This is a genomic window from Nostoc sp. JL33 (assembly GCF_017114985.1).
Taxonomy (GTDB): domain Bacteria; phylum Cyanobacteriota; class Cyanobacteriia; order Cyanobacteriales; family Nostocaceae; genus Nostoc.
Map to the genome: position 1 here is coordinate 57672 of NZ_JABXKP010000052.1, position 57671 is coordinate 115342.

Annotated in this window: 52 protein-coding genes (2 of these 52 cut by a window edge); 28 read left to right on the plus strand and 24 right to left on the minus strand. The window is 42.3% G+C overall.

Features of this window, described 5'->3' with window-relative positions; translation table 11 throughout:
- The 3 genes from glsA to HWQ23_RS13980 all read left to right on the plus strand — a co-directional run.
- On the plus strand, window positions 1-27 hold the 3' end of the coding sequence (gene glsA, locus HWQ23_RS13970; RefSeq protein WP_292829194.1) for a glutaminase A. Its footprint begins 945 nt before the window's first position; the window shows 27 of its 972 coding nt (coding positions 946-972); its start codon lies off the left edge, out of view; its stop codon occupies window positions 25-27.
- A gap of 84 nt (window positions 28-111) precedes the next feature.
- A complete protein-coding gene (locus tag HWQ23_RS13975; protein WP_292829196.1) occupies window positions 112-1182 on the plus strand; it encodes an FAD-dependent monooxygenase in 1071 nt (356 codons plus the stop codon).
- A gap of 43 nt (window positions 1183-1225) precedes the next feature.
- Complete coding sequence (locus tag HWQ23_RS13980) at window positions 1226-1720, plus strand: DUF3598 family protein (RefSeq protein ID WP_292829198.1); 495 nt, start codon at window positions 1226-1228, stop codon at window positions 1718-1720.
- 83 nt (window positions 1721-1803) lie between these two features.
- Here HWQ23_RS13980 and HWQ23_RS13985 read toward each other — a convergent pair whose 3' ends face one another.
- Together HWQ23_RS13985 and HWQ23_RS13990 are read right to left on the minus strand one after the other, a co-directional pair.
- Window positions 1804-2985 (minus strand): AbrB family transcriptional regulator, encoded by a 1182-nt coding sequence (locus HWQ23_RS13985; protein ID WP_292829200.1) that lies wholly within the window; start codon window positions 2983-2985, stop codon window positions 1804-1806.
- Between the two features lie 182 nt (window positions 2986-3167).
- Window positions 3168-3506, minus strand: coding sequence for a hypothetical protein (locus tag HWQ23_RS13990; RefSeq protein WP_292829202.1), 339 nt, complete (start codon window positions 3504-3506; stop codon window positions 3168-3170).
- A 258-nt stretch (window positions 3507-3764) separates the two neighbouring features.
- Here HWQ23_RS13990 and HWQ23_RS13995 point away from each other — a divergent pair, with 258 nt between their 5' ends.
- Window positions 3765-4904, plus strand: a complete 1140-nt coding sequence (locus tag HWQ23_RS13995; protein WP_292829204.1) for a heavy metal-binding domain-containing protein — start codon at window positions 3765-3767, stop codon at window positions 4902-4904.
- A gap of 207 nt (window positions 4905-5111) precedes the next feature.
- Here HWQ23_RS13995 and HWQ23_RS14000 read toward each other — a convergent pair whose 3' ends face one another.
- The 3 genes from HWQ23_RS14000 to HWQ23_RS14010 all read right to left on the minus strand — a co-directional run bounded on the left by HWQ23_RS14000 (window position 5112) and on the right by HWQ23_RS14010 (window position 7722).
- Window positions 5112-6470 (minus strand): aromatic ring-hydroxylating dioxygenase subunit alpha, encoded by a 1359-nt coding sequence (locus HWQ23_RS14000; protein ID WP_292829206.1) that lies wholly within the window; start codon window positions 6468-6470, stop codon window positions 5112-5114.
- Window positions 6471-6871: 401 nt separating this feature from the next.
- Complete coding sequence (locus HWQ23_RS14005; RefSeq protein WP_292829356.1) at window positions 6872-7237, minus strand: Lin0512 family protein; 366 nt, start codon at window positions 7235-7237, stop codon at window positions 6872-6874.
- Window positions 7238-7353: 116 nt separating this feature from the next.
- Window positions 7354-7722, minus strand: coding sequence for a Crp/Fnr family transcriptional regulator (locus tag HWQ23_RS14010; RefSeq protein ID WP_292829208.1), 369 nt, complete (start codon window positions 7720-7722; stop codon window positions 7354-7356).
- Between the two features lie 887 nt (window positions 7723-8609).
- Between HWQ23_RS14010 and ileS the strand changes: the two genes are divergently transcribed.
- Together ileS and HWQ23_RS14020 are read left to right on the plus strand one after the other, a co-directional pair.
- On the plus strand, window positions 8610-11492 hold the full coding sequence (gene ileS, locus HWQ23_RS14015; protein WP_292829358.1) for an isoleucine--tRNA ligase: 2883 nt from the start codon (window positions 8610-8612) through the stop codon (window positions 11490-11492).
- A 311-nt stretch (window positions 11493-11803) separates the two neighbouring features.
- Window positions 11804-12958, plus strand: coding sequence for a histidine decarboxylase (locus HWQ23_RS14020; RefSeq protein WP_292829210.1), 1155 nt, complete (start codon window positions 11804-11806; stop codon window positions 12956-12958).
- 138 nt (window positions 12959-13096) lie between these two features.
- Here the strand turns inward: HWQ23_RS14020 and HWQ23_RS14025 are convergent, their stop codons facing one another.
- Together HWQ23_RS14025 and HWQ23_RS14030 are read right to left on the minus strand one after the other, a co-directional pair.
- Window positions 13097-16480 carry an EAL domain-containing protein gene (locus HWQ23_RS14025; RefSeq protein WP_292829212.1) on the minus strand — a complete coding sequence of 1128 codons (3384 nt, stop codon included), beginning with the start codon at window positions 16478-16480 and terminating at the stop codon, window positions 13097-13099.
- Between the two features lie 666 nt (window positions 16481-17146).
- The gene (locus tag HWQ23_RS14030) at window positions 17147-18031 is read right to left on the minus strand and encodes a ParA family protein (protein WP_292829214.1); all 885 of its coding nucleotides are present in this window, start codon (window positions 18029-18031) and stop codon (window positions 17147-17149) included.
- Between the two features lie 352 nt (window positions 18032-18383).
- Here HWQ23_RS14030 and HWQ23_RS14035 point away from each other — a divergent pair, with 352 nt between their 5' ends.
- Window positions 18384-19559, plus strand: a complete 1176-nt coding sequence (locus tag HWQ23_RS14035; RefSeq protein ID WP_292829216.1) for a homospermidine biosynthesis protein — start codon at window positions 18384-18386, stop codon at window positions 19557-19559.
- A gap of 282 nt (window positions 19560-19841) precedes the next feature.
- On the opposite strand, the gene HWQ23_RS14040 is transcribed toward HWQ23_RS14035, so the two are convergent.
- From HWQ23_RS14040 to HWQ23_RS14050, 3 genes are all read right to left on the minus strand, one after another.
- Window positions 19842-20294, minus strand: a complete 453-nt coding sequence (locus HWQ23_RS14040) for a hypothetical protein (RefSeq protein ID WP_292829218.1) — start codon at window positions 20292-20294, stop codon at window positions 19842-19844.
- 319 nt (window positions 20295-20613) lie between these two features.
- A complete protein-coding gene (locus tag HWQ23_RS14045) occupies window positions 20614-20892 on the minus strand; it encodes a hypothetical protein (RefSeq protein WP_292829220.1) in 279 nt (92 codons plus the stop codon).
- 5 nt (window positions 20893-20897) lie between these two features.
- Window positions 20898-21032: a hypothetical protein gene (locus tag HWQ23_RS14050; protein WP_292829222.1), complete on the minus strand. Its 135-nt coding sequence runs from the start codon at window positions 21030-21032 to the stop codon at window positions 20898-20900.
- 271 nt (window positions 21033-21303) lie between these two features.
- On the opposite strand from HWQ23_RS14050, the gene HWQ23_RS14055 reads away from it, so the two are divergent.
- Entirely contained in the window at window positions 21304-22005 is a 702-nt protein-coding gene (locus HWQ23_RS14055) for a Uma2 family endonuclease (protein ID WP_292829224.1), read from the plus strand.
- Window positions 22006-22022: 17 nt separating this feature from the next.
- Here the strand turns inward: HWQ23_RS14055 and HWQ23_RS14060 are convergent, their stop codons facing one another.
- From HWQ23_RS14060 to HWQ23_RS14070, 3 genes are all read right to left on the minus strand, one after another.
- Window positions 22023-23153: a CO2 hydration protein gene (locus HWQ23_RS14060; RefSeq protein ID WP_292829226.1), complete on the minus strand. Its 1131-nt coding sequence runs from the start codon at window positions 23151-23153 to the stop codon at window positions 22023-22025.
- 108 nt (window positions 23154-23261) lie between these two features.
- Window positions 23262-24764: an NADH-quinone oxidoreductase subunit M gene (locus tag HWQ23_RS14065; RefSeq protein WP_292829228.1), complete on the minus strand. Its 1503-nt coding sequence runs from the start codon at window positions 24762-24764 to the stop codon at window positions 23262-23264.
- Window positions 24765-24832: 68 nt separating this feature from the next.
- Entirely contained in the window at window positions 24833-26689 is a 1857-nt protein-coding gene (locus HWQ23_RS14070) for an NAD(P)H-quinone oxidoreductase subunit F (RefSeq protein ID WP_292829230.1), read from the minus strand.
- Between the two features lie 658 nt (window positions 26690-27347).
- On the opposite strand from HWQ23_RS14070, the gene HWQ23_RS14075 reads away from it, so the two are divergent.
- The 9 genes from HWQ23_RS14075 (at window position 27348) to HWQ23_RS14120 (ending at window position 36477) form a co-directional block, all read left to right on the plus strand.
- Window positions 27348-27656 carry a carbon dioxide-concentrating mechanism protein CcmK gene (locus HWQ23_RS14075; protein ID WP_190891121.1) on the plus strand — a complete coding sequence of 103 codons (309 nt, stop codon included), beginning with the start codon at window positions 27348-27350 and terminating at the stop codon, window positions 27654-27656.
- Window positions 27657-27746: 90 nt separating this feature from the next.
- Entirely contained in the window at window positions 27747-28091 is a 345-nt protein-coding gene (locus HWQ23_RS14080) for a carbon dioxide-concentrating mechanism protein CcmK (RefSeq protein ID WP_039748664.1), read from the plus strand.
- 6 nt (window positions 28092-28097) lie between these two features.
- Complete coding sequence (locus HWQ23_RS14085; protein ID WP_292829239.1) at window positions 28098-28400, plus strand: EutN/CcmL family microcompartment protein; 303 nt, start codon at window positions 28098-28100, stop codon at window positions 28398-28400.
- A 102-nt stretch (window positions 28401-28502) separates the two neighbouring features.
- Complete coding sequence (locus HWQ23_RS14090) at window positions 28503-30500, plus strand: ribulose bisphosphate carboxylase small subunit (RefSeq protein WP_365741410.1); 1998 nt, start codon at window positions 28503-28505, stop codon at window positions 30498-30500.
- 197 nt (window positions 30501-30697) lie between these two features.
- Window positions 30698-31456 (plus strand): LbetaH domain-containing protein, encoded by a 759-nt coding sequence (locus HWQ23_RS14100; RefSeq protein ID WP_292829241.1) that lies wholly within the window; start codon window positions 30698-30700, stop codon window positions 31454-31456.
- Window positions 31457-31512: 56 nt separating this feature from the next.
- Complete coding sequence (locus HWQ23_RS14105; RefSeq protein ID WP_292829243.1) at window positions 31513-32301, plus strand: BMC domain-containing protein; 789 nt, start codon at window positions 31513-31515, stop codon at window positions 32299-32301.
- Between the two features lie 247 nt (window positions 32302-32548).
- A complete protein-coding gene (locus tag HWQ23_RS14110; protein ID WP_292829245.1) occupies window positions 32549-33490 on the plus strand; it encodes a LysR family transcriptional regulator in 942 nt (313 codons plus the stop codon).
- A 106-nt stretch (window positions 33491-33596) separates the two neighbouring features.
- The gene (locus tag HWQ23_RS14115; protein WP_292829247.1) at window positions 33597-35228 is read left to right on the plus strand and encodes a mucoidy inhibitor MuiA family protein; all 1632 of its coding nucleotides are present in this window, start codon (window positions 33597-33599) and stop codon (window positions 35226-35228) included.
- Window positions 35229-35808: 580 nt separating this feature from the next.
- Window positions 35809-36477, plus strand: coding sequence for a Uma2 family endonuclease (locus HWQ23_RS14120; RefSeq protein WP_292829249.1), 669 nt, complete (start codon window positions 35809-35811; stop codon window positions 36475-36477).
- A gap of 37 nt (window positions 36478-36514) precedes the next feature.
- Here HWQ23_RS14120 and HWQ23_RS14125 read toward each other — a convergent pair whose 3' ends face one another.
- Window positions 36515-36715: a hypothetical protein gene (locus HWQ23_RS14125; protein WP_292829251.1), complete on the minus strand. Its 201-nt coding sequence runs from the start codon at window positions 36713-36715 to the stop codon at window positions 36515-36517.
- A 184-nt stretch (window positions 36716-36899) separates the two neighbouring features.
- Between HWQ23_RS14125 and mnmE the strand changes: the two genes are divergently transcribed.
- The 5 genes from mnmE (at window position 36900) to HWQ23_RS14150 (ending at window position 40604) form a co-directional block, all read left to right on the plus strand.
- The gene (gene mnmE, locus HWQ23_RS14130) at window positions 36900-38294 is read left to right on the plus strand and encodes a tRNA uridine-5-carboxymethylaminomethyl(34) synthesis GTPase MnmE (RefSeq protein ID WP_292829253.1); all 1395 of its coding nucleotides are present in this window, start codon (window positions 36900-36902) and stop codon (window positions 38292-38294) included.
- A 254-nt stretch (window positions 38295-38548) separates the two neighbouring features.
- Window positions 38549-39319 (plus strand): SDR family NAD(P)-dependent oxidoreductase, encoded by a 771-nt coding sequence (locus HWQ23_RS14135; protein ID WP_292829255.1) that lies wholly within the window; start codon window positions 38549-38551, stop codon window positions 39317-39319.
- Window positions 39320-39364: 45 nt separating this feature from the next.
- Window positions 39365-39694 carry a hypothetical protein gene (locus HWQ23_RS14140; RefSeq protein WP_292829257.1) on the plus strand — a complete coding sequence of 110 codons (330 nt, stop codon included), beginning with the start codon at window positions 39365-39367 and terminating at the stop codon, window positions 39692-39694.
- 149 nt (window positions 39695-39843) lie between these two features.
- On the plus strand, window positions 39844-40158 hold the full coding sequence (locus HWQ23_RS14145; protein ID WP_292829259.1) for a ribbon-helix-helix domain-containing protein: 315 nt from the start codon (window positions 39844-39846) through the stop codon (window positions 40156-40158).
- Between the two features lie 2 nt (window positions 40159-40160).
- Window positions 40161-40604: a type II toxin-antitoxin system VapC family toxin gene (locus tag HWQ23_RS14150; protein ID WP_292829261.1), complete on the plus strand. Its 444-nt coding sequence runs from the start codon at window positions 40161-40163 to the stop codon at window positions 40602-40604.
- Between the two features lie 196 nt (window positions 40605-40800).
- On the opposite strand, the gene HWQ23_RS14155 is transcribed toward HWQ23_RS14150, so the two are convergent.
- Together HWQ23_RS14155 and HWQ23_RS14160 are read right to left on the minus strand one after the other, a co-directional pair.
- Entirely contained in the window at window positions 40801-41685 is an 885-nt protein-coding gene (locus HWQ23_RS14155; protein WP_292829263.1) for an alpha/beta hydrolase, read from the minus strand.
- Window positions 41686-42129: 444 nt separating this feature from the next.
- Window positions 42130-43896 (minus strand): hypothetical protein, encoded by a 1767-nt coding sequence (locus HWQ23_RS14160; protein ID WP_292829265.1) that lies wholly within the window; start codon window positions 43894-43896, stop codon window positions 42130-42132.
- Window positions 43897-44001: 105 nt separating this feature from the next.
- Between HWQ23_RS14160 and HWQ23_RS14165 the strand changes: the two genes are divergently transcribed.
- Window positions 44002-47307 (plus strand): alpha-mannosidase, encoded by a 3306-nt coding sequence (locus HWQ23_RS14165; protein ID WP_292829267.1) that lies wholly within the window; start codon window positions 44002-44004, stop codon window positions 47305-47307.
- 301 nt (window positions 47308-47608) lie between these two features.
- On the opposite strand, the gene psbN is transcribed toward HWQ23_RS14165, so the two are convergent.
- Entirely contained in the window at window positions 47609-47740 is a 132-nt protein-coding gene (gene psbN, locus HWQ23_RS14170) for a photosystem II reaction center protein PsbN (protein WP_196525836.1), read from the minus strand.
- A gap of 85 nt (window positions 47741-47825) precedes the next feature.
- On the opposite strand from psbN, the gene psbH reads away from it, so the two are divergent.
- The 3 genes from psbH to pth all read left to right on the plus strand — a co-directional run bounded on the left by psbH (window position 47826) and on the right by pth (window position 49509).
- Complete coding sequence (psbH, locus tag HWQ23_RS14175; protein ID WP_292829269.1) at window positions 47826-48029, plus strand: photosystem II reaction center phosphoprotein PsbH; 204 nt, start codon at window positions 47826-47828, stop codon at window positions 48027-48029.
- 276 nt (window positions 48030-48305) lie between these two features.
- Window positions 48306-48578, plus strand: a complete 273-nt coding sequence (locus tag HWQ23_RS14180) for a TatA/E family twin arginine-targeting protein translocase (RefSeq protein ID WP_292829270.1) — start codon at window positions 48306-48308, stop codon at window positions 48576-48578.
- Window positions 48579-48867: 289 nt separating this feature from the next.
- The gene (gene pth, locus HWQ23_RS14185; protein WP_292829271.1) at window positions 48868-49509 is read left to right on the plus strand and encodes an aminoacyl-tRNA hydrolase; all 642 of its coding nucleotides are present in this window, start codon (window positions 48868-48870) and stop codon (window positions 49507-49509) included.
- Between the two features lie 246 nt (window positions 49510-49755).
- Here the strand turns inward: pth and HWQ23_RS14190 are convergent, their stop codons facing one another.
- Entirely contained in the window at window positions 49756-50100 is a 345-nt protein-coding gene (locus tag HWQ23_RS14190; RefSeq protein ID WP_292829272.1) for a hypothetical protein, read from the minus strand.
- A gap of 411 nt (window positions 50101-50511) precedes the next feature.
- Here HWQ23_RS14190 and HWQ23_RS14195 point away from each other — a divergent pair, with 411 nt between their 5' ends.
- Entirely contained in the window at window positions 50512-51357 is an 846-nt protein-coding gene (locus tag HWQ23_RS14195) for an SPFH domain-containing protein (RefSeq protein ID WP_292829273.1), read from the plus strand.
- A gap of 89 nt (window positions 51358-51446) precedes the next feature.
- Here the strand turns inward: HWQ23_RS14195 and folP are convergent, their stop codons facing one another.
- Window positions 51447-52307 (minus strand): dihydropteroate synthase, encoded by an 861-nt coding sequence (folP, locus tag HWQ23_RS14200; RefSeq protein ID WP_292829275.1) that lies wholly within the window; start codon window positions 52305-52307, stop codon window positions 51447-51449.
- A gap of 52 nt (window positions 52308-52359) precedes the next feature.
- A complete protein-coding gene (tpiA, locus tag HWQ23_RS14205) occupies window positions 52360-53091 on the minus strand; it encodes a triose-phosphate isomerase (RefSeq protein WP_292829362.1) in 732 nt (243 codons plus the stop codon).
- A gap of 237 nt (window positions 53092-53328) precedes the next feature.
- Here tpiA and HWQ23_RS14210 point away from each other — a divergent pair, with 237 nt between their 5' ends.
- On the plus strand, window positions 53329-54810 hold the full coding sequence (locus tag HWQ23_RS14210) for a GTP-binding protein (protein WP_292829277.1): 1482 nt from the start codon (window positions 53329-53331) through the stop codon (window positions 54808-54810).
- 134 nt (window positions 54811-54944) lie between these two features.
- On the opposite strand, the gene HWQ23_RS14215 is transcribed toward HWQ23_RS14210, so the two are convergent.
- The 4 genes from HWQ23_RS14215 to HWQ23_RS14230 form a co-directional block, all read right to left on the minus strand.
- Window positions 54945-55976, minus strand: coding sequence for an HNH endonuclease (locus HWQ23_RS14215; protein WP_292829279.1), 1032 nt, complete (start codon window positions 55974-55976; stop codon window positions 54945-54947).
- Window positions 55977-56387: 411 nt separating this feature from the next.
- Window positions 56388-56963 carry a hypothetical protein gene (locus tag HWQ23_RS14220; RefSeq protein WP_292829281.1) on the minus strand — a complete coding sequence of 192 codons (576 nt, stop codon included), beginning with the start codon at window positions 56961-56963 and terminating at the stop codon, window positions 56388-56390.
- Between the two features lie 78 nt (window positions 56964-57041).
- Window positions 57042-57227 carry a hypothetical protein gene (locus tag HWQ23_RS14225; RefSeq protein WP_292829283.1) on the minus strand — a complete coding sequence of 62 codons (186 nt, stop codon included), beginning with the start codon at window positions 57225-57227 and terminating at the stop codon, window positions 57042-57044.
- A gap of 238 nt (window positions 57228-57465) precedes the next feature.
- A protein-coding gene (locus HWQ23_RS14230) for a mechanosensitive ion channel (protein WP_292829285.1) crosses the window boundary here: on the minus strand, window positions 57466-57671 show its 3' end. The gene runs 1447 nt beyond the window's last position; only the last 206 of its 1653 coding nucleotides appear in the window; its start codon lies beyond the right edge, outside the window; the stop codon is at window positions 57466-57468.

Genomic DNA, 57671 nt, shown 5'->3' on the forward strand with positions numbered 1-57671 from the left:
CTATTTGATTGTTCTGGTCAAGAGTGAATTGGGCAAACAGGGCAAACAGGGCATTGGGTTATTCTCCTAGTTGTTATCATCTAAACAACTATTAAATCAAGAGAATCACAGATGGTTTCTTCCAACAGCAAGATAGGTATTATTGGCGCAGGGACATCAGGCGCTTATCTTGCCAGTTTGCTTATTCAAGAAGGGTTTCAAGTTGACTTGTTTGAAAAAGCGCCCGTAGTGCGTACCGATGGATGTGGCATTCTTATTGTCCAATCAGGTATGAAAGCACTTGATCAAGGAAACCCTCAAATAAGCCAAAAAATTATTAACTCAGGCAATCCTGTTAAATTATTCGAGTTTCGCAACCTTAAAGGTGGATTCATCAATTCAGAATCCGTCACCTATGGTGAAGATGAACTACCAGGAATGCTTGTACACCGTAAGGCGATTTTAGAAGCAATCCTTGATACTTTACCCCCTAATAGTATTCATTTTAACGCTCAATTAGCTTCGATAACGCAGACTGAGAATAGCGCGATCGCCCACTTTAAAGATGGAAGTCGCTGGGAAGGAGATATTATAGTCGGTGCTGATGGCATTCTTTCTAAGGTTCGGCAGTTTGTGGTTCCGAATGTAGAACTATGCTATTTAGGCGATTTAGTTTGGCGAGGGATTGTGACAGATAATAGCTTCTGTCCAGAAGGAAACTTTTTTGTTTATGTACGCGGTCGGGGAATTTATGCAAATTTCTTTCATATTGGTGCAAATCTTACTCATTGGGGTTTCTTTGTAGAAAAGGAACAGAGGGATTCTGAAATAGGCAGATTACAACCGACTAATATATCTATTCCTCCCGAAGAATTAGCCAAACTCCCAGAGGATGCACGAAATGTGATTGAGTCAACCCCTGTGGAAAATATTATCTGTCGTTATTCCTATGACATCGATCCCCTACCTCAACTCTATGATGGTCGCGTGATTTTAATTGGTGACGCAGCTCACGCAAAAAGTCCTACTCGCGCTAGAGGCATGACTTCAGGTTGGGAAGATGGTTTGTCTTTAACGCGACATCTCACGGCTAGTGCTAGTTTTGCCGAAGCTCTGGAAAATTATCAGACGGAAAGATTACCTATTGTCCACGAATATCAACGTTCGAGTCGTGAAGTGAGCCAGAAAATTGGTCGTCGTTAGCTAACGCGAAACTTAGGGTAAAATTAGTTTTTATTTAAAATTAATGAGTAACGATCCTGTAATTAACGAAGATATCATCACCTCTGCCATATCTCCCGATTTGGACAAAGTTCCTGAAATTTTTACACGTCATATTGGCACTTGGAAAGGTGAGTATATTAAAACTGATAAACGCGGGCATTTTTCTCGCAGCTTTTTCGGTAGTTTTACCATCTTGATTGAGGGAAGTCAGTACCGACAGGTTAACAATTATGAATACTCAGATGGCTCTCACCTCCAGCTTAATTTTGAAGGACACTTTGAAGATAGGATTCTGAAATTGTTTTCTAGCAATTATTCTGATTTTTCCGCGATCGCTTGGGATGCAGGTCAAGACACCGTTTGCTCTCGGTTAACGAAAACTCAAGATAACGCGCTGATTACATTTATGGAAACAATAACTTTACTCGATGACAATCACCGAGTTCGTAGTACCCAAGCTTTTAAAGATGGCATTTTTGATGGCATCACCTTTATTGAAGAAATTCGTTTTTCCTAAATAGATTAGATAGTCCCAGATTTGAGCAAGGAAGGTTCCAATCGAGCAAAATTGTGCGATTTGACTTTTATTTTGAAGAAGAATTAAATTGGTTCTGAAACTTGCTCATCCAGACGGCGAAACAAATACACCCAAAGCGGTAGAGAACTATTAATCGCAATTAGTCGCACTAAATGACCAGTTGTGACAATTTCAACATTATGATTCAATGCCAGGGAAACCAGGATCATTTCTGCTGATCCTCCTGGTGCTGTGACTAAAAGACAGGTTAACCAGTCCCAAGAGGTTAATTGCATCGCAAGTATAGCAGCGATCGCTCCCGCTATGAGAGTCATCGCTACAGACATCAAAGCATAGCCGATAGTCCGCTTCTTAAAATTGGGTTTGTCTCCCCAATACTCACCAATAGTAATTCCCAGAAGCATTTGACCCAATAAGTTAATTAAAGGCGGCGGGCTAAAGCTAATATCACCCACAAAAGGTAGCCAATGTAGCAAAGGATTAAAGCCGATACCAATCAACAATGCGCCAAAGAAATCGCCAGCCGGAATTTTAAATAATATAGCTGGATAAACTACTAATCCAGTAATTACCAGTACTAACAAGAGTAATTCTAGTTGAGATGGATCGAAATTGAGCCAAGCAGCGTTGATTGGGAGTGTTTGCGGATAGTAATTACCAGTTGATGTTTTAGCAACAAAGGGAATTAGAACAACTACTGAGGTGACGCGAATCGCCTGAACTAAGGCAACCAAGGTGACATTTTTATTGTAATCGGCGGCGATCGCTGCCATAATTCCGACACCACCAGGAACTGTAGCCAGCATTGCTGTCAATAAGTTAGTTTTGCTGAGGCGGGAGTAAATGTAACCGATACAGCTTCCACTCAGCAGCATAAACAAAGTAAGAAAAATAAATATCGGAATACCAGAAGCAACACTAGCTAGATTAGCGTGGCTATTAGAAGCGCCGACAGTTAAGCCTACAAGTGCCATTCCCACTTTTCTAGCAGTGCGGTTAGGTTGTGGGAAATATTCATAAAAAATTCGACATCCTTGAAGAACCACTGTACCAGCAGCAATCCCGCCAAATATCCAGGCAATCCTGCCAATTTGGAACTTTGCCAAGAGTAAACCCAGAGGTAATGCCAGAAGCATTTCCAAGACAAGGACAATTAGTTGTTTTACAAATAGCTGTTTGGTAACAACAGGATTTTCATGAGTGTGTTCTTCCAGGTTGGGAGCAAGACTTACACTTTGATTCATCGATACAAGCTTTTTTATTAATTTAACTTATGTACTCAAGCTCACGCGATCGCCCAAGATAACTAGTTCTAAATTTACCGCGTGTTGTATTCAAACAAAAATGCCTATAGAGAGAGGATAGGGGCACAATGATCGTTGTGCCCCTACAAATAAGTGGTATTTCTTTCAATGGTTCAGCCCGTTTAATCTTCATCAAGGGCTGGGAAGGCTTCCTCAAGCTGCCACAACCTATCTTTATTTTCAACAAACCAAATACGAGTTTCTGGAGTTAATTTACTCCAAATGTCTTCAACAGGGATGTGAGGAGATGCATATTGGTACTGTTGACCAAGTGATTTGAGATTATCCGCCACATCATGGGGAATTCCGAATTGTTCCCAGTCAACTGTGATACTTCTTCCCGAAACTCCGGCTGTGGGGTCAAAAACCAATTGTGCTGATCTGACTAAATCAGCAAAGTGTTTCGGTTTGAGTTTGATGATTTCTTGAATTTGGAGTGATTCGTTATACTCTTGAGACATGATCGCCGCAGTGGTAAAGATTAGTGGTGTATTGAACTTACTGCCAGAGATTTTTATCCCAATATTTTTAGTTTAGCGCAGAGCCGCTAACTTGATCATGATTAAGATTATGGGATAGGGATTAAATGTTGAGAAGAATTCTGATTCTGGCGTTGCATAATTTAAGTATGAATTGGAACGCCGATTTATAACTAATGACTAACTCCTGATTTGGAATGGGATTATCATACACTCATATTTGTTAGTGGAGTGAAAGACATGATTGCAATCAGCGGACTTTCTGGCAATGAAATCTTCTGTCTTCGACAACAGGGTATGTATCCGGGAGATTTAGTCATTGGTAACAGTGTCTTTTCACTGGGAATAATTGGGGGAATTGCATCAGGACTGAAAACAATTGTCGGTGGAGAAGTCAGCGAAGTCACCAGCATCATTCATGAAGGAAGGCAAAAAGCTTATGCCCGGATGTTGGCGGAAGCAGAAAAGCATGGCGGAATTGGGATCACAGGCGTTAATAATGAATTAGTGCAACAAGTTGGTAATGTCGAATTCCTCTCAATTGGCTCTTGTGTTCACCAAGATCAGGAAAAAGCCGAGAAATTAGAATTTTCTACCTCAGCCGACGGACAGGAACTTTACTGCCAAATTGATGCCGGATTTGCACCGAAAAAGTTTGTCTTTGGCAATGTTGCCTACTCCATTGGATTAGGTGGCGGAATACTCGGCTCACTCAAAAGTTTAAAACGGGGAGAAATTAAAGAATTTTCCTCGATCTTCAACCAAACCCGTCACTTAGCCTTAAAGCGAATTCAGTCTGAAGCCCAGAATGCGGGTGCGAATGCTGTGCTTGGAATTCAGACATCGATTATTCCCTTTGCTGCAATGCAAGAGATGGTGATGATCGGTACTGCTTCCTACCATCCTGCTCTGACCTCTGGCTTTAGTCACAGTCCTATTACCAGCGATTTAACAAATCAAGAAATGTGGAACCTGATCAACTTGGGTTATATGCCCTTAAAGTTGGTTTTAGGTGTTTCCGTATATTCTCTTGGTTTTGTTGGTGGAATTACATCAGCATTCAAGTCCTTTGTGCGTGGTGAAATTAATGAATTGACTACATTAATTTATGAAGCACGGGAACAAGCTATTGCCCACATTGCCACAGACGCTCGTAATAGTGGCGCTGACCAAGTAGTTGGGATTAAAACTTATGTTTATCAGTTAGGTAGTGGGATTATCGAGTTTATGGCGATCGGCACTGCGATCAAAAAGCTGCCAGGAGTTAGCACCCACTCGACTAATTTAATACCCCAAGCAATTATTTCAGATCGAGACACCTTTATAAACACCGCCGAAGGTACTACACTGACCAAATTAAATCAAACCTCAAAAACTTAAGTTATGCCATTGGTGAATCATTACTTTCTCTCAACGGTGACACTCCTACACCGATTGCAAGCAATACGGTGTAGGCTTCTAAGTTCTGTTATCGCATGATTCATACTTTGATTCAGCAACGCCCTGATTCTAGTCTCTAGTTCCCAATACTTCTCTACGAGAGGCTGCGCCAACGACAACGCTCAGTACAAGTCCCCAATCCGTATTTTAGTGACGAGTGTAGGAACGCACAAAGTGAGTTTTGAGTGTCTGAGCGATCGCGGACATTACAACTGCTACTAGAGAAAGCGATATTGCTGCTATTTTGATTCTAGAATCATCTGCAAGTATTGCTACAGCAGCTAGAGCGATCGCTACCCCTATAGAGCTTTGTTTGACCGTATTTGTAACTTGATAAGCTCGATTGCAAGAACTACAAAGAAGTGTATGTTGCGTGAATCGGTCTAATGTGATCAACTTTTGAGCAAACTCGCTACTACCGACATTTTTTGAAGTGGAATAACCTTGATAAAACGGCAAAGATGACCCAAATTTATCTAGCCACTTGCGATACTCAACCACCAAAGTATCAGATGTTTTGAGCGGTAAATACACTTCTTTGAGATTTTGTCCCAAACGCTCAATTTGTGCCTTTTGTTCAACGACTAATTGCAAATCACCTTCCAAGATTTTGTTTCGGATCAAGATGTGATCTAACCAGCGAGGCATCAGCTTTATTTTTTTGGGAAAAAAGTTACCATAATTTCTCAGTAGAATCCGACATCTATCCTTACCGAGTGGAATTGAATACAGGACTGTGCCTCCAAACTTACTTTGCTGTTCATTACCAAATCCTTTGTAGAGAATCAAATTAGGAGCAATGAAATCTAATGAAATCCAAGGCCGATTGGGTGTCCGTGTTCCTCGCCACCTTCCCTTAATTCCCTGAATGTTGCTGTCAATGACTTCTATTTCCAGCGCTTGGGCATCTTTTCGACTTCCCAACAGGCCATCATGGCTGATTGGAACGTGAGCCGGATCAATAACGTTTTCAATAAAATAACTTTGGTCGTAAGGTAGGTCACGTACATAATCTAAGCTGAACGATTCCGGCTTTTCCCAATCTGGTAGAGATGGAATTAGCTCATCAATAGCCGTTTCGGCTTCCCCTGCCCACATCCAAATGATACCTTGAAGTTCCAAGACTTTAAAGGATGACACGCAAGCATTTACCGGAATTTTGGCATCGCTGGGTAATTGAGGAATATGCAGACATTCACCATCACTGCCAAACTGCCAACCGTGGTATAAACACTCTATTTTGCCGTCAATAATTTGTCCATCAGAAAGTCTAGCTGCACGGTGAGGACAACGATCTGTTAAACAGATAAACTCTCCATTTTGGTCTTTGAACAAAACCAAGGGTTCATCGTACAAGGAAAAGCTATAAGGGCGGTTAGCAGGCAAGTCTTGCACGAACGCGACGGGATACCAGGATTGTCTCCAGTTAAATTCTTGCTTCTCCTCTGGTGTCTCTAAGGTAGAAGTTGGTGTTGTCGCCTGTAGTGTTTTTATTTCTAATGACATAGTTTTCTCCAGGTTTCTATGATTTTATAGCTTTGGATTAGCAAATGCTTAGTCCCAGAGATATAAGACTCCTGAGAAATAGTTGTCACCTTAAAATTAGAAGCGATCGCTACTAAACTGACGATTTCTCCCAAAACTTACAATTTCTTGCCGTTAAAATGACGATTTTTCCATTAAACTCACAATTTTTACCTTAAAATCACGATTTTTTCCTTAAAGTCGTGATTTTTTCCTTAAAGTCGTGATTTTTTCCTTAAAGTCGTGATTTTTTTCTTAAAGTCGTGATTTTTTCCTTAAAGTCGTGATTTTTTTCTTAAAGTCACCCTATTCTGCAAGACTTGGAAGATAAAAAATATACTTAAAAAGTAGCTGAAAGTTGAAGTTTGCACTAGTGACCTCAGCTAGTCATTTTCGATCAGAACTGTAACAGCAGCGATCGCAATCAACATTTCGTCATTTTTATCGTTGAGTTCGGGAATAGCCCGCCCTTGAACTATCATCCCCCCAGATTCTACGGTGAGGGTTTTCTGACCAAATGGTAGTACAGCTAGTACCTCTTCTTCCCTAACTTGTTCTGGGTATGGTACTGCTACCTGAACTTCTATAATCATTTCATTCGGATGACTCAAGCCAGCAACTTCCCAAACACCAGGTAAAGCATTGTGAGCGATCGCATTGCGTACCGCCCTAGATGCTGCTACTGTAGGTTCTTGTCCATGCTGATCTATTCCCATCCCCATTTCGATAATCAACCGTTTACGCGCCATTACTATCTCCGGTAAATCTTGCATCTTTCACCAAAAAAGGCAGAAGTTAGAGAAGCCACTTGTGAGAAAACTGTGCTACCTATTGCACCCTCCTGCCCTCTATCTTCTGAGGTGCTTTAAACTATATGCTGCAAGCGATTCAGACGCTCTGAGTAACTTTTCATCACCTGTAGAGCAAACATGGGTGTTTCCTGAACGGCAAAGAGGAACCCTTCCTCATCAAGGAAACCTAGCTTGCTATCCACCTTGGCAATAGCTGTGTAAGTTCTATTTTTTACTCCTACAAGTACCCCTGCACCAAAAACTTCGCCCGTTTTAATGGTTTCTACAATCTTGCCATTGACTAATATATCCACCTCTCCTTCGAGAATGCCATATATTTCATCACCAGACTGTCCTTCTTCAAAGATGACTTGGCCTGCTGAAAATACTTTAGGGTCGGGTTGTTTTTGAAAGATACTGACTGTTAACACAGGACTTAGCATTAGAGCAACCCCAAAATTATTTGTTTTTAAACGAAACTTTTTGATAGCTTTAGGCGAACCCAGAAAAGTATACTACTTTCTGTTGATTAACTTTCAACCACCGTAAAATTCCTGATTAGTCCCCTAATCGCCAATAAAGAAACCTCTAAGAAGGTTTTACGTAGTAAAACCGTCCCTCTCCGAGTCGGAGAGGGAGAGACTTGAGTAAAAATTCAGTTTTTTGCTCCCCTCTCCGCTTGCCTAACGGCAGGCTGACGCCAATGGAGAGGGGTTGGGGCACAGGTCAAATAATACTTATCAAACTCACGTTCCGTTAGCAGATTTTGGTTTTCCTGGCATCTTCTATAATTTCCTCGTTCCCATGCGGAGCATGGGAATGGATTCATTGAGGCTCTGACTCAATATAAGCTGTTGCACTTTAGTTTGCATATCTAAATTTAATAAAAGTCTTGTGGGGTGGGCATCTTGCCCGCCCTAATGGGAGCAAGGTTATTTGTGGAACAGCTTATTACTAGAGGCAGAGCCTAGTCTGTAAACTCTGTGCCTGTTTAGAGGGTGAAAATTCATGCAACATATATGTCGTCATTGCGAGCGGAGCGAAGCAATCGCCTGGGATTGCTTCGCTCCGCTCGCAATGACTAGAGGGAGACTTTGCAAGGATACAGAAACAGCATGAACCAAAAATGGGAAAATTTCATCAAAGTCAACAGCCTAGGCAGAGCCTCTAATCAGCCATTCCCATGCAGAGCATGGGAACGAGGGAAGTTCAAGGCAGGGAGAGGTTTATTCAACTCACGTTGTCAAAGTGAATAAAATAGCAAATTTTGGTTTTGATGTCATCTTCTATAATTAATAAAACCTGCACACCTAATTCTAGGCATGAGACTGTGACCGAATCAGGAAGTTACAAAGATACTGTAAACCTACCCAAGACTAAGTTTGAGATGCGGGCAAACGCCATCAAGCGTGAGCCTGAAATCCAAAAATTCTGGGAAGAAAATAAAATTTACGATCGCCTCTCCGAAAATAACCCTGGCGAATTATTTATACTGCACGATGGGCCTCCCTACGCTAATGGCTCACTCCATATTGGTCATGCCTTAAATAAAATTCTCAAAGATATTATTAATCGCTACCAACTGCTACAAGGGCGTAAAGTTCGCTACGTTCCTGGTTGGGATTGTCACGGTTTACCAATTGAGTTAAAAGTTTTGCAGAACATGAAGTCAGCAGAACGGCAAAACTTAACATCTTTACAACTGCGGCAGAAAGCGAAAGAATTTGCCTTAGCTACGGTAAACGACCAGCGCCAAAATTTTCAACGCTACGGTATTTGGGGTGATTGGAACCACCCTTATCTAACTATGAAGCCGGCTTATGAAGCGGCTCAAATTGGCGTGTTTGGTCAGATGTTCTTGAAAGGCTACATCTATCGCGGTTTAAAGCCGGTTCACTGGAGTCCGAGTTCTAAAACTGCTTTGGCTGAAGCTGAGTTGGAATATCCAGAAGGTCACGTTTCCCGCAGTATCTATGCAGCTTTTCCCATCATCGGTTTGCCGTCAGCTGTAAAACCACTGTTGGCGGAATATCAGTCAGATTTAGGTGTGGCTATCTGGACAACCACACCTTGGACAATTCCGGCAAATTTGGCTGTAGCGGTGAATGCAGATTTGAATTATGCAGTAGTGGAAGTTTCTCGCCCAGAAGGGGAGGCGCAGAGTAATTTCAAATACCTAATCGTTGCTGCTGATTTGGTAGAACGTTTATCTTCAACCTTGGGAGTTAAGTTAACTCTCAAAGCCACGTTTAAGGGGAATGATTTAGAACATATTACTTACCGTCATCCTCTATTTGACCGGGAAAGCCCGATTGTTGTGGGCGGTGATTACATTACTACTGAATCGGGTACTGGCTTGGTACACACAGCCCCCGGTCATGGTCAAGAAGATTACATTGTTGGTCAGCGCTACGGTTTACCCATTCTTGCACCAGTGGATGACGATGGCAATTTTACCGAAGAAGCCGGACAATTTGCTGGGTTGAATGTGCTGGGTGATGGGAATCAGGCGGTGATTGATGCACTGGCTGCGGCTGGTTCCTTGCTGAAGGAAGAACCATACCCCCACAAGTATCCTTATGATTGGCGGACGAAGAAGCCGACGATTTTCCGTGCGACTGAACAATGGTTTGCTTCCGTGGAAGGATTTAGAGAAGAAGCACTAAAGGCGATCGCAACGGTAAAATGGATTCCAGCCCAAGGTGAAAATCGCATCACGCCAATGGTGGCGGAACGTTCCGATTGGTGTATCTCCCGTCAACGTGCTTGGGGTGTACCCATTCCCGTTTTCTACGATGAAGCTACGGGAGAACCACTGCTGAATGAGGAAATTATCAACCACGTCCAAGGAATTATCGCAGAAAAAGGTTCTGATGCTTGGTGGGAACTCTCGGTAACTGAGTTATTACCCGAATCCTATCGCCAAAATGGCAAGTCTTACCGCAAAGGTACAGACACAATGGATGTATGGTTTGATTCTGGCTCATCTTGGGCGGCTGTCGTCCAACAGCGTCCAGAGTTACGCTACCCTGCTGATATCTATTTGGAAGGTTCCGACCAACATCGCGGTTGGTTCCAGTCAAGTTTGCTCACCAGTGTAGCAGTGAATGACATTGCACCTTACAAAACTGTGCTAACTCACGGCTTCGCTTTGGATGAACAAGGGCGGAAGATGAGTAAGTCAGAAGGAAATGTGGTTGACCCCAATACAATCATTGAAGGCGGGAAAAATCAAAAAGTAGAACCGCCCTACGGTGCAGATGTATTGAGGTTGTGGGTATCATCGGTAGACTACTCCGGCGATGTCCGCATTGGCAAAAACATCATCAAGCAGATGAACGATGTCAGAGGCAAAATTCGCAATACGGCGCGGTTTTTGTTGGGTAGCTTGGATGATTTTGACCCGGAAAAAGATACAGTCCCCTTCGAGGAATTGCCAGAACTTGACCGTTATATGCTGCACCGCATCACCGAGGTGTTTGAGGAAGTAACCGTTGCCTTTGAGAGTTTTCAATTCTTCCGCTTTTTCCAAACAGTGCAGAATTTCTGCGTGGTGGATTTATCCAATTTTTATTTAGATGTTGCCAAAGATAGGCTGTACATCAGTGCAACCGATGCTTTCCGCCGTCGCAGTTGTCAAACAGTGCTGAAGATAGCAATAGATAATTTAGCACGAGCGATCGCTCCAGTATTATGCCACACCGCAGAGGATATTTGGCAATATCTCCCCTACAAAACACCTTACAAATCAGTATTTGAAGCTGGTTGGGTGCAAGTAGACCAAAAATGGCGTAATCCAGAGTTAGCGGAATTTTGGTCAGCGCTGCGACAACTCCGCACCGATGTTAATAAGGTGTTGGAACAAGCCAGGATAGAAAAACTCATTGGTTCTTCCCTAGAAGCAAAAGCTTTGATTCATATACCTGATAAACAATTAGGCGATGCTATCAAAGCCTTTAACCCTCTTAACGGTAACGGGATTGACGAACTGCGGTATTTATTGCTGACTTCCCAAGTGGAATTATTAGATTCTGCTCAAGGGTTGCAAGGATTAGAATATACAGCGCAGACGCAAGACTGGGGAATTGGGGTAGTAAACGCAGATGGGGAAAAATGCGAGCGCTGTTGGAACTACTCTACTCATGTGGGAGAATCAGCAGAACATCCGCTAATTTGCGAACGATGTGTTGCAGCCTTAGCAGGGAAATTCTAAAAGCAAAAATTCCAGAAACCTCACCCTGTCCTGACGGACATCCCTCTCCGAACTCACGGAGAGGGACAGGTTATGCTACGCAAAACCTTTCTTAAGGTTTTCGAGATCCCGTGAAAAGCTAGATGAAAATTAATCTACTTGTGATCAAAAATCTTCGGTATTTTTACGGAAGTTTACTAGGTATTTTAAGGGGATTATTTCCCAATAAAGCAGCAATCAGGTGTTTTATTAAGAAAATATAAAGGTATTGAATAATACGTAAAATTTAGAATAAAAATTCATTAAATCACATTTTAAGGGATACAGAAATAATGTCCTCAAATAGAGTTGGTAAAGAGTTGGCAGATTTTTTGCTGCAAATAGAAGAGCGATCGCAGTTTCATGCAGGCTATCCATATAATTTAAGTTGTGATTACAGTGCGATCGGAAAATTTTTCAATTTTCTATTAAATAATGCTGGAGATCCATATGTTGAGCCAGATTTTGGTCTCCATTCTCGGAAGTTTGAGCAAGAAGTATTATCTTTTTTTGCTCAACTCTATAAGATTCCAGAAAATCAGTTTTGGGGTTATGTTACTGCTGGCGGAACGGAAGGTAATTTATATGGAATGTTCTTAGCAAGAGAAATCTACCCTAATGGGATTCTTTACTCATCACAAGACTCTCATTATTCAATTGCCAAAGCAGCGAAATTATTCCGCATCCAACATAATGTTGTTAATTCGCAAATTAATGGAGAGATAAATTATGAACATTTTGAACAACTAATTAGCGAAAATCGGAGTTATCCAGCGATCATAAATTTAAATATTGGCACTACTGTCAAAGGTGCGATTGATAACTTAGACCAAGTTCTAGAAATTTTAGAGCGCAATCAGATTAAAGATTACTACATTCATTGTGATGCCGCGCTTTCAGGATTAATATTACCCTTTCTAGATGGCGCTCCACAAGTTAACTTTGAAAAACCCATAGATAGTATAGCTATATCAGCTAAATTCATTGGTTCTCCATTACCTTGCGGTGTAGTTTTAACTAAGAAGAAATGGGTAGAAAAAATTGAAACAGCAATTGAATATATTGGTTCAAAAGATACAACTATTTTGGGTTCTAGAAACGGTCATACCCCTCTGATTCTCTGGTATGCACTGCAAACAAGAGGTGATGATGGATTAGCTACAGAAGCAAAGACCTGTATTCATAATGCCCAATATCTTTTCCAACAACTTAAAATCAGAGAATATCCATGTATGCTCAATAATTTTTCCAATATCGTAGTGTTCCAAAAACCTTCTCAAAGGTTAATTAAAAAGTGGCAATTAGCAATTTTTGAAAATTGGGCACATATTATAGTCATGCAGAATATTGATCGGGAGAAAATCAATACTTTTCTGAATGAGCTTTTGTTAGAAGAAGGGTTACTTAATAATGCAGAGGATTTCCAGCTACAGCCAGTACTACGCTAAGATACAGCAGATTGCGAGTGATATCATGTCCGCATAATCACTGTGGACATGATATAACTCGTGATCTAGATTATCAAGTGAAATTAATCGCCTAATTTTACGAGGTGTTTTTCTAAACAGAATCCGATACCAAGATTTTTATGTCTTTAAAAAGTTTTTACAGTACAAGTTGGCAGCAAGTAGTACTTCTACCTCTGCACTTTCCATAGGTGGCGATAAAAAATACCCTTGTCCATAATCACATTCTAAAGCCTTTAACTGTGCTAATTGCTCTACAGTTTCTATCCCTTCTGCTGTTACAGACATATTCAAATTATGAGCTAATGTCACAATAGCTCGAACAATTTCTAAATTTTCTCCTCGACTACCTATATTGTTGATGAAAGAACGGTCAATCTTAAGGGTTTTGATTGGTAGGCGGTGCAAATAACTAAAAGATGAATAGCCAGTACCAAAATCATCCATGTGCAACTCGACATTCAGCGCTGTTAACTGAGAAAGCACAATGGTAGCTAATTCAAAATTATCCATCAATAAGGTTTCAGTAATCTCCAATTTCAAACTGCATGGCTGGAGTCCAGTTTCCTGCAAAATATGTTTAACCTGTTCAAACACATCGGGTTGCGTCATCTGTTTACCAGAAAAATTCACACTAATTGTCAGAGGTAGTGAGGTAGGAAATTTTTTATGCCATGTGTGCATTTGGTGGCACGCTTCATAAAGCACCCATTGCCCGATAGAAACAATCATTCCAGTTTCCTCTGCTAAGGGAATAAAATCTTGAGGGGAAATAATTCCTCGTTCTGGATGATACCAACGTATCAATGCCTCAAATCCAATAATTTTCCCAGTTGTCAGTGAAATAATTGGCTGGTAATAAAGGCGAAATTCTTCTTGCTTGAGCAGTGCATTCCGCAGAGCAGTTTCTAACTCCAAGAGCAAAGCTGCACCCTCGTGCATCTTTGGGTCAAAGACCTGATAGCGTGCCTTACCAAGTGATTTGGCACAGTACATTGCCACATCGGCATCCCGTAGAATCTGCGCTGCTTGATCATAATCTTTTCTACTTAAAGCGATGCCAATACTAGCATTAGTAAACACCCGATGTTCATTTAATTGAAATGGCAAAGCTAGCACCTTTTTAATTTGCTCGGCTACCTCTATGGCAGTGCTGATACCCTCAATTTCCTCAATTAAAATTGTGAACTCGTCTCCGCCAAAACGGGCAACTATGTCTCCGGTTTGCACAACTAACTTTAGCCGATAAGAAATTTCAATCAAAAGTTGATTTCCTAGTAGATGTCCAAGGCTGTCATTAACAACTTTAAAGCGGTCTAGGTCTAAGAAAAGTACGGCAAATAAATAATTATTTTGCTGTTTAGTACGTTCTATTGCGCCCTGCACCTGCTCCATAAAGAATCGTTGGTTAGGTAATCCAGTTAGCGCATCATGAAGACTATTGTGCAATAATTGCTCTTGTGTTTGTTGACGGTTAATAATGTCTTGTTCAAGTTGTTGATTAACTCTAGTAAGTTCAATAGTGCGTTCTAGCACCATCTGCTCAAGCTGATAACGATACTTGACTAATTTTTCCTCTACTAGCTTACGATTAGTGATGTCACGGACAATAACAACATACTCCGGTAGCGGGGAATTAAATGGTTGTGAAATAGTCGATTCAACAATTCGTAGACCTTGGTTGATTTTTAAGTTTTGCTCACTCCTAATAGACCATTGCTCCGGTTTGCCGCGATAGGATATTAAGAGTTGATTCAAGTTTTGCCCAAGCAAGTGGTGAACATTTATTTGAAATAATTCCTCAGCAGCGGCATTTGTCTGACAAATTGTACCGTTTTCATCTAAGACTAAAACAGTATCTGGAACGGTATCGACAGTAGTGATAAATAGGTTTTTCGCTTGTTTGCGTGCCTCATCAATAGCAACAATTTGTGGTAGAGTTGTCCAGCAAGCGATCGCTACCCCGGCAAAAGAAAGCGTCACTAACAGAATAGCTAGTAAAGAGTTTTCAGGATTATTAGAAAGTTTATCTAAAAAATCGCGGATAACCCAACTGCTTGTGGCAGTAATACAAATTAATGATACTAAGGCAATCACCTGTAGTACCACAAAGTCCGGGTTGTTTCTACTAACCCTACTGTCGTGATGCTGTGTCCACCATTCCGGGTGTAATCGTGCAAATCTTAAGCGGCGTAGTGCTAAATCTCCGATGATCAGAACAATGGGTAATAATAATCCCAGTAATAAATGTTTCCAATTCCAAGCTAAACCTCCCACTATTACAACTACCGCTTCTACAAAGAAAAAACCAAGTGACCACCAAGGCCATAACACTTGCGGTTTGCCACGACACAGCCATAATCCCAGATGTAGTCCCATAATGGATATGAGATAACAAGTGCCTGCTACTGTGACAAGTTGAGGTACATTTCTAAAATTTAGACAAAGCAAACTGATTACAAAGGTAACTAAGATAGCAGGGCCAAGGACACCTTCAGGGGAAACTAATGCAAATATGGGAGAAAGCTGTCTGTCTAAAGCAAGTTGGTATAATATCCGAGGAGAGTTAGAAACTGCCGTAGCAGAACTTAGAAGGCAGGATACACTAATCAGAAGTGTGACTAGAAAGGGGGCATATTTACCCCAAAAAGGCTTAGAAGCTGCTACCAGATTTTGGAACGCGCTCTCATGTATTGTTAGATTTGGAGCCGAACACATTAATACCCAAGAACCACCTAAAAACACTAGAGGAATTAGCCAAGCAGCTATTGTTAAAAACCTTAAAGTTTTATATGGGTGGCGGCTATCAGCAACAAAAGAAGAAGTGGTTTCACAAGCATAAATTGAATAGCTAGCCAGAAAAAACCACTTTGCCCATTCTTCAAAGCTCAGGCTATGTGTGCTAGGTGCGATACATTTCCAACTATCAGGTGAGAAAGCTAACGATATTATGCCTTGAGTACAAAACAAAAATAGTAATAAAATTGCTGGGAATACAAAAAATAAATGCAGAAGTGCTAAAGCACGGGTGCCACTGAACGCCACAATAAAAGGAATAGCTGTAAATACAACTTTTAATAAAGTTTCTGGGCAAGAAATACCTAATGGTTGAAAATTGTCTTTAATTAGGTCTGTGAGAATAATCGCATACAGTGCCGGTGCTGCTGCCCAGCTAAAAAAGTATCCTAAGGCTACGTAACGGCCTAAGCCAGGAAAGTTCTTTAATAGCCTTGTGGTATAATTCGGTGTTCCTCCAGCGACATCTGACCAATGTCTACCTAGACTTTGTACCTGTAAGTTAAGTAAAAAGGAAATGATCGTGCCAAAAAACCAAACTAAGATAGCTTTAGACCCTAATGCTGCATGAATTATGGGGGCAGTACCAATCCATCCAACATGACCCGTTAACCCAAAGCCCCAGGTTTCGAGATAACTTAGAGTTCGTGGTAGGCGCATTAGCAAGTGCTGATTTTTTTGTGCCCGTGCAGAATCGTTACTAACCATTGTTCCTTAGCGAGATTTACTTACCTTCTCACTCAATAACTGAATCTCACTCCTTATAGCTTCCGTATAACTGCTGAACTTATCTAAAGAATAACTTAGTTGTGACTGAATTTTGGTGCAGCCCAGCGTAGGCATCAGAACTTTCCAAGACAGATTTGAGATTTTAGATTAACTCCATGTTTGAAGCCTCTTTCTTGAACAAAGATTTTTAGATTTGGGTTTGAAATTTGTTCCACGTAGCAATATCCACGCGGAGCGAGTATAAATTATCTTTATTCAGACCTTTGTGAAAATCGAAAGGTTGAGATATCCGACCTATTTAATCGAACAGAATTTAGGAGTCAGGAGTCAGAATTCAGGAAAGGTATTCTGTACGACTGGCGGATGAATAATCGGGTTTAAGACCCCCACAAAACAAGAAAATTTAGTGGTGCAACAATTCAGTCGCCGGTCTGAATCCCCGACTGATAGCGTTGGCGCAGCCTCTCGTAGAGAAGCGTTAGCGAGTCCGCGTACTCCTGCGGAGGACAAGCTACGCGTAGCGTCTGTCTGCGACACGCTATTCGCGTTCGTAGAGAGCGTCTTGATTCTGACTCCTGAATTCTGACTTCTGAATTCTTCTTCAATAAGTCGGAAATCGTGTTGTTCATGAATGATGAACTAGGGCTATAGCTTTTGCAACAACTCCTGAGTTAACTGAAAGAACGCTTTTGAACCAGCTGATTGGGGAGCAATTAAAACAGCTGGCATAAAACTATCAACAGCCTTAGCAACATTGACATCAACTGGTATTTGTACTTTACAAATTTTTTCTACACCAAAATCTTCAACAACGCGGTGCATCACTTGTTTATAGTATCTGCCAGTGAGAAGGTTAGCGCTGGACATGCTGAACACAATTCCCAGCATTTTTATATTTATTTTGCTTTCATGTCCGTGACTGTCCTTTAATTGGGCAATGCGTCTTTCCAGCAGTTGAATACCCACTACAGATAAGGGTTCTGGTTTAGCAGGAAGTATGTAGAAATCGCTAGCGGCTAAAGCGCTACGAGTCAATAGATTATAGCCAGGGGCACAATCGAGAAGGATAAAATCATATTCTTGACGTACTGGTTTTAAAATGTTATTAATCAGGACTCTTTCAAAGCGATTCCAAATCATTTCAAAGTCCTGTTCACCCAAAGCAGTTGCTTGTTTATGCAGCATTTCTGACACAATAAATTCATCATATAAGTCGATATCTCCTGGTAATAAATCCAGTCCGGGAAGATTACAAACCTGAGATTGAATGATATCTTGAATTGTCAGTTTTGCTTGTGGATCTGGATTGATAACTTCGTCTATCAGATACCTAAATGTTTTACTTTGTTTACGACGTTTGGCAAAATCTAAAGGCGACATTAAACTAAGTGTGGCACTGATTTGGGTGTCTAAATCAAGGACAAGCACCCGCTTGCCATAATTTTTAGCTAAACAGGTAGCTAAGTTGACGGTGAGGGTGGTTTTACCAACGCCACCTTTCATATTTGCAGTAGCAATTACATATCCCATTGGTTGAGTCCTCTGTTGACGCATTCCCATCTAGGTAGCGTACACCTCTATCGATCTATTAAATCTTTGATTAAATTTAATATTTTCGCAAATTCATTTCAGTGAGATTGCCTAAATTGTAGGCGTTGAGGTAGGTGACACAATTTCATCTCAGCCGTCGTACTGTTTGTTTTTTAATGAAATGGGCTAGTTACAGCTGTTTTCATTTATTTGAACCACACTACTCCCGACTCCCTACTCCCCGTCTCAGTTGTGGCCTATTTACCTGAAAACAACTGTAAATTGCTGTCACTTTGGTTGAAAGCTAGATAACATTAGATTCGGGCGTGTTTACTAGTTCGGGAGTGCCAAAATGTCTAAACAGCTGGGTCAAAAAATCGCACCGACACCGATATCAAATGATATCAATGTGGTGGATTTGATTGATCAATACTTCACCGCCTACAACTCAGCGCGGTTGCGGGAAATCTGCCAACTTCTGAGTCGTGATGTGCTAACCGAAGGTGTCACCGTGGGAGTTAGCCTTTCCGGTGCGATGACACCAGCAGGATTCGGGGTTTCAGCGCTTGCACCCTTAATTCGCAACGGTTTTATTGACTGGATGATTAGCACTGGTGCAAATCTTTACCATGATATGCACTACGGTTTGGGTTTTGAACTCTTTGCTGGTAATCCGTTTTTGGATGATGTGAAACTGCGCCAGGAAGGCACTATTCGCATTTATGACATTATCTTTGGTTACGATGTGCTGCTGGAAACTGATGCGTTCATCCGCAAGATTATTCAAGGCGAAGCTTTTCAGAAGCGGATGGGAACTGCTGAATTTCACCATTTACTGGGTAAGTATGTTCGGGAAGTAGAAAAGCAACTGGGTGTGCAGCATTCCTGCTTGCTTGCGACAGCTTATGAGTATGGCGTGCCAATTTATACGTCTTCTCCAGGAGATAGCTCAATTGGGATGAACGTGGCGGCTTTAGCTTTAGAAGGTTCGCAGTTGGTGTTAGATCCATCAATTGATGTAAATGAGACGGCTGCGATCGCATATAATGCGCGTGAATCAGGAGGTAAAAGTGCGGCTGTAATTCTCGGTGGCGGTAGTCCCAAAAACTTTTTGCTACAAACCCAACCACAACTTCACGAAGTATTAGGACTAGAAGAACGAGGACACGATTATTTTGTGCAGTTTACCGATGCGCGTCCAGATACAGGCGGTTTGTCGGGAGCAACCCCATCGGAAGCCGTCAGTTGGGGTAAAATTGACCCCGAAGAGTTACCTAACACAATTGTTTGTTATACCGATAGCACGATCGCTCTACCATTGGTGACAGCATACGTCTTGAATAAGTGCCAGCCTCGTCCCCTGAAGCGTGTGTACGATAGGCGAGAAGCCATTTTGGACAAACTGCAAAAAGACTATCTAGCAGCCAAAACTCGACCATCGGATCAGGTTCCAGCAGCAGTGGCTGAAAATGCTTCACAGCAAACAGCGACTTATCCCTGTGGTCGGCTGATTCCGAATGCTCACTAAGGGAGTGGTGTAAACTTACAGCTATTTTCAGGTAAATAGACCAGGCGGTAGGGGCACAGCAATGCTGTGCCCCTACGACAGATGTGGTTCAAATACATGAAAACTGCTGTAAGTCAAATCGGCGGTTAGAAAGCGCGTCTACACGAGACTTTACCCACCTCCGTGGGTTTCAAACCCTCAATTTTGTATTAGTCCACGGAGGTGGACTTTGTTTGTGTAGCCGCGAATTCCATTGCCCTAACTCTAGGGACTTCCAAAGAATAAAATGGAACAATATGGCAGCTATTTACAGTGTTGTTCGAGAAGAGATACAGCTAATTCAAAATTATTAGGTTGAGTTTGGACTGCATAAGCTTCTCTTTCTAAATCTTGTCGTTTGACATCGGTATAGCGTCTAAAAAACGGTCGAGCATAATTGCTAGGTTGAATGTCTAAACCTAAAGTTTTTATTTTTCCTTTTCCTGCACATACCTGTGCTGCATGAACAGCTTCATGAATTAAGGTCTGAGTTCCAATATGTAACTCAAAGACTACAGGATTAATCCAGATTTTTTTGTCAGATTCTCTTAATAACCCATAAGCTCCTCGCTTTGGTGGTAGCGCAATTATTACCTGAAATCCTTTCTTTTCTAATTGATTTTTTAAATCTAAAAATCTTGCTTCTGGATTGGGTATTTGAGAAAGCAACAGTAAAGAATTTAATATAAAAATTTTGCTCATTGCCTTTTTTAACAAAAGAGAATTCAGGAGTCAGAAGCCAGAATTCAATATGGCTGAGATATTCATTGGGTGTTTTGATGACAACTGTCCGGTTTAGCTCAACATGCAATGCCTTATAAGTAATCCCGAATCCCCCCTGTCCCAGGACTTTATCAATTACATATTTGCCAGCTTGTAATCTTTCTCCAGCTGTCCAAGGCATGAAAACCTCTAATAATTCCTAATTCGTAATTAAAACACTTTTAAAAAGCTGGACACGGATATTTTATATGACTTAACTGTGTTTCACAAATCATACATTTTTGCAGAATACACAATGAAAGTTTAGCTAAATCTAGGGGGTTTTGGTAGATGAGGGACTAGGAGACTGTGACGGTTGATTGGAAGATGGAGATGGGTGGAAAACAGGAATCCAGCCAACTATGCCTGAGAGTAAGGTTCCAATAGCGGCGATCGCAGCTATGACCACTCCCCAAAACTGGATGTTTCGCTCCCAAGTTGGGTTAGTGGTAGGTGGTATAATTACTGAAGGCTGCGAGTTTTCCCCGGTCAACCCCAATAAATCGAGCCATTCTCGCATTGATTGCGATCGCTGCTTAGGATCTAGCTTCATACCTGTTAAAATTGCGCGGTTTGTGCGATCGCTAATCTCAGGGTTGATTCCCTTTCAATAGTATATTTGCCACCTTGCAATTGATCACCTGCTGCCCAAGCCATCTTTGCAACTCCCAAAATACATAGATTGATTGTCACACAATAGAGCCTTCAGAACTTGAGCCTAGTCTTGTGAAAACACTGCGTAGGCATCGCTAAACTAACTTAAAATCTCAAATAGAAGCGGCTCAATAGCAACCATGAAATGATGACTCAAATTTTAACTGAACTGATCCGCGAGGACAGAGAACGCTGACCTACAGAAAAACTGCGATGTTTCATAATAAGCTGCTTCTCTATGAGACGCACTCGCGTTTGCGTCTATGCTTGCTAAACTAAAAAACAACCCTTACTCCTGCAAAGGTGTCTTATGACCTCTGCAATTAACGCACCAAGCGCCCTCACGCCGTTCCCAGACCATACACAGCTTCCTGAGTCTGATGGTACATTCGTGAAAAACTTTCAGGAACATCCCCAAAGCATTCTCCTAACGGACTCGATTAAACCGATATTGCAAAAACGTCATCCTGATGGGCAATACTGTATTGGTCAAGATAGCGGTATCTACTGGCGCATCACTGACCCCCCAGAAAAAGGCGCAGAAGCACCAGACTGGTTCTATGTAGGAAATGTACCACCTACTCTGGATGGACAAACGCGCAGGTCTTATGTACTCTGGCGAGAGTTTATTGCCCCATTGATTGCATTGGAATTTGTTTCTGGCGATGGTAGTGAAGAAAGAGATAAAACTCCTTGGAAGGGGAAATTTTGGGTTTATGAGCAGGTGATTCGTCCTCCCTTCTACGGCATTTATGAAGTGAATAAAGCCAGCGTAGAAGTTTATGAATTAATTGGTGGACAATATCAGTTATTAACAGCAAATGAACGTGGACATTATCCTATACATCCTTTAGGAGTTGAGTTAGGAATTTGGCAGGGACAATATTACAATATGGAATTACCTTGGCTACGCTGGTGGGATTTGCAAGGTAATTTGTTGTTGACTGGTGAGGAAAGAGCCGATCGCTTGACTGCTCAATTGCGATCGCTCGGCGTTGAACCAGATGCATAACATTGACCAAAAGTCAACTATTTATTCACATCTAGCAACCGCGAAGTTTGTAACCGACTCATCCACTTCTCTAAATAAACTCGATTACCTATTTCCTCACTTGGATCTTTAGTATCCAAAGGATAAGGCATCAGTCCCAAAATCGTTGCTGTTGTCACGCAAAACATCGATTTTTGGAAACTTATACAAATTTGGACTCGCAAATCATCTTCACCCCGAAGACTGCGACGATAAATTTCGTGCAAATACTCTGGAAGATAATGACGCATATCTTGCATCAACAAGGTGGGAGGAATACCCGCGCCGCCGATAGGCAAAGGATCGGCATATAGTGCGCCATATTGAAATCGAGTTTGATCTGGGGGAATTTGATATCCTTGGGCGTTGTATGAAACTGTACCGTGGAAAGGAGTTCCTCGGAAGAATACTGCCTCTACATAAGGTATTGCTGTATCTGCTAAGAAGGTCAAACCAACGCTTTTAGGAATGATTTCATAGACTTCACCCCGAATTTTGACGGCGTAGGTAATTGGGTTTGATGCATTTGCGACTAACCCCGCTTTAATGTGGTCTACAACTTCGGGAATCGATTTAATCTCGCCTTGGTCGTAGCGGTCTGATAAGTTGAGGAACATATCAGCCATTACTCGCCAGAATTGACCTAAACCGGTGTAGTAAGCAGAGACGCGCAAGTGTTCTGTTAAAAAGTCTGGAAACAGCCGATTAAGACCAAGAATTAAGGGATTATTTTTAAATTTTGCGGCGATAACAGCTTCCGCTTTTTCTTGAAATTCATTTGTATCTAAATATGTATCTAGTCCACCGCCACCGTGCCACATCATGCCTTTCATGCAATACTCGGCATATTCAAAATTAATTCGGTCATGCCACCAGTGACGGAGTAATTTCTGAAAAGAAACCTCTCCATTAAAGTATTTAAAAAATGGGAAAAATATTAAAAACTGATGCTCGGCAATATAGTTAAGATTTTTTGAGTAGGCATCTAAAACTACACCATAGCTTTTAAGAATGCCAACTACTTCCAGCACATTTTCTGGACTATCGGGGAGTAATGCCTCTCCTTTTTGCAGACGTTCAATATACTCAGCTAAGGGATTGTGAGTAGCTTTCTTTTTAATAGTTACCATTGCAATCTCTCCAAAAGGCATTAGTCATTAGTCATTAGTCATTAGTCATTAGTCATTACTTATTAGTCATTGGGCATTGGGCAGGTTATTCTCCTTGTCCCCTTGTCCCTAATCCCTAGCCTTGATTGCTTTATCCAAGGAAACTGCTACTACGTTTTGGGTATTTACCATTGCTGTAATTGTTGGTTCAGTCCAACGCACTAACCAACCAGGTTGAATCCCGAAAATCACAATCAGCACAGCTAAAATTGCAGCTGGGGCGCGATCGCTCCAATACACACGCGGTAAGTTGATAACTTCTGTAGACAAGCGTCCAAAAAAGGCGCGGTTGACGAGAATTAAGAAGTAAACTGCTGTTAAACCAGTACCAATCATGCATAGTAAGGTTTGCACTGGAAAAACTGGAAAACTCCCCCGATAAACGACGAATTCGGAAATAAACCCGATCATTCCCGGTATACCAGCGCTGGCCATGACTCCGACAATCATCAAGCTACCAATTACTGGCATACCCCGTTCTGGGTTCAGCAATCCTTGGATGACTTCTAAATCTCGGCTTCCGGCTTTTTTATACACAACTCCCACGAGCAAAAATAGCATTGCGGAAATCAAGCCGTGGCTGATCATTTGCATCACAGCGCCCAACACACTTAAAGGTGTGGCCGCCGCCGCCGCTAAAAGCACGTAACCCATGTGTCCAATGGAACTGTACGCCACCATTTTTTTCATATCGGTTTGAGCGATCGCGCAGGATGCACCATACAATACACTCACTACTGCCCAAGTCGCTAACCAAGGAGCCAGATAATTCCAAGCTTCTGGTAACAAGTTCATCCCAAATCGCAGTAAGCCGTAAGTTCCCAACTTCAACAGCACCCCAGCTAACAGTACTGAAATTGGTGTGGAAGCTTCAACGTGAGCATCTGGCAACCAAGTATGGAAGGGAACTAAGGGAATTTTAATCCCAAAACCTACCAAAATTCCCGCTAGCAGTAAAAGCTGTGTCGCTAGAGGTAAAGTTGTCGTGTTCAAGGTGAAGAGTGCAAAGCTAGAGGAACCACTCAGCCAAACCATGCCGAGGAAACTTGCTAAAATCAGGATTCCCGAAACGGCTGTATAAATCAGAAATTTTGTTGCAGCATAACCCCGCTTCGCGCCACCCCAAATAGCTATCAACAAATACAACGGAATTAGTTCCAATTCGTAAAACAGGAAAAATAGCAGTAAATCCTGTGCCAGAAAGGCTCCAGTCACCCCAGCGCTTAATAATAGTATCAAAGAGTAATAAAATTTCGGACGCTGTAGGGATTCATCGCTGCTGTAGATGGCAATGGAAGTTAACAATCCATTTAAAACTAGCAACGGCAAAGATAAACCATCTATCCCAAGGTTATAGTTCAAGCCTAAAACATCTACCCAAGGGAGAGACTCGGCAAACTGTTGAGTGATTTCCCCTGGATGGAACTGAATTGCTAGTAGGATTGTCCACAAGAAAGCGATACTGGCAAAGACCAAAGCCACCCCACGGGCGAATTTCCCACTGATGCCAGAGGGCGAGAAACCAATTAAAGCTGCGCCGATTAACGGCACTAGAATTAAAACACTAAGCATAGACTTCAGATAAAGGAGCAGGGGAAGTAGGGGAGCAGGGGAAAATAATAACTCCTAACTCAGCACTCTTAAAAAGGCAATTTATTTAGTAAACCCAATGACCAGCTGATGAAAAAACCCAGGACGCTGACAACTGCTAGGATGGTCAACATATAGCCCTGAGATTGCCCAGAAATGCTGTACTTTAAAGTTTGTCCGCCGAGAATTGTGGCAAACCCAACCAAGTTTACTAAACCGTCAACCAAGTAGCGATCGCTCCAAGCTGAAATTCTAGATAGCAGTGCTACTGCACCCACTACGGTTACACGATAAACTCGGTCAATATAAAAATCATAACCTAACAAGTCTTGCATAAATCTCCACGCCAAGATTCTCGATCTTGACCAAGCTTTGTGCAGATGAACTGTAGATCCTACACCTACTCCCACGACGGTAGAAGCAAACAAAGCTAACGCCACATACCAATTAATACTTTCCCAATCGGGTAGTAAGTACCATTGCTGTAACATCAGAGGTAAAAGCAGAGTCAGCACTGTGAGAATCACCATTGGCAACGCCATCTGCCAACCTACTTCTGGCGTGCGACGGGTCTTTTGTTGCGGTTTACCCCAGAAGACTAATCTGAAGACTCTGGTCAAATTCAATGCTGTCAAGCCATTGACCAATAATAAAACCCCAATCACCCAAGGGCTAATATTCACAAAACCGTCAGCCCATGCTAGCATTGCCCAGAAGCTTCCCAAGGGTAGCAGTGTTACCATCCCTGCTGCACCGACAACAAAAGCTGTGGTGGTGGCTGGCATCCGTGACCACAAACCGCCCATTTCCGTTAAGTCTTGGCTTTGGGTAGTTAAGATTACTGAACCAGAACTCATGAATAATAATGCTTTGGCGATCGCATGAGTTAACAGCAACATCAAGGCCACGCCCCCTTGCTGCAACCCCACCGCTAAAAAGACTAAGCCCATGTATGCACTGGTAGAATGAGATAGCGATCGCTTAATGTCTATTTGAGCTAAGGATACTAATGTAGCCCCAATTGCCGTTACCGTGCCCATGACTACCAAGGTATTCAAAGCAATTGGCGACAGTGCTAATAATGGTTGCAGTTTATACAGTAAATAAGCACCACCAGCTACTACCAGCGAGTTTCGCATTACCGAAGCCGGGTTGGGCCCTTCCATTGCCTCATCTAGCCACAGGTGCAGTGGAAATTGGGCGCATTTACCAGCAGGCCCAGCAATTAACGCCAACCCCAGCAATGTTGAGGTCGTTGGGCTTAAATCCGCTGTTTGCGCCCACTCATATAAATCCGAAAAGTTCAAACTCCCGGCTAAGGTGGAAAGTGTCACCACAGCCATCAGCAGCAACAAGTCTCCCACCCGTTTTGTCCAAAACGCATCCCGCGCCGCCGTCACTACTAGCGGTTGAGCATACCAGAACCCCACCAGCAAATAAGTCGAAAGCGTCAGGACTTCCAAAAGGGCATAGCTGAGAAACAAAGAATCACTGATCGCTAGACCACTCAGCGCCGATTCAAAAAATCCCAGCAGTGCAAAAAAACGCGCCAACGACCAGTCCTTTTCCATGTAACCCAGAGCGTAAACTTGTGCCAGTAGGCTTAACCCTGTAATTAAAACTGTTGCCCCAATGCTGACTGCTGAGAGTTCCAACGTAAAAGATAAGTCTAAATCCGCAGCTTTGAACCAAGTAACCAGTAATTTTTCTGGTTCTCTATCCCAAATATTTTTAAATACAAATAGGCTATGGGCAAAAGCTAAAACGGTCGTCAACAAGTTTATGTATGCCGCAGGTCTTGGCCCTGTTCGTTGAATTATTCCGATTCCCCACGGCAAGGTCAAAATTGCGCCCAATAAGCTATAAAAAGGCACAAACCAACTTGTTGAAAATAGAAATTGATCCATTTAAATTTCCCTTGGCGACTCAGCGTTTATTTAAAAAAACTTTAAAACGATTATTTATTTTATAAAATTAATTTACCAAAACTCCGATGTTTTTTTGCTATTATTTCAATTAAATTCCCGAAAGTATTTTTACTTAACCTTACCCGATTAAACATAAGTAAAATATAACTTTACATAAGCAAAACCATTTACTTGCCTTAACATCACCGACCGTTTTACATTTGTATTTCTACTTTGAGCAAAGTACTTTATACGATATATTTGAAAAAATTATATATTTTTCACCTAGTCCTTGTACATAGAGCAAAATTTCAGGAAACATAGAGACAGCAAAACATACAGCCTTTGCTTGTCCCTCCCCAGATGGGATTAGCCTTAGTTATGAATGTCGTTTTGTAAATGTGATAAAGAAATTATAAAGCATAACTGCCTGCTCTAGGAATCAGTGGACTTTAAATTGCCCAGAAGGACAGATAAATTTTTGTTAAGTTTTTTAAAACTTTCTTATCATAAACTATTATAGTATTTTATATTGCCAGGGACGCCAAGCTTTCCTATGCTTAATTTGGAAGTGTTTTCTTAGCTCTAAGATAAAGCCCTCCCCGTCAAAAATTTCAAACAACAGTACTGATTAGATTCATTTTGTAGGAGTTCTGCGATGCCAATTGCAGTTGGTATGATTGAAACGAAGGGCTTTCCAGCAGTAGTAGAAGCTGCTGATGCGATGGTGAAAGCCGCCCGTGTCACTTTAGTAGGATATGAGAAAATTGGTAGCGCTCGTGTCACCGTGATAGTTAGGGGAGATGTATCGGAAGTGCAAGCTTCTGTAGCAGCTGGGGTTGAAGCGGCAAAAAGAGTCAATGGTGGTGAAGTGTTATCCACTCACATCATTGCTCGTCCTCACGAAAACCTGGAATACGTCTTGCCGATACGTTACACAGAAGCTGTGGAACAGTTCCGTACTTAAAAGCTGTTTAAAGAAAGTAATTAACGCTCTTTGCCTGATTGAGCATCACTTTTGTCCAAGACTAAAACTTTGAAATAGGGATTAAAACTAATGTCAATTGCAGTGGGAATGGTTGAAACTCTAGGCTTTCCAGCAGTCGTGGAAGCTGCTGATGCAATGGTGAAAGCTGCCCGCGTCACTTTAGTAGGCTATGAAAAAATCGGTAGTGGTCGAGTTACAGTGATTGTCCGGGGCGACGTTTCGGAAGTGCAAGCTTCTGTGGGCGCAGGAGTTGAATCTGTAAAGCGAGTCAACGGCGGACAAGTGTTATCTACTCACATTATTGCTCGTCCTCATGAGAACTTAGAATACGTGCTGCCAATTCGTTATACCGAAGACGTAGAGCAGTTCCGCGAAAATGTGAATGCAATTCGTCCTTTCGGTAGAAGACCGTAATTTGTAATGCAAGTCGCCAAAGTTCGTGGCACAGTAGTTAGCACACAAAAAGACCCAAGTCTTAGAGGTGTCAAACTACTGTTATTACAATTAGTGGATGAAGATGGAAACATCCTGCCAAAATATGAGGTAGCAGCAGATACTGTGGGAGCAGGAGTAGATGAGTGGGTACTTGTCAGTCGTGGCAGTGCCGCTCGTCAAATTCTGGGAAATGAGCAGCGTCCATTAGATGCAGCAGTAGTGGCGATCATAGATACCATTCACGTTGCAGATCGCGTCATTTACAGCAAAAAAGATCAATATCGATAGTCAACAGTTAGAGAAGCGAGGAGTTATGAGTCAGGAGTGAAGAGTTAAAACTCATAACTCATAATTCCTAACTCCTAACTTAATATCAGGAGGAATCTTGCGATGGCAGTCCGCAACACGGCGGCACCCCCAACCCCGTGGTCAAGGAATTTAGCTGAACCGAAAATGCATGAAACTGCCTTTGTACATTCATTTTCCAATGTGATTGGGGATGTACGAATCGGTGCAAATGTAATCGTTGCTCCGGGGACTACGATTAGAGCGGATGAAGGCACACCTTTTTATATTGGTGAAAACACCAATATTCAAGATGGTGTTGTGATTCATGGGCTGGAGGAAGGTCGAGTAATTGGCGATGACCAAAATAAATACTCGGTGTGGGTTGGCAAAAATACTTGCATTACCCATATGGCTTTAATTCACGGGCCAGCTTATGTAGGGGATAATTCCTTCATTGGCTTTCGGTCTACGGTGTTTAATGCCAGGGTAGGCGCAGGTTGCATCGTGATGATGCACGTTTTAATTCAAGATGTAGAGATTCCCGCAGGTAAGTATGTACCTTCGGGAGCGATAATTATTAACCAGCAGCAAGCTGACCGCTTGCCAGATGTGCAAGATCAGGATAAAGAATTCGCTCATCATGTGGTTGGAATTAATCAGGCACTGCGAGCTGGTTATCTGTGTGCTGCGGATAGCAAATGTATAGCACCCATTCGGGATGAAATTGCTAAATCTTATACAGGTAATGGTATTACTGTTTTAGAGTTGGAAAGGAGTAGTGAAGTGTCGAGCAATAGTTTGGGTGCAGAAACAATAGAGCAGTTGCGCTATCTATTAGAGCAAGGGTATAAGATTGGTACAGAACACGTAGACCAAAGACGGTTCCGCACGGGTTCTTGGACTAGTTGCCAGCCAATTGAACCGAGATCCATAGGTGAAGCGATCGCAGCATTAGAAAGCTGTGTAAGAGAGCATAGCGGCGAGTATGTCCGGCTATTTGGCATTGACAAAGGTAGACGGCGCGTATTAGAAACCATCATCCAACGTCCAGATGGTGATGTGAAACCAGCTACCAGCTTTAAGGCACCTGCTAGTCGTGGTAATGGCAGTTATAGCAGCAGTAATGGTAATGGTAACGGTTCTAGCAGTGGCAAAGTTAATGATGAAACTGTAGAACAAATCCGCCAACTTTTGGCAAGTGGTTATAAAATTGGCATGGAACACGTAGATGAGCGTCGCTTCCGAACTGGTTCCTGGACTAGTTGCAAGCCAATTGAAGCAACTTCCATAAATCAAGTAATCTCCGGCTTAGAAGAATGTATTGAAAGTCATCAAGGCGAGTATGTGCGTTTAATCGGCATTGATACCAAAGCTAAACGGCGGGTATTGGAGACGATTATTCAACGTCCAAATGGTCAAGTAGCCTCCTCTAGTGGTCAGAAATCATTTACTAGCAGTGCAGCACCCTATGCTACAGCAACAGCTAGCAGTACTCGGTTGAGTAGTGAAGTAGTAGAACAGGTGCGGCAATTATTGAGTAGTGGATATAAAATTAGCATTGAACACGTAGATGAACGGCGGTTCCGTACAGGTTCCTGGACTAGTACCGGTCAAATTCAAGCCTCCTCAGAAAGAGAAGCGATCGCAGCCATAGAAGGGCATCTTGGCGAATATCCAGGGGAATATGTCCGCTTAATTGGTATTGACTCCAAAGCGAAGCGTCGGGTATTAGAGACGATTATCCAACGTCCAAATGATCAAGTAAGCTCCTCTAGTGGTCAGAAATCATTTACTAGCAGTGCACCCTCTGCTACTGCTACAGCAACAGCTACCAGTACCCGCTTGAGTGCTGAAGTAGTAGACCAACTCCGGCAATTATTGGCTGGCGGCTCTAAAATTAGCATTGAACACGTAGACCAGCGACGGTTCCGTACAGGTTCCTGGACTAGTAGCGGTCAAATTCAAGCCTCCTCAGAAAGAGAAGCGATCGCAGCCGTAGAAGGGCACCTCGGCGAATATCAAGGGGAATATGTGCGCCTAATTGGTATTGACCCCAAAGCCAAGCGTCGGGTATTGGAAACAATTATTCAACGACCTTAAGGAGCTAAGAGTTAAAAGTTAGGAGTAGAGACGCGATTAATCGCGTCTGTACAGGAGTTGAAAAAGATTGTTAATTGATAACTCTAAACTTAAAATTTATAACTCCTGAGTTTTAACTAACTCCTCACTTCTAACTCCTAACTCCTCACTTCTAACTCCTAACTCTCTATTCTCCGGCTTCCGAGGTTAAAATTTCCATGTCTGTGCCGCTACTGCGCCTCAGCAATAACTTTGATACTTACATTAGTGGTGAGGTGACTATTCATCCAAGCGCGGTACTTGCACCTGGGGTGATCCTCCAAGCGGCTGTAAACAGCAAAATCATCATTGGGCCAGGGGTCTGTATTGGTATGGGAGCAATTCTCCAAGTCCATGAAGGAACCCTAGAGGTAGAAGCAGGCGCAAACCTGGGAGCCGGTTTTTTGATGGTTGGTAAGGGCAATATTGGAGCAAATGCTTGCATTGGTTCGGCGACAACAGTTTTTAACTATTCGGTTGAACCTGGACAAGTAGTTCCACCTGGATCGATTTTAGGAGACAATAGTCGGCAGATTGCCCAAACAAAGCAGGCGGAACCATCTACAAGTAACCCAGCTTCTACAAATGCACCACCGCAAAAGGAAGAGGAAAATGGCTTAGGTGGAGTTAAGGAAAAGGTAATTTCCTCAACTTCGGCTTTTGTGGATTTCAAACAAAACAAGTCAATTTCTTACTTTAAATCTCCCACTACTCCAGAAAGACAGTCTCCTCCCGTGGAGGAACCGACTAATCATGCTGACTCCACCTTGGGAGAAGTCGCCCAAGAGTCTACAGAACATAACTTAGGGGCAATTCAGCCAGCCGCAGAATCCCCTAACGGTTTTGGGACTCAAATTTATGGACAAGGGAGCATAAACAGACTGTTGAGCACATTGTTTCCTCATAGACAATCCTTGAGCGACCCAAATGACGATTAGCCCAAGTAAGTGTTAATTGTAAGTTGTCGGCTTTTTCCGTATCTTGGAGAATTCACATGGAAACCTACAATCAACGGTCTATTCGTACCATACAGGGAGCGAGTAGTCAAGAAACCTTTCAGGATACTGCTTTGGGTTTAGTTTCTACCCGCAGCTTTCCAGCGATCGTTGGTACGGCGGATATGATGCTGAAATCGGCAGGAGTTCACCTAGTTGGGTATGAAAAAACTGGTAGCGGTCATTGTACTGCGATCGTCCGGGGTGGAATTGCTGACGTGCGTCTGGCGGTAGAATCAGGTGTGCAAACGGCTGAACAGTTTGGCCAGTTGGTTTCTAGTTTGGTGATTCCCCGACCTTATCCCAACCTAGATATAGTGCTTCCGATCACAACTCGTTTCACTAAATTGATGGAGGAGGGCAATTACAGCCGTCTGAGTAATCAAGCAATTGGTTTGGTAGAAACGCGAGGATTTCCAGCGATGGTAGGAGCATGTGATGCCATGCTGAAAGCTGCTGATGTTCATTTGGCAGCTTATGAAAAAATTGGTGCGGGTTTGTGTACAGCGATTATTCGCGGTTCCGTAGCAAATGTGGCGGTAGCAGTGGAAGCGGGAATGTTTGAGGCAGAACGCATTGGGGAATTGAATGCAGTGATGGTAATTCCTCGACCTCTGGACGAAATGGAGCTAACGTTGCCATTAGCAAGTTGCTGGATAGAAGAACGCGAACCGTTAAACTTGCCAGTAAATATTAAAGAACAAGTTGCAGAAATCGAAGTACTAAGATTACCCGATTTAACCAAGCTACCTACAAAAGTTAAAGAAGAATTATGGAATGATGAATGATGAATGATCAATTTTGGAAAATCCTCATTCAGCATTCATCGGGAGATGGAAGGCATCTTACGCTTTTGTTATTGTTCTGATAATAGCTTCTTAAATGCATAAGTAAAATACCTTTATCCTAATAGAGATAATAGAGTTTTATCTATAATAAAACTCGTAACTTTCTGTGAGCATTGTTATATCATTTGCCAGTGTTCAGCAATACTAGTTTTATATCTATCAATCGCTATTTAGAGGAGAATCACCCTTGAACCAAGCGACGCTGCACCAGTTAAAGGTGTTCGAGGCGGCGGCACGGCATAGTAGCTTTACTCGTGCTGCTGAGGAATTGTTTCTCACCCAACCTACAGTTTCTATGCAGATCAAGCAACTAACCAAATCGGTAGGGTTGCCATTATTTGAGCAAGTGGGAAAGCGGTTGTATCTGACGGAAGCTGGACGGGAATTATTTGCCACTTGTCGGCAGATTTTTGACAATATAGCCCAGTATGAAATGAAGGTGGCAGATTTAAAAGGGCTAAAACAGGGACAATTACGCTTGGCAGTGATTACAACAGCAAAATACTTTATTCCACGTTTGTTAGGGCCGTTTTGCGAACTTTATCCAGGGATTGATATCTCGCTGCAAGTAACAAATCACGAACAAATTTTGGAACGGATGAGTCAGAATCTGGATGACTTATATATTATGAGTCAAATTCCAGACAATATAGATGTGACTTGTGAACCATTTTTAGAAAACCCTTTGATAGTTTTTGCACCGAATAATCATCCGTTGTCCAAAGAAAAAAATATTCCTATACAACGCCTGTCTAACGAACCTTTTATTATGCGGGAACCCGGTTCAGGAACTCGCCGCGCCGTCCAAAGGCTATTTGAAGAACAAGGGGTGACGGTAAAAGTCAAGCTAGAATTGGGAAGTAACGAAGCAATTAAACAAGCGATCGCAGGTGGTTTAGGTATTTCTGTTTTATCTCGTCATACCTTACTATCAGACACTTCAGAGTTTAGCATTTTAGATGTACAACACTTTCCTATTCAGCGACATTGGTACATGGTTTACCCAGCTGGCAAGCAGCTATCTATCGTCGCTCGTGCCTATTATGAGTATCTACTAGCTGCGGCAAAGAATTTTGTTGAGCAAAATACTGATACTACTTCTAGTACGCTTGAACCAACTCACAAGTAAGATAATTCCTAATTCGTAATTAAGAATTCCCTAAAGGGGTTGACGGTTACACCGGGAAGCCTTGACAATTAACCAGCAGAATCATTAAAATGGGGGAAAACTGGCAGTGGTTAACCCGGAAATACCGTCTTGGCGCAAAACAGTACAAAGCGAGATTGTAGCTGTTACCGTGTATTCTGACAGAGCATTGGTTACACGGCGGGGTGTAGTTGATTTAACAGGAATTGAACAGGAATTAGTAATTACCCCAGTGCCAGTGACTCTCGAAACTGAGTCTGTCAGGGTTAGCGGTACAGGTACGGTAGGGGTGCGCTTGGTGGGAGTTAGTAGCGATCGCATTTACACTACTGAACCGATAGCAGACCGAGTAGCACATTTAACAAGGCAAATTCAGCAATTAGAAGCAGAAAAACGCCATCTGCAAGCCCAAGTGGATGCTTTAGCATTGCAGTCTAGTTTTATTGCCGGCTTACGTGAAAAAACAGAAGAACCCTTTTCACAAAGTTTGTCTCGGAAAAATCTCAGCCTCAGCGAAACTTTGGATTTCCTCAACTTTCTCGGAAGCCAGTATAGTGAGTATGCGATCGCATCTGGAGAGTGCAAAACCCAACAGCAGGAATTAGACAAACAACTGCAAGCACTCCACACCTCATTGCAAAAAATCCAAACACCCCTTATTAAAGAAAGTTTTAACTTAGTTGTAGCGGTTGAAGTTACGGGTGAAGGGAAATTTGAATTAGAGCTATCATACTTAGTGAATCGCGCTAGTTGGACTCCCCTTTATGACTTGCGCTTTAGCACTACCAGCGATATTGTACATCTGAGCTACCTTGCAGAAATCACTCAAAGCAGTGGCGAAGATTGGATTGGTGCAAATCTCACCCTTTCTACCGCTAAACCAGGATTAGGTACACTTCCACCCCAACTTGAACCCTGGTATATTGATACCCCACGTCCACAAATAGCGGCGCGACGACGATTTGCAGCCCAGCCGCCACTGCTGCCTAGTATAGCAGAACCGCCTGCTTCTGCTGCCAGAACGGATTGGCAAGGACAAGACGAAGTTACAGAGGATAGTCTTATCCCAGCAGAAACCGTGACAGCAGAAGTATCCAAACAAGGGAGTGTAGTTACTTTTAAATTGAATAGTGGTGGTAACATTCCCAGTGATGGCGCACCCCATAAAACTACAATTTTCAACGATGATTATTCTTGTAGTTTTGATTATGTGGCAATGCCGCGCTTGGTAAGCTTTGCTTATTTACAAGCTAATGTGAAAAATAGTCCCAACGGTGCGACTTTGTTAGCAGGTAAAGCGAATATTTTCCGCGACAATGTTTTTATTGGGACAACTCAGTTAGAGAATATTGCACCAGGGCAAGAGTTTAAACTTAATTTAGGAATTGACGAAGGTTTAAAAATTGAGCGCGATTTAGTTGAGCGTCTGGTAGACAAAAGATTGATTAGCAACCAGCGCCGGATTACTTATAGTTATCGGTTGATAATAACTAACTTACTCGACAAAGAAGTAAATCTGAAACTAACTGAACAATTGCCGGTTAGCCGCAACGAGCAAATTAAGGTGCGCCTCAGTCGCAGCAACCCACAAATTCAACTTGGTGAAATGGGGATTTTAGAATGGCAGTTAGCTCTTCCACCCCAAGAGCGACGAGAGATATATTACCAGTTTAATGTTGAATATCCACCTGAGTTAATGGTAGTTGGGTTAGATATTTAGCTATTTCGCCTTAAGAGGATGAATGAACAAGTCTAATTTATTAATAGCCAGGCGACTAGAAGTCGCGCGCCAGGTGCTTCAAGTCGGGCATTGCCCGCCCAACGCACTGGCTTGGCTACACAAACAAAACCCACCTCCGTGGGTTAAAAGCCTTGATTTTGTATTAAGTAGAGCGGTGTGAATAATTCAAGGTTTGTAGTGAGGGCTTCAGCCATCATTTGAGGACTAAAGTCCTCACTACGAACTAATCTCAAGATTTTTTACATTACTTAATCTAGTTTGATTTATTCTCACCGACTTACTTAGTCCACGGAGGTGGACTTCTCTGCGAGACGCTGTTCGCGTTCGTTTGTGTAGTAGCGTACTCCTACGGAGAAGCAAGCTACACGCAGTGTGCCGCAGGCAATTCTATTCGCCCAAGACTTGTTTGCTTGCGGAAAACACCAAAATGAGTAAGTCAAATGCCATTTTGTGAAAGCATTTAAGTATTTTCAGAAAGTAATCAGCAAATATAAGTGACGATTAAAAATCGGCTCCTCACTGGTAGGCTAAACTTATAGCAGTAAGACTACTTGCCGCCATGTCTGTCACCAAAGATTTTCAAGTCCCAAAAGATGTTATATTTCCGCCAGGGAATTTATATAGTGATGAACCGCCTTTGGAAACTGACTTGCATCGGCTACAAATGACACTGCTGATTCAATGCTTGGAGTGGTTGTGGCAAAATCGCAACGACTTTTATGCATCAGGTAATCTCACTATTTACTACAGTCCACGCCAGCGCAAATCAGAAAACTTCCGGGGGCCAGATTTTTTTGTAGTACTGGGGACTGAACGTAAACCCCGTAAAAGCTGGGTTGTTTGGGAAGAAGATGGCAAATATCCCAATCTAATTATAGAAATCCTCTCGGATAGCACAGGTGACACTGATAAAGGCTTAAAAAAACAAATTTACCAAGATATCTTTCGCACACCAGATTACTTCTGGTTTGACCCGGAAACCTTGGAATTTACAGGGTTCCATTTGCTTGATGGTAAATATCAACCCCTGGAACCCAATCCCGAAGGCTGGTTGTGGAGTCAACAATTAGGATTATATTTAGGGGTTTATCAAGAAAATTTACGCTTTTTCACGCCTGAAGGAGAACTTGTTCCGACACCGGAAGAAGTGGCACAACAGGAAAAGCAACGCAGCGATCGCTTGGCAGCAAAACTGCGAGAATTAAATATAGATCCAGATACTATTTAACCTCCGCGCTGTCTTGCTTGAGCCTTGAACACGAATGCTATGGATCTTCAGGAAAAACCCATTTTGGCGGTTCCGTTATTTTTTTCCGCAGACGTTCTTGTGCCAACTCCAACATTTTGTCTAAGGGAGTCTCTTGAATAAACTTTGCAGTCGCCTCTCTAAACTCGATATTGGGGCATTTATCCCCTAAAACACAACCGTTAACACAGGCTTGGGCGCAGTTAATTTTTTGCTCCACAGTAAATTCCTCTCTAAAAATTATGAGTTATGATTTTCACTCTTTACTATCAGGCATTACTCTCCAAGGTAAATTTTACCTTGCCAGCTGCTATCTTATTAGTCTAAATACTTACCATTTAGAAAGCTATCGGTTATAAGTTATGATTTTTACTCCTAACTTTTCACTCTTATGAAGGGCGCTCATGTCAGAAGTTTTTGCCACTACTGGAACCATCGCTGCGATCGCTACTGCTGTTGTCCCCCAACAGGGTAGTGTTGGTATTGTGCGGGTGTCGGGTTCCCAAGCAATGGCTCTAGCTGAAACTCTCTTTCACGCACCAGGGCGACAAGGTTGGGAAAGTCACCGGATTCTCTACGGTTACATTCGCCATCCCCAAACGCAACAATTGGTGGATGAAGCCTTGTTGCTAATTATGAAAGCACCTCGTTCTTACACCCGTGAAGATGTAGTGGAATTTCATTGCCACGGCGGAATTATGGCAGTGCAGCAGGTGTTACAACTGTGTTTGGAAAATGGCGCAAGACTAGCGCAACCGGGAGAATTTACTCTCCGCGCCTTTTTGAATGGACGATTGGATTTAACTCAAGCCGAAGGTATAGCTGATTTAGTAGGAGCGCGATCGCCCCAAGCTGCCCAAAGTGCTTTAGCTGGTTTACAGGGAAAATTAGCTCATTCAATCCGGCAGTTACGCGCCAACTGTTTGGATATCTTGGCAGAAATCGAAGCTCGAATCGATTTTGAGGAAGACTTGCCTCCGTTGGATGATAAAGCAATCATATCAGAAATCGAGAAAATTGCCGCAGAAATCACTAGATTATTGGAAACCAAAGACAAAGGTGAGTTGCTACGGACTGGTTTAAAAGTGGCAATTGTGGGGCGTCCGAATGTGGGTAAGTCCAGCTTATTGAACGCTTGGAGCCGGAGCGATCGCGCCATTGTGACTGATTTACCAGGTACAACCCGCGATGTGGTGGAATCGCAGTTAGTTGTCGGGGGAATTCCTGTGCAAGTGCTAGATACTGCGGGGATTCGGGAAACAACAGACCAAGTGGAAAAAATTGGTGTCGAGCGATCGCGTCGTGCTGCCAATGCAGCTGATTTAGTGCTGTTGACTATCGATGCTTCAGCAGGTTGGACGGAAGGCGATCGAGAAATTTACGAACAAGTACAACACCGTCCGTTGATTCTAGTGATTAACAAAATCGATTTAGTAGAAGAAAGCGAAAGAAAAACTCTTCAATCTCAAATCCAAAATCCAAAATCTAAAATTGTCACAGCAGCAGCCGAAAATCAAGGTATTGATGCTTTAGAAACAGCAATTTTAGAGATAGTTAAAGCCGAAAAAGTGCAAGCGGCTGATATGGATTTAGCCATTAACCAAAGACAAGCAGCAGCCTTAACTCAAGCTAAAATTTCTTTGAAACAAGTACAAGAAACAATTGCCCAGCAGTTACCTCTTGATTTTTGGACAATTGACTTACGCGGTGCGGTTCAAGCACTAGGAGAAATTACCGGAGAAGAAGTTACAGAATCAGTTTTAGATAGAATTTTTAGCAAATTCTGTATTGGTAAATAAAGCGTACATTCACAAGTAACCTAAATTTATATGTCTTTTATCGATGAAATTAACTCATTGTTTTCTCGTTCCTATGCTCCGCATAGGAATGGCTGATTAGAGGCTCTGCCTCCAGTGAGATATTGAGTCAGAGCCTCAATGAATGCATTCCCATGCGGAGCATGGGAACGAGGAATCACAGCGACAGACAAGTTGGTACTTATTTTGTCTCTCGCTACGAATATAAAATACCTCTACAAATAACCTAAATTCATATGTCTTTTATCGATGAAATTAATCCTATGAATGCATTGATTGTGGGAGCCAGCCGAGGTATTGGTTTAGGTTTTGTGAAAATGTTGCTACAAGATGACAGAATAAGCAAAGTTTATGCAACTTCTCGTCAACCGGAATTAGCCCCCGATTTAATAGCTCTTGCAGGCAAACATTCTGAGCGATTAATTTGTCTAAAGATGGATATTACTGACGAGTTGCAGATTGTTGAAGCTGTTAAAAAAATATCTGCCCAAGTTGATAAACTGCATTTGGTAGTCAACTGTGTAGGACTGTTGCATGAAGAGAATTTGCAACCTGAAAAAAGCTTAAGACAGATCAATTCAGAAAATTTGCTGCGCTACTTTCAAATAAATAGTATTGGTGCTGTCTTGTTGGCTAAACATCTATTGCCTCTGTTTCGTCATGGAGAACGCAGCGTGTTTGCGACTATTTCTGCTAAATTGGGGAGTATTGGCGATAATCAACTTGGTGGATGGTATGGCTATCGCGCTTCTAAAGCAGCACTCAATATGTTGATGCGAACTGCGGCAATTGAGTATAAAAGAAGTTGTCCTAAAGCATTAATAGTGACATTGCATCCTGGTACAACTGATACGCGCCTTTCCCGTCCTTTCCAGGGAAATGTACCTGCAGAACAATTATTTTCAGTGGAACGTACCGTTAGCCAATTATTGACTGTGATCGAACAGCTTCAAGAAGGTGATAGTGGACAGTTTTTCTCATGGAATGGAAACAGATTGCCTTGGTAACTGCGTTACGCTGGGACTAGCGAAACTCACGTTGTAACCAAGCCTATGAAGTTTTTTGTGCCAGCAGCCAAGGATGATATTAAAGCAGAGCAGGTATATAGTGCGATCGCTCAGTCCCTCAAAGCACCAATAACCGAAAAGCGTATTTGGAAGTTACAGTGGCGTGACAACGAAATTGATCTGGAATCCGAGGTAGGTAAACCTTTACCACCTTCTTACCAAGCAGGGAAAGAGCTAGTTCTGGCAATCTTTGAGTGTGAAAACCTTTATAAGATTTGTACTCTTAGCCGTGGAGGAATAAAGGGAGAAGCTATTTTGGTTGGAAAAAACTCTCAATCCTCAGCAACCTATTTTTCAGATAATGTAAATAACTGACTCTACATTTGAAGGTGCGATCGCATATTAAATAGAAGTGGATGCGTCACCGATAGCGTAGCGTTAGCGACGCAGAAGCGTCACAGCCCGTCGTAGACATCGCGCTGGTAGCATAGTAGATAAAATCAGTTCACCCGAACTTTAAAGGTATGACTAACATTCAGATTTCCTTACCTGAGTCGATGAAAGTCTTTGTCGAAGAACAAGTTGCTAAAGGCGGTTATGGTTCAGCCAGTGAATATTTTCAAGAGCTAATCTTTCAAGACCAACAGCACAAAGGTCAAGAAGGACAACGCACTCAGTTGATGGCGAAGTTTCACACACAAGGTCAACTGAATAATGAGGAGTTTGAACTAATTGCAGATAAGTTAGCTGACGAGTTTGCAGTATACTTTGGCTCAAATTTACCTGTACTGTCAGATTATGCTGTGACTCGTGAGAGTATTTATGAGGATCATCCTTAGCAGTGGTATACCTCATAGACACTAACATCCTACTACGTTTTGTAGATCGCACTCACCCACTACACCCAATAATACGAACTGCGATCCGAAAACTGCGACACGATGGACATACACTGCAAATCACGGTGCAAAACTGCGTTGAGTTTTGGAATGTTGCTACAAGACCAGCGACAAAAAACGGATTTGGCTTGACACCAACAGATGCAGATTGGTTGCTGCGACTGATTGAGCGCCTCTTTCCATTGTTACCTGATATGCCTACTATTTACCCTGAGTGGCGTAAGCTTGTTGTCACATTCAGTGTGTCAGGTGTCCAAGTGCATGATGCTCGTCTCGTTGCTAATATGAAGGCAAATAGTGTGACGCATATTTTAACATTCAATACTAAAGATTTCATTCGCTATGCATCTGAAGGAATTGTAGCGGTTGATCCAACAACAGTGTAATTATTATTTTTCAGGCTGCGATCGCATATTAAATAGAAGTGGATGCGTCACCGATAGCGTAGCGTTAGCGACGCAGGAGCGTCACAGCCCTTCGTAGACATCGCGCTGGTAAGATAGTAGATAAAATTGGAGATGTGGCTTAATGATTTTAGTATATTAATCACTATTAAAGTGCTAAGAACTAGGAAACTCTAACTCAGCGCTGCACTACCTCAGATGGTAAGTGTCGCTCTAACCAATCTTCCAAATCAGCCAATACCTCAGGGTAATTAAGGTCATTTTGAATATCGTGATAGGCTCCTGGATACTCAATTCTCAGTTTATCTGTGGAGTTTATCCGTTGGTAAAAGATATCGCTTCCCTCTGGTAAAGCAACTCGGTCTGCGCTACCGTGGAGAATCAATAATGGTAATTGCCAATCACCTGCGTGAGCATTAATCCAATCAACTGTTGCAAAGAATTCTGTAGCCAGACGGGCAGTAGCACGGGTATGTCGCAGTGTATCTTGGACATAAGCCGCTACAATCTCCTCATCTCGTGAACCAGCGCTGATATCAATACCTGTATTCAGGGTGAAACGCGGCCACACCCGTGAGAGCATTTTTCCTAAAAGCACGCGAATAGGTGAAACCCCAACTTTCCCCAAGGTTGGCGCTAGAGCGATCGCACCCTGCAATATTGATGCTTGTTGGGGATAGCGTAGAATGTAATCTAAGACAATCACTGCGCCTAAACTATGACCCAAGATAAAAATTGGGCATCCTGGCTGCTGAGTCTGAATTAACTTTAAGAAGGCTCTCAGGTCTTCGCGAAACTCACTCCAAGCGTTGATATAGCCTTGCTGACCTGGTGAACGTCCATGACCACGTAACTCTAAGCCGTAGACAGCATATTGTTTGGGTATCAAATGCTGAACCACATTATTGTAGCGATCGCTGTGTCCTCCGAGTCCATGCACAATCGCTAATATTGCCCGTACTTTACCCTCTGGATGCCAGCTTTGGTAATACAGGTCAAGTCCTCCAACACCTTGGAATGTGCCTTCTCTACGAGACACTATGCGATCGCTATGGTCAATCATAGGCTTAATTTTTTACGTATTTTCCCAGTAAGCTACTAATATGTCAACATCCATTGTAGTAAAAATAGCTTCGAGCTATGGAAGAATTACAGTGAATTTAGTTACCCTCACGTATTTAAAAGCTTCTAATCCTTGTCGTTACCCACATTTTTGTAACAGTCAAAGTGTAGCGCTCACCCAACATCCCGCCTAGAACTAAAGTTCTGGGCTAATAGCTCAAGTCCACGCTTAGTGGACTGAAATTTCCACTTTTTTAAAATCTTATATTTAGTCCTCTTGAGAGGACTTTAACTATTAGCCTCGGAATTTATTCCAAGGCGGCATGGCAACGAAGCGGAAGATTTATAAAGATGTTCATAATCACAAGGGCTTGTAACCGTAGGCTCCTTAATAAGGATTGAATCTAAGTTTCTTAATTACGAATTACGAATTACGAATTACGAATTATTTCCCATACCACATCTGCCGTAAAAACTGAATAATCTTTACAAATCTCTCTTCTAGCCAGAGCATAACATAATCAAGCCATTCCAGAAGTTGCTCTAAGGGGTGCTTCTCATAGCCTGTTGAAGTTGCTTTGGTTTCTATCCAGTCTGGCTGTGCCTCAACTTGACTGCTTTGGTGAAATTGCTGTTGCAAAATTTCCCCTTTACCACTCTCGCTTTTAGTTTCGGAAATACGGGCTTGGGTTTGTTTTCTAGAAGCGACTTTTCCAGATGTTTTTTGACTTGAGGCGACATTATTAGTTACTTGTTTTCTTTGCACCAAGCCAGAACCCACTTTAGGTTGTTTTACACTCAAATTCTTTTGTGGAAAATGCCCTACTGATAAACTTGCGGCTAAAGTAGGATTTTTAGTTTGAGAAAGTGTAACTGGCTTATCAACAACGGTTTCGGTGTCACCAAATAAATCACCCCGCGTTAGCCAAGGATCATCTTTTAAATCCTGGTTCTCCAACTGAGGGCTTTTGGGCAAGCCTTTTCTAGGGCGTGATGATAATACTTTACCTGGCAATCGCTGATCACTGGTTGTTGGCTCAAGTGTTTTTCTACTACCAACACCAAAAAAGTAATTAAGCGCCGCCTCAATCAAAGCCTGAAGATTCAATTTATGAGTTTCCAAATCATCAGCAGTGGTTGCAATTTCTCTCCTACCAGCTAATTGCTCTTTGCCATAAAGAAATATGTTTAACTGAGTTTGGGCAACTTGGACAATTTCCTGGCTACGTTCTTGCACAGGTACTAAAGCATTTGATTCCAACTTAGCAACGGCTGTATCTAGAAATGCTAATAATCTATCTGCATTAAACGTGATCTGCGATTTATTCTCCAAACCTCTCCCCAAGAGTCCATTAGGCTCTGATTCTTGCTCCCCAAGCATTGTAGGGTTGGGGTTGGGGGTTAGGTTTGAGATAAGATTGGACACGGTATTATTAATTAAATCTTTTGGTATTCCCTCGGCTAAAACTGGAATTTTAGCTGGATTACCGTCAGTGAGTTTTGCTAATAAACGGTCAATTTGTGGTAATAGCTGCGTTTCTTTTTGAGCTATAATCAACCGCCAACACTGCCAGTACTTAGCAACTTCCTTAATAATCCGGTCTTCTAATTTTGCCTGCTGTTGAGGTGTCAAAATATCTAGAATTTCATTATCAGAAGTAATAAGTACTAAATTTCGATTGAGCAAATTTGTGGCAATTCCCCGCACTATTGAAACATGCTGTTGAAGGGGATTTTCCAAATGTGAAGGTTTGAGACTTTCAGCTTTATTCTCTGTAATATTTGATGATTGAGTAAGATTAGCATTATTCTCAACGAATTTCAGCCGAAAAACTCCCACCAAAGCCAAAGGATTGAAAAATTCAGATGTTTTTGCAGGAGTAGAGGCGGGTTGATCAGATGATAGATAATGGACAGCTTCTAGTACATGTTGAATAGGACTATCAACATTTGGCATTACGGGCTGGAAATCGGTATCATTTGGTTGTAACTTTAGTCTAGTTTGTGGTTCTTTGGTCTGTAGCGTTTTCCCAGACGATTCCGATGACTGAAACAGTAGATACACTGGGTAAAGTAGTACCTCCACACCCCACTTAGTGGCAACTTGCAAATGCCGGAAGGTGTGTTCCCACTGTTGTGTCACCCGCCGAGATTGCTGGTGGACAAAGTTAAATAGTCTGCTTTGATAACGACCAGAGGAACCAGAAGACATAGTAGTAATTTTTTAGTTCAAGTCTTGTTGAGTTGTGAGACTCGCGCCAAACAATAAAAACGACTAACTGTTAATTATCGTAAGTGACCTTATCTTAGCGAAAATATGACCCCGACTGTCTCTCAATCCCAGACCAAATTCATCTCACAAGCAATTGAGCAACTGCGCTCTTTTTGTCAAGTTAATCTTCAGTCTACTTGGTTATACCAGGAATCTGACCTGATTATTACTGATGTTGTAGCTGCTGATTTGTCTCATTGGCAACCTGTCCAGTTGAATGCTAAAGAACATATCGCTTGGACAGGCGGCAAAAAAGTGCTATGGCTAGTGCAAAAATTGGTGGTTCCCCAAGATTTACAGGGTTATCCCTTAGCTGGCTTATCTTTGCGGCTGGCGCTGGTTTGGTGGGCAGATTCTGCTGAGATTTATGTGAATGGGGAGTTAGTGCTGGAAGGGGATTTATTTGATTGTTCGCCGAGAGTGCTTCTCAGTCAAGGGGTAACGCCAGGGGAAGAGTTTATTGTGGCTTTGCGCTTAGTGAGTCCGGGACATTGTGATGGTGCTTTAGTGCGATCGCTCCTAGTTTATCAGTCTATTGATGATAATAATCCCGATCCGGGCTTTGTGGCTGATGAGTTAGCTGTGGTGCAGCTTTATTTGGAAAAATTTGCACCGGAGAGGTTGGATGTTTTGGTAGAGGTGGTGGGGGAGGTTACGAACCGCGTTCGCGCAGCGTCTCGTAGAGAAGGCGCGAAGGACGCGTTCGCGCAGCGTCTCGTTGGCGCAGCCTCTCGTAGAGAAGAGAAGGAAGAGAAGAAAGAGTTGGTGAAGTCGTTTTTATCTCTACGCCAAAACCTAATTCAATCCGACATCTTAGCCCCCCTTTTGAAGGGGGGTTGGGGGGATCAAAAATCTAAAATTTTCTTATTGGGTCATGCTCATTTAGATTTAGCATGGTTATGGCCTGTGAGTGAAACTTGGAATGCGGCGCAAAACACTTTTGAGTCGGTTCTGAAGTTGCAAGAAGATTTTCCTGAGTTAATTTTCTGTCATTCGACTCCCGCACTTTATGCTTGGATTGAGGAACATCGCCCAGATTTGTTTGGGGCGATTCAAGCACAGGTAGCTGCTGGACGTTGGGAAGTTGTCGGCGGAATGTGGGTGGAACCGGAACTCAACCTAATTGCTGGTGAATCAATAGTCCGTCAGCTATTGTATGGTCAACGCTACATCCAGGAGAAATTTGGTAAGCTTTCAACTGTGGTGTGGGTTCCAGATTCTTTTGGTTTCTGTGCAACTTTACCGCAGTTTTTCGCCAATGCTGGAATTGAATATTTTGTCACGCAGAAGTTGCGGTGGAATGATACTACTAAATTTGATTATGGGGCTTTTTGGTGGCGATCGCCTGACGGTAGCGAAGTCTTTAGTTTGATGTCTGCACCCATCGGTGAAAGCATTGACCCTGTTAAAATGGTATCCTACGCTCTTGAGTGGCAAACCCAAACTAATTTACCAGAATCCCTCTGGCTTCCCGGTGTCGGCGACCACGGCGGCGGCCCCACCCGTGATATGTTAGAAACCGCCCAACGCTGGCAAAAGTCGCCTTTCTTCCCAGACTTAGAATTTACGACGGCTGAAAAATATTTACAGGAGATTAGTAGTCAGTTAACTTCACAATCCAAAATCCAAAATCCAAAATCCAAAATTCAAAGTCCCATCTGGAATGACGAACTATACTTAGAATTCCATCGCGGTTGCTACACTACCCACGCAGATCAAAAACGCTGGAATCGTCTTTGTGAAAATTTATTATATCAAGCTGAACTATTTGCGACCTTGGCAACTGTAAGCTGTGGCGTGACATATCCCAAAGCAGAAATCGAAGCAGCTTGGAAACTGGTGTTATTTCAACAGTTTCACGATATTTTACCTGGTTCTTCAATTACCCAAGTTTACACAGATGCGTTGCCCCAGTGGCAGCAAGTGGAACAAGTGGGAACGAAGATATTACAGTCATCACTTTTAGCGATCGCATCTCACACTACTCTATCAGAACCACCAAAATCCGATAGTTTGCCTATTTTCGTTTTCAATTCTCTCAATTGGCAACGTTCTGAGGTAGTCTCTGTAGCCTTACCCACGCCAGAGGAATGGCAGATTTACGATGCTTCTGGAAAGCAGCTTATCTCCCAACTATCTCAACCATCAACGCTACTATTTCTCGCCACCGAAATTCCACCCGTAGGCTACCGCATATTTTGGCTTTCCCCCTCATCTCCCTCACTCCCCATTCCCCACTCCCTACTCCTGCCAGACTGGATTTTAGAAAATGAATTCCTGCGAGTTGTTATAGATCCTGATACGGGAGATTTATCAAGTGTTTTTGACAAAACTTATCAACGAGAAGTTTTGAGTGGGGCGGGGAATCAACTGCAAGCTTTTAAAGACAGTGGTCAATATTGGGATGCTTGGAATATAGACCCCAATTACGCTCAACATCCCTTACCCGCAACAAATCTTCAATCTATCCAGTGGTTAGAACAAGGCCCAGTGCAAAGTCGTGTGCGCGTGGTGCGTCAGTTGGGTGAATCGGAATTTTGCCAAGACTATATTTTGCAAGCTGGTTCACCTCTGCTAAACATAGCTACTACCGTTAATTGGCAAGAAAATCATGTATTAGTGAAAGCTGCTTTTCCTCTGAATATTGAAGCAGACTTTGCTACCTATGAAATTCCCTGTGGCGCGATTCGCCGCCCAACTAAACGGCAAACCCCCGCAGAACAAGCAAAATGGGAAGTTCCCGCTTTGCGTTGGGCTGATTTGACAGCAGAAACACAAGCGGGTATTCACGGAGTTAGTTTACTAAATGATTGTAAATACGGTTACGACAGCAAACCAAATCAACTCCGCTTGACACTGCTACGTAGTGCTAATTGGCCAGACTCAGAGGCTGATAGAGGTTTTCACGAGTTCACATATACCTTGTATCCTCATGCAACTAGCTGGGAATCAGCCCATACAGTACGGCGTGGCTATGAATTGAATATACCGTTGCAAGTGATATTGAATCCCGTTAATCAAAACCCAGATAAAAATTCTCCCCTCTGTGCTGGTAAAGATGCGTTGGGGGTGAGATTCCTAGATTTATCAGCTGAAAATTTAATTTTAATGGCTTTGAAGCCATCTGAAGATGACCCACAGCAGTTAATTCTGCGGTGTTATGAATGTCACGGAGAAACAGCCGAGTTATCTTTGCAAAGTGATTTAGGGTTGAGTCTAGGAGATACAGTAGATTTGTTAGAGCGTTCCCCTAACACTGAATTCTCATCTGGGCAACAAATCTTCACAATTCACCCTTGGAAAATCGCCAGTTTCAAGGTGATACCAGCGATTAATCCCAGGCTGGAGTGAGCCACTATTGCTCTGTCAGTGGTCAATTGTCTCACATCTCGCACTTAGCGCTGGCGATTAGAAATCGCGGCTATACAAACGTTCGCGTAGCGTCTCGCAGAGAAGTCCACGGAGGTGGACTAAGAAAAAATCAAAGGTTTTTACCACCTCCGTGGGTTTCGCCTGTGTAGCCAAGCCAGTGCGTTGGGCGGGCAATGCCCGACTTGAAGCACCTGGCGCGCGACTTCCAGTCGCCTGGTGCAAGATATAAGTTGTGGTTTTCCACAGACCACTGATAAATGACTAATGACCCTTGACTCGTTTAATCTTCGTGGTCATCAAACGGATCGTTCAATTGCTTGCTAGGAGGGCCAAAGGAGGTATAAATCGACAGTCCGGTGATGGCAACCACCACGACAGCCACAGAAATGCTAAGAACTATTGCGGGTTCCATAATTGAGAGATAGATGATGAGTGCTATTCTTATAGAATATTACAGAAGATTAAAAAAAGCTTTGGGAAGTAATATTAGGTGAACTATGGCACAAAGGACTTGGTTGGGAGATATCCTGAAACCCCTGAACTCTGAGTATGGGAAGGTGGCTCCAGGATGGGGTACTACCCCTGTGATGGGTGTTTTTATTTTGCTATTTTTCGTGTTTCTGCTGATTATTCTGCAACTTTACAATAAATCACTGTTGATTCAGGATGTACTTGTCGATTGGCGGAGTTTAGGACGCTAACGGATACACAGCCATCAAGTTTGGATAACAAGTTAAATCACACCCGGTTTTTCCGGGTTTTTTTGTTAACGGTCAGTGCACCCTAACTATATTTATATAAAATATGTTTGTAGTCCGATAAAAACAAAACGTCACGCTCGGCGTAAACGCCTTAAACCGTTTTTATCCCTGGCATGTTCACGCAGTGTTCCCGAAGGGTACGCACAGGTTTTTCAACGAGTATTCTTATAATATGTGAGTTTCTGTAGTGGTTCTATAATTTATAGGAGACAAAAAATGAATATATTTGGTATCGGTCTGCCGGAAATGGCTGTAATTATGGTAGTGGCGCTGTTAATCTTTGGCCCAAAAAAGCTGCCAGAGATTGGTCGGAGTGTGGGTAAAACAATTCGTAGTTTCCAAGAAGCTTCCAAGGACTTTCAAAACGAGTTTCAAAAAGAAGCAGAACAGTTAGAAGAAGTTGTAAAGACTACTGCTGAATTGGAACCTAAACAAATCCACTCTGCTAAATCTGAGCAAGATACCGCTAGTTCTTCCCAAGCTAGCTAGGAGAACATACGAATTTTGGATTTTGGATTTTGGATTTTGGATTTTAGATTGTTTTGCGGTTTACAGCAACGTCTCTGGTGAACGTAACAAATCCAAAGGATGCTCGTTCCGACGCTGCGCTATCGTCAATCTAAAATCACTAAGCCTTGTACCATTGCGGTCTAGTTTCAATCCAAAAGACGCTCTCTGCGAGACGCTACGCGTAGCTTGTCCTCCGCAGGAGTACGGAGACTCGCTAACGCTACGCTATCGCAAATCTAAAATCTAAAATTGATTGACTGTAGGCAAAATGACAGAAGCTGTTACGCAACCAGCTTTGGTGATTCCCCAGCTAATTGTCGGGTTGGGGAATCCAGAAGCTAAGTACGACCAAACACGCCATAATATCGGCTTTGCTGCTGTAGAAACTCTCTCCCGTTCTTGGCGCATTCCCTTAGCAGAAAACCGCAAGTTTCAGGGTGAGTATGGCGAGGGTATGGCCTCAGGTGGAGGTAAAATTCGCTTGCTAAAGCCGTTAACTTATATGAATCGCTCAGGACAGTCAATACAAGCGGTGACAAGTTGGTATAAATTGCCGCCTGAGTCAGTGCTAGTGATTTATGACGATATGGATTTGCCCTTGGGAAAAACTCGTCTGCGCTTATCTGGTTCCGCCGGGGGACATAACGGCATGAAAAGTGCGATCGCGCATCTTAGTACCCAAAACTTTCCCCGTTTGCGAATCGGTATTGGTAAACCCAAAGGTGCAGCTAATAACGATGATTCCGATGCTGTCTCCCATGTGCTGGGGCGATTTTCCTCTGCCGAAAATCAGCAAATGTCTCTTGTACTTCAGTTCGTGGTTGAGTGTATTGAACTAAGCCTCAAACAGGGAGTAGAAAAGGCGATGAATCTTTGTAATAGCCGCACCATTAATAATTCTGACTCTTAGGGTTGGATGAATACTGTCCTATCAGCGAGAACAAAGTCAGCTAACCGATGTTTGAAGGCGCTTATTTTGGTTGATGAGCAGCGATTTTAGCTTGCTCTATCCAACCAAGATAAAGCCCTTAACGGAAGCATCTCAATGAGTGTAAAGAACCTTGTAAAACCTCACTCCAACCCTCTCCGTGGGTTCGGAGAGGGAGCAAGAATTTTGTTTCTCATCTGTGATAAAATATGATTATATTTACAGGTTTTAAAAGTTAATTCTGCCCTGATTTAGTAATTTATATCCAGATGCTAATGCTGCAAAAGAAATTATGAAATCCCATAAGCTAGTTGGCTTTAAAATAACTCCACCACTTAAGAAAACTAGTACTATGCCAATGCCTAGAAAAATCCATCCCAAGTTACCAGTTTCTCTACGAAAAAAAACTAATGCAAATACACCTATCATAGTTGCGAAAACTGAAGCTGTAGCAGGTAATGTCCGGTAAGAATATGAATAGTAACCGCTAACAAATATGATGTTTTGACCAAAAAAGTATAAGCCTATAAAAATTAGGATTAAACCTATAAGTCTGATTAACAGTCTGCTCATAATATTTTTATATTTTTAATGGCTGCACCCAATTTTGATCCGATTATACGGCAGTTTTTTAAATAGTACTAAATTTTACCTTAAATACTATTATTAAGTGAATACACGCAATAAGAATGCCGCCTGTCTGAAGATGTAAGTACAACTAATGTTGATTACATAAAGTAGTCCTTGCCAGTGTTTGATCAAGGTGCTTTAATAGCGATGTCTGACGACAAGAAGCAGAGCTTCTACGCATTGGGCAAAACAGTCATACTTACAGAATATGTACAAGACACGCAGCGACTCGACATCAGACATTGCTGCTAGTGTTGATAAAATTACAGACTCAAAACATTAAACTCAAAGATATGACAAGCTAGTAGCATATCCTTGACACTAAATTCTCCCCAAAGCTGAATAGGAGTATAGATGGAGCCAATAATCATTTTTATAGTTTTAGTGCTTATAGGTTATGCCTTAGGTTCTGCAAAACTGATTAATCAAGGTAATGAAGCCCTAGTCGAACGCCTGGGGCGGTATCATCGCAAACTTAAGCCAGGGCTGAACTTTATTGTTCCCTTGGTGGATCAGGTTGTGATGGAAGATACCACGCGAGAGCAAATTTTAGACATCAAGCCTCAGAATGTGATCACCCAAGATAATATTTCTGTGGAAGTGGACGCTATTGTGTACTGGCGGCTCAGAGATATTGAGAAAAGCTTTTACGCTATTGAGGATCTGCAAGGCGCACTGACACAGGTGACTACAACCACGCTCCGGGAAATCATTGCCCAGAACACTCTGGAGCAGACCAATGTCTCCAGAGTGGAGATGCACTCAGCTCTGTTATTCGAGTTGAATAATATAACGGCAGATTGGGGAGTTGATATTCTCCGGTTAGATATTCAGAGAATTACCCTACCTGAGAGTGTACGCAAATCGAGGGAAGAGGAGCAAGCCGCTGAAATCAAAAAACGGGCGGTGATTACTGAAGCACAAGGGCAAAAGGAAGCTGCTATTAAGAAAGCAGAAGGAACTATGGCTTCAGTGCAAATCATTTCTGAAGCTCTACGTTCCAATCCTGACAGTAGGGACATTCTGCGGTATCTTGTAGCTCAAGATTACGTAGATGCCAGCCAAAAACTTGGTGAGAGCAATAATGCCAAAATTGTCTTTGTAGACCCAGCTAACTCAAGTGAAATGTTTCAGGAGTTGATAGCCGAGTCGATAGTTACAGAAGGTCACGGCAAAAAATCCGAAAATGGTAATACTTAAGAGTCAAACAATTTTGGATTTTGGATTTTAGATTTTGGATTAACCCCATAGATAAATCTAGAATCTGCTTGCTCTGTAACATCAAGCAATTATTGGTCAGGCTGTGCGGCTTGTCTCAATAGTGCATCGGCTACTAGTGAAACATCGCGCATTTCTTGAACATCGTGAACTCGAAGGATATCAGCGCCATTAAAAATAGCAGCACAACAAGCTGCTGCTGTTCCCCAAACTCGTGCTTTGGGATCTGGTTGATTTAAAATGCGACCAATGAAACTTTTACGAGATGCTCCTACCAAGATAGGACAGTTGAGTGTTGCCAGCGATCGCAAGCCGCGAAAAATTTCTAAATTTTGCTCATACTTCTTAGCAAAGCCAATACCAGGATCAATAATAATTTTATCTAGGTGAATGCCCGCAGTAGTTGCTACCCCAATTTGCCGAGCCAAAAAACTATAAATCTCTTTGAGCAAATCTTGATAATCAGTCTGTTGTTGCATTGTCTGTGGTGTTCCTCGGATGTGCATTAAAATCATCGGCACACCTAACTCTGCCACTGTTGGCAACATTTCTGAGTCAAAAGTGCCACCAGAAATATCATTAATTATATCCGCTCCAGCTTCTACAGATGCCCTAGCTACAGCAGCACGGGTAGTATCTACAGAAATCGGGACTGAAATTTCTGGTCTTAGCACCTGTAACACCGATAGTATCCGGTCAAGTTCCTCAGCCAAAGTTATTTGCTTTGCCCCTGGTCGAGTTGATTGACCGCCCACATCGATGATGTCAGCACCAGCAGCTACCAGTGCTTGCGCCTGTATTAAAGCCGCAGAGGTCGTGTTAAACTCACCCCCATCACTAAAGCTATCAGGCGTCACATTCAAAATCCCCATCAAATAAGTTCGCTGTCCCCAATCGAAACAGCGTCCTCGAATTATCAAATTGCTTGGCATAAATCTACATTAGGCATTCCCATGCTCTGCATGGGAACGAGAATAAGGCACATCAGACTGAGTGAAAATTCACAATCCGAGCGAAACTCTCAGCTTCCAGACTTGCTCCTCCTACTAAAACACCATCAATTTCTGGTTGAGCCATGATCTCATCAATATTATTCGGCTTGACTGAGCCGCCATATTGAATTGATACATTCGGATTACTCAACTGGCTACGAATTAAGCCAATTATCCGATTAGCTTCCACTGTTTCACAAGTATCACCCGTGCCTATCGCCCAAATTGGTTCATAAGCAATTACCAAATTATTCTGATCAATATCTACCAAGCCTTTGTCGAGTTGGAGAGTAATCACTGATTCAGTTTCTCCCGCATCTCGTTGTTGTTTAGTTTCGCCAACACAGAGAATTGGGGTTAAACCAAACCTTTGAGCAGTTCGGAGGCGTAGATTAACGGTGCCATCGGTTTCACCAAAGTATTGCCGTCGTTCACTATGACCGACAATCACAAAGCGCACACCACTTTCTGTCAGCATTGGGGCAGAAATCTCACCCGTATAGGCTCCATATTCTTCCCAGTGGACATTTTGCGCCCCCAGTTGGATGAGGCTACCGTGCAACGTCTTGGACAAAACACTTAAATCAGTGAACGGAGGGCACAATATCACTTCTCGCCCGTCGGGGGTTTCCTCTAAGTGGGGCAGAAATCCTTGTAAAAACTCCTGGGTCTCTGCCTGGGTTTTGAACATTTTCCAGTTGCCGGCAATAACGATTTTCCGCACAGGTAATTTAGTCAAGATTCTAACGCGTTATTTAGATGCATTTTTCAGTTTATGACTTTTTGTTAGCCATTAGTCTACTAATTGGGCATTGGGCATGGGGCATTGGGCATACTTATTCCCCTTGTCTGGCTTGTCTGCCTCATCTCGCCAAACCGCTCCTAAAAATAACTAGGATAGTAAACGGGGTGTATTTAAAATTTAAAATCTAAAATTTAAAATCTAAAATCTAAAATTGATATGACTTCGACATTGCCCTTGCCTGAACCTGATCAAAGCGATTCCACCAACACTGATGCAAATTCTCTCAGCTGGGAGGAAGAACTGGATAATGCTATTTTCAGTTTTGAAGACATTCAAACAGAACTGAATTATAAACAAGCACAAACGGCGCTACGAAACTTGGTAGCCAATCTTGACCTCACCCCCCAAGAAAAAACCGGGTTAGAGGCGGAAATTGCTGATTTGGAAACCATGCTGGGGAAGTTAGACCGCATGGTGGTACAGATTGCGGCTTTTGGCATGGTGGGACGTGGGAAGTCTTCGCTACTCAATGCTTTGGTTGGGCAAACAGTATTTGAAACTGGGCCGCTGCACGGTGTCACTCGTGCTGCACAAACAGTTAATTGGAGTATTAGTGAAGAGACGATTGGGGAAACTGAACGTGCTTTGCGAGTCACTCTCCCTGGTGTAGGTCAATCCCAGGTGGAATTAATTGATACTCCTGGGTTAGACGAAGTAGATGGTGCAACCCGTGCCGCGTTAGCTGAACAGATTGCAAAACTTGCCGATTTGATTCTGTTTGTGATATCTGGCGACATGACAAAGCTGGAATACATGGCTCTTTCTCAGTTGCGGGAAGCAGGTAAACCGATCATTCTGGTGTTTAACAAAGTAGACCAGTATCCAGAAGCAGACCGGATGGCAATTTATCACAAAATCCGGGATGAAAGGGTGCGGGAATTACTCACACCTTTAGAAATTGTTATGGCTGCGGCATCGCCATTAGTGAAGACGGCGATTCGTCGCCCTGATGGTAGTAGGGGCATACAGTTGCGTACAGGGAATGCGAAAGTTGAGGAACTGAAGCTGAAAATTTTGGAGATTCTGCACCGTGAGGGTAAAGCCTTGGTTGCCCTCAATACTATGCTTTATGCCGACATTGTAAATGAGCAATTGATTGAGCGAAAACTGATGATTCGGGAACAGAATGCGAATCAGTTGATTTGGAAGGCTGTGATGACTAAGGCATTAGCGATCGCACTCAATCCCGTAACTGTGGTAGATATTCTCAGTAGTGTGGTTATTGATATCGCTCTGATTTTGGGTTTATCTAAACTCTATGGCTTCTCAATGACCGAAGCCGGGGCTGTACAATTGCTACAAAAAATCGCCCTGAGTATGGGCGGAATTGGTGCTAGTGAATTGTTGGCAAATTTGGGCTTGAGTGGATTAAAAACTTTACTTGGGATCTCTGCAACAGCTACGGGTGGCATTGCGCTAGGCCCTTATATATCGGTAGCAATCACCCAAGGGGGAGTAGCTGGTGTTTCTTCTTACGGGATTGGACAAGTTACCAAAGTTTATTTAGCTAATGGCGCGACTTGGGGGCCTGATGGGCCAAAAGCAGTGATTAATCGGATTTTGACAAACCTAGATGAGACTTCAATTCTCAACCGGATTAAAGATGAATTACTCTACAAGGTAAAACTCAGAAAGTGATGCATATAAGATAAAACCTCACCCTCAATCCCTCTCCTTGGTAAGGAGAGGGAAGCCGGAGGCAGAGTGAGGTTTTATATTTAATTTGACCCACTTACTTAAGTGCGATCGCTCCCATTTATCAAAATACTATTTCAGAGCGCAGAACTATCAAACGCACTCTTGTAAGCATCAGCAGTTTCTATCCCAAAACCTCCAGCTTGGACATGACGAATTAGCGATTGAATGATGGGTACAGCAATACTAATACCAAATAAAGAATTCAAGCCTGCGATAACCACTGGTGCTGACAAAATGACTGTAAATTCTGGAAATAAAGCTAACACAGCCACCAAAACCAAAAAAACAATTGGTGTCGCAATACCTGCTGTCTTTGCTGCTTCAAAAATTAGATTTTTAAACTCTTCAACAGTAATCTCGCCCCGATAAAGATCCAAAGAATAGGAAATCGCTGTTACTACAACCTGGGTGAGAATAGCTGTTCCCGTTGCAGTAATACCAAGTCTAGCGATTGTTCCAGAATTGCTGACAATAGAATCTACCGCATTATAAACCCGAATATAAAACTGCTCGCCAACGGTCATTACTTTGGCACCTCGGCGGAGATTGTCAACGCCTACTTCCCAAAGGATATTATCAGCAGCATTCGAGCCACCTTGGGAACGTGGATTGATGTGACTACCGTGTTTATCCCGAAGAAATTGACGAATTGTATATTCTTTGGCTTCAAGCTTTGATGTGCCAGGAATTTTCTCAAAAAGCTTCATCACATCCGCATCAGAGCGAGGTAAGTCTCCCACCCGAACACCAGCACGATATCTCAGCCTATTTGCAATCTTTGGCATCTCTTGGGCTAATTGGGCAGCTGTCTGTGGTAAATTTTGCAAAGCATCAGCCATAACCATGCTAGATGTAGCAACTCCAACAGCAGTTTCTTCAAATGTTTTACTAACATTTTGAATAGTTTGAAAACCTGACTGTGCTGCTATGGTTGACAAACTTTGTAAATCATTAACTGCATGGATGCTTGAAGTAGTCATCTCGGTAGTAGCGTTTTTTATTCCATCAACTACCTCATCCATACCGTTTACGACATTGTTGGCTACTTCTTCAGCTTTATCTCTAACCGTATCTGCCAACTTCTGAGCTTGGTTGATAAAATCCATGTTTTAGTAACCTTTCATTTCTGCTGTGGAGTGTTTGCTCCAGTTTCTCTTTTTAAGACTGAGAACCACCTCAGCATTAATGACGAATTTACTGGCAAAATTATTAAAGAGATAGTAATCAATTTATATCGTTCATGTATATTACTTTCAAAAACTGAACTATCCGACTATAGAGGTGTGCAGTTGAGTGAGATACAAAAACTTTGCTGAAATGATTTTACAGCAATGACTTTGGTGTTGTCATCCAATCGATAACCGCTATAAATCAGTTGTGACATTGGGCAGCAGACGGCGGCATCAGTTAGTCCGACCCGATCGCAGCTAGAAAGAGATTCGCTCGATAAAGTCTATGGAGTCGAAAGTTGCAAAGATACTAACAGCAATGGTTATCCCAAGTACTAAAAAATAGTCTCATGGTTTGAGGTTTAGCGATTTAATAAAAGATGCCCCATTCGTTTTTAGTTCTTCAGATGATGGGGTTATGATTACAGCCTCAACAGCATAATTATTCTTTATACAAAGCAGACTTCTCTGATATAATAATTTATTCTTGATATTTAATCCTTGTTTATTAATTTCTGATTGCAAGTCAGTACTGGGTTTGCCCATTAAAGTAAAGTCTTGACAGTTATATCCACTTTGATTAACGGGAGACTGAGATACTTCTTTACCCTGAATAAAATTTGTTTTATTAGCAGTGTTAATTAGAATTTGTAAAACTTTTGGAATTTTCTGCGGAGCTATTTGTTTGGGAAAAGTTGAATAGGTCACTGAATATATAGATTCACTCTTAAGAGTTGTCCAATTATGGCTATTAATCACTTTTCCTGGAGAACTAACTTTTTCTAAAATAGTCCCTGGCATTAAGATACTAAAATTTCCTTCTTTGGATGTTAAAATTTTTTCTTGCGATGATACAGGTGTGCAAGCCGATAAAACAAATATCCCGAAACAATTAATTATCCAAAAACGTTTAATGATGTTCATAAATAAATCCATAAGTGTTATTCGGTAACAATTTTTATTTAGAATGTCAAGCTATTCTCTCAACTCATGCACACGTTACTACTCCTGTTGTGTAATCTTGTAATTTGTAGCGTTTGCCTGACGAATTACAGCCAATGTCTTCAACACAGCGTCTTGTTTTAAGTTTTCCCATAATAGTGGTTTTTCTAACACAAAAGCTCCCAAATCAAATCTTGACCCAAAATTTCCCACCAACACGGCACTCATCACTTCAATAACCCACATCAGCAAGGCTTTCGGTAATTTTGGAGAAAGGTGACTTGGAAAATACGATTAAATTGAGCTTCTGAACTCGGAACTTGAGCTTTAGAACTCAATATGTCAAGTTCTACACTCAAACTCCGAGATTCTAAACTCTAACTTTCAACCTATTAAGTAAAATTGCCGATAGATTTTCTCCACTACTGATGCTTGCGGCTAAACTTTGGGAGATTTACAGACAAAATTGCACCTTTATCAAGTTTTAGTTCCTACCTTTGAAAGAGTCTAGCCATTCTTGAACTTGCTCGCGGGCAATATCGCGCCCTCCAAGACCAAAGGCTAGGGCAATAGCAACAGCGATCGCACCTAGTAAAAGTCCAAAAGCTAAATTCACAATATCACTGGCAACTCCAATCTGTTGCAGTGCCATTGCAGAGACTAAGGCAATGATCGCAATTCGCGCCACTT

Bases quoted from the DNA above. Each gene is read 5' to 3' on its own strand.
- HWQ23_RS13975 (WP_292829196.1), top strand. From the start codon at position 112: ATGGTTTCTTCCAACAGCAAGATAGGTATTATTGGCGCAGGGACATCA.
- HWQ23_RS13980 (WP_292829198.1), top strand. From the start codon at position 1,226: ATGAGTAACGATCCTGTAATTAACGAAGATATCATCACCTCTGCCATA.
- HWQ23_RS13985 (WP_292829200.1), bottom strand. From the start codon at position 2,985: ATGAATCAAAGTGTAAGTCTTGCTCCCAACCTGGAAGAACACACTCAT.
- HWQ23_RS13990 (WP_292829202.1), bottom strand. From the start codon at position 3,506: ATGTCTCAAGAGTATAACGAATCACTCCAAATTCAAGAAATCATCAAA.
- HWQ23_RS13995 (WP_292829204.1), top strand. From the start codon at position 3,765: ATGATTGCAATCAGCGGACTTTCTGGCAATGAAATCTTCTGTCTTCGA.
- HWQ23_RS14000 (WP_292829206.1), bottom strand. From the start codon at position 6,470: ATGTCATTAGAAATAAAAACACTACAGGCGACAACACCAACTTCTACC.
- HWQ23_RS14005 (WP_292829356.1), bottom strand. From the start codon at position 7,237: ATGGCGCGTAAACGGTTGATTATCGAAATGGGGATGGGAATAGATCAG.
- HWQ23_RS14010 (WP_292829208.1), bottom strand. From the start codon at position 7,722: ATGCTAAGTCCTGTGTTAACAGTCAGTATCTTTCAAAAACAACCCGAC.
- HWQ23_RS14020 (WP_292829210.1), top strand. From the start codon at position 11,804: ATGTCCTCAAATAGAGTTGGTAAAGAGTTGGCAGATTTTTTGCTGCAA.
- HWQ23_RS14025 (WP_292829212.1), bottom strand. From the start codon at position 16,480: ATGGTTAGTAACGATTCTGCACGGGCACAAAAAAATCAGCACTTGCTA.
- HWQ23_RS14030 (WP_292829214.1), bottom strand. From the start codon at position 18,031: ATGGGATATGTAATTGCTACTGCAAATATGAAAGGTGGCGTTGGTAAA.
- HWQ23_RS14035 (WP_292829216.1), top strand. From the start codon at position 18,384: ATGTCTAAACAGCTGGGTCAAAAAATCGCACCGACACCGATATCAAAT.
- HWQ23_RS14045 (WP_292829220.1), bottom strand. From the start codon at position 20,892: ATGAAGCTAGATCCTAAGCAGCGATCGCAATCAATGCGAGAATGGCTC.
- HWQ23_RS14055 (WP_292829224.1), top strand. From the start codon at position 21,304: ATGACCTCTGCAATTAACGCACCAAGCGCCCTCACGCCGTTCCCAGAC.
- HWQ23_RS14060 (WP_292829226.1), bottom strand. From the start codon at position 23,153: ATGGTAACTATTAAAAAGAAAGCTACTCACAATCCCTTAGCTGAGTAT.
- HWQ23_RS14065 (WP_292829228.1), bottom strand. From the start codon at position 24,764: ATGCTTAGTGTTTTAATTCTAGTGCCGTTAATCGGCGCAGCTTTAATT.
- HWQ23_RS14070 (WP_292829230.1), bottom strand. From the start codon at position 26,689: ATGGATCAATTTCTATTTTCAACAAGTTGGTTTGTGCCTTTTTATAGC.
- HWQ23_RS14075 (WP_190891121.1), top strand. From the start codon at position 27,348: ATGCCAATTGCAGTTGGTATGATTGAAACGAAGGGCTTTCCAGCAGTA.
- HWQ23_RS14080 (WP_039748664.1), top strand. From the start codon at position 27,747: ATGTCAATTGCAGTGGGAATGGTTGAAACTCTAGGCTTTCCAGCAGTC.
- HWQ23_RS14085 (WP_292829239.1), top strand. From the start codon at position 28,098: ATGCAAGTCGCCAAAGTTCGTGGCACAGTAGTTAGCACACAAAAAGAC.
- HWQ23_RS14090 (WP_365741410.1), top strand. From the start codon at position 28,503: ATGGCAGTCCGCAACACGGCGGCACCCCCAACCCCGTGGTCAAGGAAT.
- HWQ23_RS14100 (WP_292829241.1), top strand. From the start codon at position 30,698: ATGTCTGTGCCGCTACTGCGCCTCAGCAATAACTTTGATACTTACATT.
- HWQ23_RS14105 (WP_292829243.1), top strand. From the start codon at position 31,513: ATGGAAACCTACAATCAACGGTCTATTCGTACCATACAGGGAGCGAGT.
- HWQ23_RS14120 (WP_292829249.1), top strand. From the start codon at position 35,809: ATGTCTGTCACCAAAGATTTTCAAGTCCCAAAAGATGTTATATTTCCG.
- mnmE (WP_292829253.1), top strand. From the start codon at position 36,900: ATGTCAGAAGTTTTTGCCACTACTGGAACCATCGCTGCGATCGCTACT.
- HWQ23_RS14135 (WP_292829255.1), top strand. From the start codon at position 38,549: ATGTCTTTTATCGATGAAATTAATCCTATGAATGCATTGATTGTGGGA.
- HWQ23_RS14140 (WP_292829257.1), top strand. From the start codon at position 39,365: ATGAAGTTTTTTGTGCCAGCAGCCAAGGATGATATTAAAGCAGAGCAG.
- HWQ23_RS14145 (WP_292829259.1), top strand. From the start codon at position 39,844: ATGACTAACATTCAGATTTCCTTACCTGAGTCGATGAAAGTCTTTGTC.
- HWQ23_RS14155 (WP_292829263.1), bottom strand. From the start codon at position 41,685: ATGATTGACCATAGCGATCGCATAGTGTCTCGTAGAGAAGGCACATTC.
- HWQ23_RS14160 (WP_292829265.1), bottom strand. From the start codon at position 43,896: ATGTCTTCTGGTTCCTCTGGTCGTTATCAAAGCAGACTATTTAACTTT.
- HWQ23_RS14165 (WP_292829267.1), top strand. From the start codon at position 44,002: ATGACCCCGACTGTCTCTCAATCCCAGACCAAATTCATCTCACAAGCA.
- psbN (WP_196525836.1), bottom strand. From the start codon at position 47,740: ATGGAACCCGCAATAGTTCTTAGCATTTCTGTGGCTGTCGTGGTGGTT.
- psbH (WP_292829269.1), top strand. From the start codon at position 47,826: ATGGCACAAAGGACTTGGTTGGGAGATATCCTGAAACCCCTGAACTCT.
- HWQ23_RS14180 (WP_292829270.1), top strand. From the start codon at position 48,306: ATGAATATATTTGGTATCGGTCTGCCGGAAATGGCTGTAATTATGGTA.
- pth (WP_292829271.1), top strand. From the start codon at position 48,868: ATGACAGAAGCTGTTACGCAACCAGCTTTGGTGATTCCCCAGCTAATT.
- HWQ23_RS14190 (WP_292829272.1), bottom strand. From the start codon at position 50,100: ATGAGCAGACTGTTAATCAGACTTATAGGTTTAATCCTAATTTTTATA.
- HWQ23_RS14195 (WP_292829273.1), top strand. From the start codon at position 50,512: ATGGAGCCAATAATCATTTTTATAGTTTTAGTGCTTATAGGTTATGCC.
- folP (WP_292829275.1), bottom strand. From the start codon at position 52,307: ATGCCAAGCAATTTGATAATTCGAGGACGCTGTTTCGATTGGGGACAG.
- HWQ23_RS14210 (WP_292829277.1), top strand. From the start codon at position 53,329: ATGACTTCGACATTGCCCTTGCCTGAACCTGATCAAAGCGATTCCACC.
- HWQ23_RS14215 (WP_292829279.1), bottom strand. From the start codon at position 55,976: ATGGATTTTATCAACCAAGCTCAGAAGTTGGCAGATACGGTTAGAGAT.
- HWQ23_RS14220 (WP_292829281.1), bottom strand. From the start codon at position 56,963: ATGAACATCATTAAACGTTTTTGGATAATTAATTGTTTCGGGATATTT.
- HWQ23_RS14225 (WP_292829283.1), bottom strand. From the start codon at position 57,227: ATGTGGGTTATTGAAGTGATGAGTGCCGTGTTGGTGGGAAATTTTGGG.